Below are 54,547 nucleotides of genomic sequence, written 5' to 3'. Positions count from 1 at the left end.
CGCGTCGTGCCGGTGAGGCTGATGGGCCACGCGGTGCGGCCCAGCGCCGCGACGGCCTCGGCGAGGCGCGTGACGGCGTTGTCGGGATGGTGACGGCTGCCGTGGCCCGCCCGGCCGCGAGCGACGAGCTTGATCCAGGCGAGGGCCTTCTCCCCCACCTGCAGCAGGTAGGCGCGGCGGCCGTCGGCCGTGATCGAGTAGCCGCCGACCTCGCTGACCGCTTCGGTCGCGCCGGCGAACCACTCGGGCCGGTCGCGGACGACGAGGGCCGAGCCCTCGACGCCGCCGTTCTCCTCGTCGGCGAAGAAGGTGAGGATGAGGTCGCGTTCGGGCTGCTCCCCCGCACGGAGGATGTCGGCGACCGACGTGAGGATCATGGCATCCATGTCCTTCATGTCGACCGCGCCCCGGCCCCAGAGCATGCCGTCGCGGATCTCGCCGCCGAACGGGTCGACGCTCCAGTCGTCGGCGATCGCCGGGACCACGTCGAGGTGGCCGTGCAGGATGAGCGCGGGCTTCGTGCGGTCGCGGCCCTCGACGCGCGCCATGACGTTCGTGCGGCGCGGGATCGGCTCGTAGTGCTGCGGCGTGAGGCCCAGCGATTCGAGATAGGCGCCGACGTACTCGGCGGCCTCGCGCTCCCCCGTCGCCCGCCCCCCGCCGTGGTTGGTCGTGTCGAACCGGATGAGATCTCGCGCGATCCGCACGACCTCGGGAAGGTCGGTTTCGGGCGTGGGCATGCGGACTAACCTACCGGGCGCCCGTGACGACTCTGTTTCCAGACGGTTAGCCGAATCTTGGCGCCGGGATGCTGTGCGCAGGGGGATTCGTCCCTACCGCCCCCGGCGCGTTCGCAGCGACACCTCGAACAGAAAATGAAAGACGGCCCCCCGTGACCGGGGAGTCGTCTTTCATTTTGTGCGCGAGGGGGGACTTGAACCCCCACGCCCTATACGGGCACTAGCACCTCAAGCTAGCGCGTCTACCTATTCCGCCACCCGCGCATCTGGGTGATTTTCGGTTTCGCAACCGAAGATCGACACTATCACGTTCCGCGCCGGACGAAGAATCGTGGCTCAGCCCATCGTGACGCCGAAGCCCAGACCGAGCACGTACGTGACGGCGGCGGCGCCGAATCCGATCGCGAGCTGACGCAGCGCGCGGCGCAGCGGCGGGCCGCCGGAGAGCAGTCCGACGGCGGCTCCCGTGGACAGCAGGGCGATGCCGACGAGGATGAGCGCGACGACGACCGCCGTGATGCCGGAGAGGCCGAAGATCCACGGCAGCACGGGGATGATGGCGCCCGAGGCGAAGAACAGGAAGCTCGAGAGGGCGGCCCCCCACGCGCTGCCGATGACCTCGTGGGAGTCGACGACCTCGACGGGCCCCGTGTACGTCGTCTGCGCCTTCTGCGAACGCGCCGCCGCCACGACGCGCCGCGCGCGGGCGAGGGCGTCGGCCTCCGGCATCCCCCTCGTCCGATACACGAGCGCGAGCTCGTTCGCGTCGATGTCGAGGTGCGGCAGCGCGTCATCGGCGTAGCCGTTGGGCTCGGTCGCCTCGAGCAGCTCGCGCTGCGAGCGCACCGACACGAACTCCCCCGCGCCCATCGACAGGGCGCCCGCGAGGAGGCCCGCGACGCCGCTGAAGAGCACGAACTGGGCCGAGACGCCGGTCGCGCCGATGCCCATGACGAGGGCGAGGTTCGAGACGAGGCCGTCGTTGGCGCCGAAGACGGCGGCGCGGAACGTGCCCGACAGCCGGCGCCGGCCGCGTGCCGCGAGGCCGCGCACGACCTCATGGTGGATCTTCTCGTCGGCCGCCATCGTCGGGGTCGCGAACGGCTCGTCGTCGTACGGTGAGCGCCCCTCCGCGTTCTGCGCGAGGGCCAGGACGAAGATCGACCCGAAGCGTCGCGCCATCCAGCCGAGCAGCCGCGTGCTGAAGCCGGGGCGAGGAAGCCGCTGCGGCTCGCCGCCGAGCAGTCCGAGCCAGTGCGCCTCATGCCGCCCCTCGGCGTCGGCGAGCGCCGAGAGGATCTCGCGCTCCTCGCCGTCGCGGCGCGCGGCGAGCTCGCGGTAGACGCGCGCTTCGGCGCGCTCGTTGACGAGGTACTGCGCCCAGCGACGTCGGTCGCGGGAGGTGGGTGCGGCGGGCGCGCTCAAACAAGCCTCCAAAGGCTGCGGTGCGGGGGGATGCTTCCACGCTAGTCAGCGCCGAGACGCGGCATCCGCGAAAAGCCCCGATTGCCAGCATTTCGGGCCCCCGAACCAGCACGCCGCGCACAGGGAACCGCCCCGGCTGCCCGCACGGAAAGCGGAACGGCAGCCGGGGCGGTCGTCGGTCGCGGATCAGCCGGTGAAGTCGGCCGTCCAGCGGGTCGTGGCGCCGGCCGGGAACCGGTACCACGCCGTCGGCACCGCGACGACCTCGGCATGGCCGTCGACGCGGACCTTGCCGTTGGGCGCCGTCACGCGCTCGCCGTTGACGTACCAGGCGACGCCGTCGGTCGCATGCACCTGAACCTCGTCCTTGCCGGTGCCCGGTCGGTCGCGCAGCTCGGGCTCACGCGGCGTCGCGTCGACCGTCAGCAGCGGGACCTTCGCGAAGTCCATATCCGACGCGAGATACCACCCCGTGTACGCCGGCTGGTTGTACGTCGTCTGCTGACGGGCGATCTCGCTCCGGTACTGGATGTCGTGCATGAGCGTCACGAGCTTGTGCGATGTCACGTCGGTCGAGACGTAGATCCGCAGCGCGGAAGAGTCCGTCGTGCGCACCACGAGCTCTTCGCGCCAGTCGCCCAGGATGTCTGCGACGAGCGAGGGGTTGCCCTTCGTTCCGTTGTTGGTGCGCGTATCGGTCGCCGTGAGCAGACGCCCGCGGAGGCGGTCGTCGATGGTCGGCGTCGCGTTGCCGCTGCCGTTGACGATCTGGGTCGTGAGGTCGCCCGACCAGCGGATCGACATGTTCGTGCCGGGCATCGAGGTGCCCAGAGCCGTGCCGTCGGCCGCGCGCAGCCGCGTCGCCCACGTCTCGAGGCCGGGCACCGTCGGATCGATGTCGCCGATCATCCCGCGTCCCGTGTCGCGCCCGGAGTACTCGCCGTAGATGACTTCGCCGGTCGCGGCATCCCGCAGCGCGTACCCGTACGGAGCCGACGTCGCACCCTCGTGCACCGTGAAGATCTCGAGTCCGGGACGATTCGGGTCGATGTCGGTGACGTGCATCGCGTCGCCGTGCCCGAGGCGGGCGATCTGGCCCGGCTGGGCGCTCTGCGGCGGCAGCGTGTCGAACGAGCTGTACAGCAGCGAGCCGTCGTCGTCGATCGTCGCGGAGCCGTAGACGATCTCGTGCTTTCCGTCCCCGTCGACGTCGGCGGCGCTGAGCGAGTGGTCGCCCTGCGTCGTGATCGTCGCGAACTCGGGGTCGGTGCCGTCACGCCCGTGCGGGGTGTCGTTGAACGGGTTCGTCATCGGCACGTGCCCGCTGTCGACGAACCAGCGCTTGACCAGCTGTGTGCCGTCCCAGTCGTACGCCGCCATCGTCGTGCGTGTGTAGTAGCCACGGGCGAAGATCGCCGAGGGGTGCGTGCCGTCGAGGTAGGCGACCCCCGAGAGGAACCGGTCGACGCGGTTGGCCGGCTCGATGCGCGGCAGCGCGTAGTCGCCCCAGACGAGACCGTCGTCGCCGCGCGGCGGCTCGTAGTGCACCGTCTGCAGCTCGGCGCCGGACAGACCGTCGAACACCGTCAGGTATTCGGGGCCGTCGACGATGAACCCCTCCCAGTTGCCGAGCCTGTTGTTCGCGCTTCGGCTCGGAGCGTAGACGTCGATGAAGTAGTTCGTCAGTTCGGTCGCGTCGGCCTCGGAAAGCGGGTACTGGTGCGTGACCGGGACGCCCCAGGCCTGCTCGAGCGTCGCCGGCCACTCTCCCGAGGCCACCTCGGGGCGGTCCTGCCAGTCCATGAACGTCTGGACGAGGTGCGCGCGGAAGTCCGCGTTGCTCATCCGGTAGTCGTCCTGGTTCGTGTACCCGGCGGCGAGGTCGTCGGCGGGCATCGTCACGTACGACTCCGTCTTCACCGAGCCGTCGGCGTTGAACGTGGTCGTCTTCGTGCCGGGCGCGGTCTTCATCATGAGTTCGCTGCGCCCGTCGCCGTCGAAGTCGTAGGCGAGGAACTGCGTGTAGTGCGCACCCGCGCGGATGTTGACCCCGAGCGAGATCCGGCTGAGGAGCGTGCCGTCGAGCTCGTAGGTGTCGACGTAGACCTCGCCCGTGTAGCCGACCTGCGACACGTCCTTCGAGTTCGACGGGTCCCACTTGACGACCAGCTCGTAGGCACCGTCGCCGTCGACGTCGGCGACGCTCGCGTCGTTCGCCGAGTACGTGTACGCCTCGCCCTTCGGCGTGATGCCGTCGGCGGGCTTGCGCAGCGGCACCGTGAGGTAGTTCGTGGCGCTCGGCGCCGCGACGTCGCTCGCCTCCCCCGCGATGCCGTCGACGACGGGCGTCACGGTGTAGCGCGAGGAGGTCGTGCCCGCCGCATCCACGTAATTGGTGCTGTCGGTGACGGTCGCGATCGGCTGCCCGTCGCGGGCGACCACGAAGTCCGGCCCTGCGATGCCGGTCGCGGTGGAGCCGGTCGCCTCGGACGCGAGCAGGCGCCAGCTGACGAACACGCCCTGGGTTGTCGAGACCGCGACGAGCCCTCGGTCGAGCGCCTCGAGCTGAGGCAGGCCGTCGGGCGTCGCCTCGCTCGCGAACGGGCCGGCATGGTCGGGCGGAGCGGCGGCTGCGGCGTAGCCGGAGCCTGCCACGAGGCATCCCGCAGCGAACACTGCGGCGAGCGCACGGAACGGACGGAGTCCGTGATTCATCGTCGAATCCTTCTCTTCCTGGGGACACGTCCGAGCGAACCATGAATCGTTCCACTCAGACAGGAATGCGCTTTCCGTGCGGCACTTGGCACGCTACCCGAATCAGTCGCGAGGGGTCAACCCCCTCAGGAGTGGACGCGCTTGCGCAGCACGTCGATGCGCGCCTGAAGCTGCGCGACGGTGGCCTGGGCGACGGCGGGACCGCCGCAGATGCGCCGCAGCTCTCCGTGCACCGAACCGTGCGCCTCGCCCGATTGGCGGGCGTACAGCCCGACGAGGCTGTTGAGCAGCTGCCGCTGCTCCTTCAGCGTGCGGTGGAGAGCCTGCGGCGGCGCCGGGGCGGCGTCGTCCGCAGAGGATGTCTCCGTCGCCTCGCGGGCCTTGCGATGCCTGCTCTGGCGCGCCTGGCGCTGCATGAGCAGCTCGTGCACGTGCTCGGGCTCGAGCAGGCCCGGGAGTCCCAGGAACTCCTCCTCCTCGATCGTGCCGGGCACGGCGAGCTGCCCGAATTCCTTGCCGTCGAACAGGACGCGGTCGAAGTGGGCCTGCGAGCCGAGCGCCTGGTACGTGAACTCCTCGGTGAGCGCATCGGATGCCTTGTCCTCGCGCTCCGCGGCATCCATGAGGTCTTCTTCTGCGTTCCACTCGTCGTCGGAGTCGGAGTCGCGATCGAGGGCATGGTCGCGCTGGCGCTCGAGCTCGTTCGCGAGGGCCAGCAGCTGCGGGACGTTCGGGAGGAAGACGCTCGCGGTCTCGCCGCGCCGGCGCGCGCGCACGAACCGGCCGATGGCCTGCGCGAAGAACAGCGGGGTCGAGGCGCTCGTGGCGTACACGCCGACCGAGAGGCGCGGCACGTCGACGCCCTCCGACACCATGCGCACGGCCACCATCCAGCGGCTCGTGGCCTTCGAGAACTCCTCGATGCGGCTCGAGGCCTCCGCCTCGTCGGACAGCACGACGGTCGGCGCCTCGCCGGTGATCTCGTGGAGGATCGCGGCGTAGGCCCGCGCCGCCGTCTGGTCGGTCGCGATGATGAGCCCGCCGGCATCCGGGACATGCTCGCGCACCTCGGTGAGCCGGCGGTCGGCCGATCGGAGCACGGCGGGGATCCAGTCGCCCTCCGGGTCGAGCGCCGTGCGCCACGCCTGCGACGTGATGTCCTTGGTGTTGTCCTGGCCGAGCTGGGCCTCCATCTCGTCGCCAGTCTTCGTGCGCCAGCGCATCTGCCCCGCGTACACGAGGAACAGCACGGGTCGCACGACGCCGTCTTCGAGCGCGCGCCGGTAGCCGTAGGCGTAGTCGGTGCGCGAGAGGCGGATGCCCTTCTCATCGGGGTGGTACTCGACGAACGGGATGGGCGCCGTGTCGCTGCGGAACGGCGTGCCGGACAGCAGCAGCCGCCGTGTCGCCCGCTGGTACGCCTCGCGCAGGGCTTCGCCCCAGCTGAGCGCATCGCCGCCGTGATGCACCTCGTCGAGGATCACGAGGGTGCGCTTGTCCATGATGAGCCGCTGATGGACGGATGCCTTCACCGCGACCTGCGCGTAGGTCACGGCGACGCCGTGGTAGTGCCGCGCGGGCGCGAAGTGGCGGTTGCTGAAGGCCGGGTCGAGGCGGATGCCGACGCGGGCCGCAGCATCCGCCCACTGCGTCTTGAGGTGCTCGGTGGGCGCGACCACCACGATGCGCTCGACGATGCGGCGACGGAGCAGCTCGCTCGCGAGCCGGAGGGCGAACGTCGTCTTGCCGGCGCCGGGCGTCGCGGCGGCGAGGAAGTCGCGCGGGCCCGAGCCGACGCCGTCGGGCCCGTCGAGCTCGAAGTAGCGGTCGAGGGCCTCGACCTGCCACGCGCGCAGGCGCTGCGCGGTGCCCCACGGCGCCCGCTGCGGATACGACGGCGAGAGGTGCTCGGCGGCGAAGCTGCCCAGATGCGGGCGAGCGTCGTCGCCCTGCCCGAACGAAGTCGCGTCGAGCTCGGAGGCTTCGGCGAACGACACGTCGTCGATCATCGGCCTCCCCTCCGCGCATGCGCCCCGCGACGCAACGACTGACCACCCTAGACGAGCCCACCGACGCCCGGGTCGCGCGTCCGGCGGCCTGCCCGGGCGATAGCCTGGTGAGAGGTCATAAACCGAGGAAAGCCGATGCCGAGACGCGACGATCACCGCACTCCGTACGTCCCCAATGCCGGACCGCACCCGTGGCGGCGCTATGTCGCGATCGGCGACTCCTTCACAGAGGGGGTGGGCGACCCCGAGCCGGATGCGCCGAACGGGTTCCGCGGGTGGGCCGACCGGGTCGCCGAGGTGCTGTCGCAGCAGGTCGACGACTTCGCGTACGCGAACCTCGCCATCCGCGGTCGCCTCATCGGCCAGATCGTCACGGAGCAGGTCGAGCCGGCCCTCGCGCTCAAGCCCGACCTCATCACGTTCTCGGCCGGCGGCAACGACGTCATCCGCCCGAACGGCGATCCCGACGCCATCGCGCAGCTGTTCGAGGACGCCGTCGTGCGGCTGACCGGCGGCGGCGCGACGCTCGTCGTGTTCACCGGCATCGACACGAACTTCACGCCGGTGTTCCGCGGCATCCGCGGCAAGGTCGCGATCTACAACGAGAACATCCGCGCGATCGCCGACAAGTACGACTGCATCGTCGCCGACCAGTGGGCGCTCAAGGAGGTGCAGGACATGCGCTTCTTCGACGACGACCGCCTGCACTACAACGCGCTCGGCCACCACGAGGTGGCGCGCATGGTGCTGCGCGCCCTCAATGTGTCGAACGACCTCCAGCCCATGCAGCCCGATCCGCTTCCGAACCGCACGTGGCGCGAGGCCCGCGCGGTCGACCTCGTGTGGGCGCGCGAGTACCTCGTGCCCTGGGTGCTCCGGCGCCTGCGGCACCAGTCCTCGGGCGACAACGTCACGGCGAAGCGCCCCGACCCGCTTCCCGTCGTCACCCTCGCTCCGGGGCGGGATGCCGCGGCCCCGCGCGGTGAGCAGGTCTGAGCCCCGCGGTCACCGCCGCGCTGACGCAAGTCAGCGCCCACGCCGAGCGCGAGTCGAGCCACGCCGAGCGCGAGTCGAGCCTGCGGGGTCGCGTCGAGCTCCGGGCGTCGGGTCGATCCTCCCGGTGGCATGACTCACCCCCGAGAGCTCGACCGGGGCGCAAAAGCTCGACTCGCACGGACGGGATGCCGCGGCCCCGCGCGGTGAGCAGCTCTGAGCCCGCGGCATCCCTCCCGCCCAGAGCCCGTGCTGCCATCGAGCGCCCACGTTCTGCCCTGTTCATAGCGCGGGCGCTCGGCGAGAGCACGGGCTATGGACGAGGAGGACCTACCCGACCCGCAGCTCCCACATCGCGACGGCCGCGGCGGCGGCGACGTTGAGCGAGTCGACACCACCGGCCATCGGGATCGTCACGACCGTGTCGGCAGCCGCCAGCGCGCCGCGGGACAGGCCGTCGCCCTCGGCGCCGAGCATCAGCGCGACCCGCTCCGGCGCGGCCGCGGCGAAGGCGTCCAGCGGCACGGCGTCGTCGGCGAGCGCCAGGGCCGCGAGCTGGAAGCCGAGGTCGTGCAGGATGCCGCGCGCCTCGCTCCACTCCGGAAGGCGCGTCCACGGCACCTGGAACACCGTGCCCATCGAGACGCGCACCGATCGGCGGTAGAGCGGATCGGCGCACCGCGGCGAGACGAGCACGGCGTCGGCGCCGAGACCCGCCGCCCCGCGGAAGATCGCCCCGACGTTCGTGTGGTCGACGATGTCCTCCAGCACGACGACGCGCCGGGCCTGCGCCACCACCTCGGCGACGGAGGGCAGCACGGGGCGGTGCATCGCGGCGAGCGCACCGCGATGCACGACGTACCCGGTCAGGCCCTCGGCGACCTCCGACGAGACGACGTAGACGGGCACCCCCGGCTCGTCGCCCAGCACGTCGCGCACGTCGTCGAGCCATTTCTCCTGCACGAGCACCGACCGCGGCCGGTGTCCCGCGCGCACGGCACGGGCGATCACCTTGGCCGACTCCGCGATGTACAGGCCGCCCTCGGGCTCGAGCACGCGGCGCAGCGCGACGTCGGTGAGATCCCGGTAGTCGGCGAGCCGCTCGTCGTCGGGCGAGTCGATCGGGATGGCCTGCATCCGTCCACCATCCCACGAGGCGTCCGTAACATGCCGGAAAACCGGCGGGCGTACTCTCGGACCCGAGGGGGTGCCATGACTCTCGTGACCGAGTTCGACGCACAGACGACAGAGGTCGTCGAGCGCGCCATCCAGACCCTCGCCGGCCGCCGCATCGCGGTGCTCACCGGCGCGGGGGTCTCGACCGATTCCGGCATCCCCGACTACCGCGGCAAGGGCGCACCCGTGCGCACGCCGATGACGGCGCAGGCGTTCCTCGCGAGCGAGGAGTCGCGTCGCCGCTACTGGGTCGGCAGCCACCTCGGGTGGAAGGCGTTCGCGTCGGCCGAGCCGAACCCCGGGCACCGCGCGCTCGCCCGCCTCGAAGCCGACGGCGTCGCGTCGGGCGTCGTGACGCAGAACGTCGACGGCCTGCACGTGCGCGCGGGGAGCCGTCGCGTCGTCGAGCTCCACGGCACGATGCGCCGGGTCTTCTGCACGCACTGCGGCCAGGTCTTCGACCGCCGCGACCTCGCTGCGCGCGTCGAGAGCGACAATCCCTGGATCGCGGTCCCCGAGAACGTGCCGCTGGGCCCCGACGGCGATGTGCTCCCCGAGAGCACCGACGGCTTCGTCGTCCCGGAGTGCACCGTGTGCAGCGGGATGCTCAAGCCCGACGTCGTGTTCTTCGGCGAGTTCATCCCGGCCGAGAAGTTCCGCGAGGCCGAGCAGCTCGTGCACACGAGCGAGGCGCTCGTGGTCGCCGGCTCGTCGCTCGTCGTCAACTCGGGCATCCGGCTCGTCGAGCGCGCGCGCCGTCGCCGGCTGCCGGTCGTCATCGTCAATCGCGGCCAGACGCGCGCCGACGCCCGCGCCACGATCAAGATCGACGCGGGCACGAGCGACGTGCTGCGCGCCTTCGCCGAGGCGCTGCCCGCGGCGCGCTGAGGTTCGGGGCGCGGTTAGGCTCGAACGGTGACGACCCTCATCCTCGTGCGCCACGGCGAGACCGACTGGAACCGTGACCGACGCATCCAGGGCTCGACGGACGTCCCCCTGAACGACACCGGCCGTCAGCAGGCGAGGGATGCCGCGGCCACGCTGCGCGAGCGGCTCAACCCCGACGTCCCCACGCTCGTCGCGGCGAGCGACCTCTCACGCGCCCGCGAGACGTCGGAGATCATCGCGAACGAGCTGGGCCTGGACGCACCGCAGCTGTACCCCGAGCTCCGCGAGCGCGGCTACGGCGTCGCGGAGGGACTCAACGTCGACGAGTACTTCGAACGCTGGGGCGACTGGCACGGCACCGACGTGCCGGAGGCCGAGACCCGCGAGGCGCTGCGCGAGCGCGCGCTGCACGGCCTGACCCTTGTGACGCGGGATGTGCGCCGCGCGACGGCGCCGGCCCCGGCGACCGTCATCGTCGTCACGCACGGCGCGCTCATCCGCGAGGTCATCCGTCACGCGAGCGGCGGCACGCTGCCGCTCGAGGGCGAGCGCCTCGCCAACGCGTCGGCGCACACCGTGCTCTTCGAGCGCGAGCGGCTGCGTCTGCTCTCCTACACGCCCGTCGCGGTCTGACCGCGCGGGTCGATCGGGGGCCGTCAGGCTCGCCTGAGGATGTTGCGTCTGCTCTCGTACACGCCCGTCGCGGTCTGACGCCCGGGTCGACCCGTCCGTCGATCGGGGGTCGTCAGGCCCGCTTGAGGATGCCGCGCGCATGGCGCAGCACGGGCTCGTCGACCATGCGGCCCTCGTACGTGAAGACGCCCCGCTCCCCCGCAGCCGCCTCGAGCACGCCGTTCGCCCACTCGATCGAGCCGGCGTCGGGACGGTAGGCGGCGCGGATGACCTCGACCTGGCTCGGATGGATGCACGCGGTCGCGGCGAACCCCGACGCCGCGGCATCCGTCGCCTCGATCCGGAGGCGCTTGATGTCGGCGATGTCGAGGTGCACGGCGTCGATCGCGGCCTTGCCGCGCGCGCCTGCGGCCAGCAGCGTGCGACCCCGTGCGTAGCGGGCGATGTCGCGATAGCGGCCGTTCGGCTTGCGGGTGGACGTGCCGCCGAGGCTCGCGACGAGGTCTTCCGCGCCCCACATGAGGGCGACGACATTGGGGAGGTCGGCGATGCGCTCCGCAGCCGCAACGCCCTTCGCCGTCTCGAGGAGGGCGACGACGTCGAACCGCCGGTCGACCCTGGCGATGCGCTTGGGAGACTCGGCCTTGGCGACCATGATCGTGCGGTAGTCCGTCTGCGACAGGGTCGCGAGGTCGGCCGCGTAGGCGTCGGAGCCGGTCGGGTTGACGCGCACCACGACCCGCGCCGGGTCGAGGTCGGACTCAATGAGGGCGCCGCGCGCCGCCGCCTTGTCGGCGGGCGCGACGGCGTCCTCCAGATCGAGGATGACGGCGTCGGCCCGCTCGAGGGCCTTCGCATAGCGCTCCGGCCGGTCGGCGGGGCAGAACAGGATGGCGGGACCGAGGTCGAACGTCACGGAGTTCCTTCCGTCGGGGCGGGTGGGGCATCCCGGCACCACATGAGCGCGACGCGTGTCGCGGTCGCGACGATCACGCCCTCCTGATTGCGGCCCGTGTGCCGCATCGTCACGATGCCTTGCCCCGGTCGCGACCCCGAGCGGCGCTTGGAGACGATCTCGGTCTCGGTGTACAGCGTGTCGCCGTGGAACAGCGGCGCCGGGAAGGCGATGTCGGTGAGGCCGAGCTGCGCGACGAGGGTCCCCTGCGTGATCTGCGAGACGGATGCCCCGACCATGGTCGCCAGCGTCCACATCGAGTTCATGAGGCGCTGGCCGAACGGCTGCGTCGCGGAATAGGCGGCATCGAGGTGCAGCGCCTGGCTGTTCATCGTGAGCGACGAGAACAGCACGTTGTCCGCCTCGGTCGCCGTGCGGCCCGGACGGTGCACGTAGCGCACCCCGACCTCGAGCTCTTCGTAGTACAGCCCGCGCTGCAGCACCTCGGGGGCACGCTGCTCGTGGGTCTCGTCGAAGCCCGTGCCGTCGCCCACGGTCGCCACGCTACCCGTCGAGCCCGAGGGCGCGCGAGATGACGAGGAGCTGCACTTCGCTCGTGCCCTCGCCGATCTCGAGGATCTTCGAGTCGCGGTAGTGTCGCGCGACCGGGTACTCGTTCATGAACCCGTTCCCGCCGAAGACCTGCGTCGCGTCGCGGGCGTTGTCCATCGCGGCGTCGCTCGCCGTGAGCTTCGCGATCGCCGCCTCGGTCTTGAACGGCTTGCCCGCGTCGCGAAGACGCGCGGCATGCCGCCACGCGAGCCGCGCCGTGTGCACGCGCGACTGCATCCGCGCGATCGTGAACTGGATGCTCTGCCGGCGCGAGAGCGGCTCGCCGAACACCGTGCGCTTCGTCGCGTAGTCGATGGATGCCTCGAGGCATCCCTCCGCCGCACCGGTCGAAAGCGCCGCGATCGCGATGCGCCCTTCGTCGAGCGTGTGCAGGAAGTTCGCGAAGCCGCGGCCGCGCTCGCCGAGGAGGTTGCCCTCCGGCACGCGGGCGTCGACGAACGTGAGCGGATGCGTGTCGGACGCGTGCCAGCCGACCTTGTCGTAGGGCGCCTCGACGGTGAAGCCCGGCGTGCCGTTGGGCACGATGATCGTCGAGATCTCCTTGCGCCCGTTCGACTCGCCGGTCACGGCGGTCACCGTCACGAAGCGCGTGATCTCGGTTCCCGAGTTCGTGATGAACTGCTTCGCCCCGTTGATCACCCACTCGCCGCCGTCGAGGCGCGCGGTCGTGCGTGTCGCGCCGGCGTCGGAGCCCGCCTCCGGCTCGGTCAGGCCGAATCCGGCGAGCGCGCGGCCTGCCAGCAGGTCGGGCAGCAGCTCCTGCTTCTGGGTGTCGGTGCCGAAGCGGAAGACGGGCATCGCACCGAGGCTCACCCCCGCCTCCAGCGTGATCGCGATGGACTGGTCGACGCGGCCGAGGCCCTCGATCGCGAGGCAGAGCGCGAAGTAGTCGCCGCCCTGTCCGCCGAGCTCCTCGGGGAACGGCAGGCCGAACAGCCCCAGCTCCCCCATCTGCGCGACGACGTCGAGCGGGAGGGTCTTGGTGCGGTCGGCCTCGTACGAGCGGGGCGCCACCACCTCGTCGGCGAACTCGCGGACGAGCTTCGTGAGCTCGAGCTCGTCGTCGGTCAGGTCGTGCTGAATCATGCGTGTCATCTCCGTCGACGTCACGATCCCATTACGTCCGTTGTGGGGACATGGGGCTACTGGTTAGTGTGCACTAACTGGTTATCCAGGTTAGCGAGGATTAACTGAAATGACAAGCGGCCTGACCGAGCGCGATCGCGCGAAGGCCGACCGGCAAGCGGCGCTCCTCCACGAGGCGGCGCGCCTTTTCGCCGAGCGCGGCTTCAGCGGCGTGAGCCTCGAGGACCTCGGTGCATCCGTGGGCGTGAGCGGCCCCGCCGTGTACCGGCACTTCGCCAACAAGCAGGCGCTGCTGAGCGCGATCCTCGTGGGCGTGAGCGAACGGCTGCTGGCCGGCGGCCAGGAGGTCGTGAGCCGTCACGACGATCCGTCCGCGCAGCTGCAGGCGCTCATCGCATTCCACGTGGACTTCGCGCTGCGCGACGCCGACGTCATCCGCGTGCAGGACCGCGACCTCGCGAGCCTGAGCGACGACGACCGAAGTCGCGTGCGACGCCTCCAGCGCGAGTACGTGGAACTGTGGATCCGGGTGCTCGCGAGCGTCCACCCGCAGCGCGGCGACGCCGACCTGCGTGTGCGCGCACACGCCTGCTTCGGCCTCATCAACTCGACACCGCACAGCATGCGCGGCACGCGTCAGCCGGCGGGCGACCGCACGGTGCGACCCATCCTCGAGTCGATGGCGCGGGCTGCGCTCACGGTCTGAGGCGGCGCGATGGCGAGCGACCAGACGAACGCGATCGGAGACGGCGACGCGGATGCCGCGACCCCGCCGCCCTCTGGCTCGCCCGCGTCGGACAGCTCGCGCCGCGACTTCCTGAAGTACGGGGGCATCGCCGCCGCAGGACTCATCGTGGGCGGCGGCGTCGGCGCCGCGGCGGGGGCGGGGATCGGCTACCAGGCCGGCGCCGAGGACTACGGCGCGCTCGCGCCCCGGAAGGAGCCCGGCTTCGACCACGTCGTCGTGCTCATGGGCGAGAACCGCTCGTTCGACAACTTCCTCGGCTGGCTCTACACGCGGGACAACCTCCCCGCGGACGCGTCGTTCGACGGGCTCGGCTTCGGCGACCACTCGAACGTCGGCCCCGACGGCACGCGCATCGCCGCCCACATCTACTCCGGCCCGACCGACGTCGTGATGGGGTCGCCGAACCCCGACCCCGGCGAGGAGTATCCGCACGTCAACACGCAGCTGTTCGGCACGGTCCAGCCGCCGTCGAACGCGACGAGCCAGGTCGCCGGCATGGCGGCGCCCTTCAACGCCCCGCCCGCAGGCACCCGGGCGACGATGGAGGGCTTCCTCCAGGACTACTGGAACAACGTGACGCGCCTGCGTCAGGGCAAGGAGCCGTCGGCGGAGGAGGCATCCCAGATCATGGGCGGATTCTCCCCGGAGCAGCTCCCCGTCCTCTCGACCCTGGCACGCGAGTTCGCGGTCTTCGATGCCTGGCACGCGGGCGTGCCGTCGCAGACCTACTGCAACCGGTCGTTCTTCCACGCCTCGACCTCGCACGGCTTCGTCACCAACGAAGGCGGGCCCGGCTACTCCAAGTGGCTCGACGCGTCTCCCGCATCGACGATCTTCAACCGGCTCGAGGATGCGGGGCTTTCCTGGCGCGTGTACTTCGACGAGTTGCAGCTCGTCTCGCTCACGGGCGTGCTGCATGCGCCCGTGCTCGAGAAGTACTGGCGGACCAACCGCTTCGTGTACATGTCGCACTTCTTCGAGGATGCGAAGAACGGGACGCTGCCGGCCTACGCCTTCATCGAGCCGCGGATGGTCTACAACCACAACGACTTCCACCCTCCCGTCGGCGTCTACCGTGAGGGCGACATCGGCGACGAGGAGATCGTCGACTCGGCGGTGAGCGACGTGCGCGCGGGAGAGAAGCTCGTCGCGAGCGTCTACGACGCGATCAAGGCGAGCGCGAGCACCACCGGATCGAACGCCATGAACACGATGCTGCTCATCGCGTTCGACGAGCACGGCGGCACGTACGACCACGTGCCTCCTCCGGCCGCGACCGCTCCCGAGCTCGAAGCGCCCGCGGGCGAGATGGGCTTCCGGTTCGACCGCCTCGGGGTGCGGGTGCCCGCGATCGCCGTCTCGGCGTACACGCGGGCCGGCACGATCGTGCACGACGAGATGCATCACGCCGCCGTGATCGCGACCCTGTCGCGGCTGCACGGGCTGCGACCGCTCACGCGGCGCGACGACGGCGCGAACGACCTCTTCTCGATCGTGAACCTCGACGCCCCGCGCGACCCCCGCACGTGGCCCGTCGTGCAGCCGATGTACGTGCCGCCGAATCCCGACGACGACGAGCCCGGCACCGGAGCGCAGAAGGACAAGCCGCTGAGTCCGCCCGGACGTGGGCTCGTCGGTCTTCTGCTCGCGCGGTTCGGCGAGCCCGGGGCGCCCGAGCCGAAGACCTACGAAGACGCGTATCGCATCCTGCAGGCCCACGGACTCGGGCTGTTCTACCCCAAGGAGTGAATCGGACGCTCCCCGCCCCGTGGTCCCGAACAGGACGATTCCACCGGATTCGGACCGGGGAGCGAACCTGATCCGAATCCGGTGAAACGGTCCGAAATGGGTGAGCCGAAAGCGGCCGAGCCGCCTCAGCGCATGAGCATCGCTCGGCCGGGCTCGCGGAGGATCGCGCCGACGTCGGCGAGGAACCGGGAACCCTGCTCGCCGTCGACGAGCCGGTGGTCGAACGACACCGCAAGCGTCATGACGTCGCGCAGCGCGATCTCGCCGTGGTGCTCCCACGGCTGCCGCCGCACGGCGCCGATCGCGAGGATGCCGGCCTCGCCAGGATTGAGGATCGGCGTTCCCGCGTCGACGCCGAAGACGCCCACGTTCGTGATCGAGAAGGTGCCGCCCATCATCTCGGCCGGGGCCGTCTTGCCCGCCCGCGCCGTCTCGGCGAGCTGTCCGATCGCGTCGGCCAGCTCGACGAGGGTGAGCGAATCGGCGTCGCGGATGTTCGGCACGACGAGTCCTCGCTGCGTCGCGGCGGCGATGCCGAGGTTCACGTAGTCGAACTCGACGATCTCGCCGTGCTCCTCGTCCCAGGTCGAGTTGAGCTCGGGCGTGCGGGCCAGCGCGAGGCACACGGCCTTCGCGGCGATCGCGAGGATGCCGATGCGGTGGCCCGCGAGTGAGCGATCGGCCTTGAGCGACGCGATGAGCTCGGTCGTGGCCGTCACGTCGACGGTGAGGAACGTCGTGACGTGCGGAGCCGTGAAGGCGCTGCGCACCATCGCCTCCGCCGTGTGCTTGCGCACCCCGCGGATCGGGATGCGGCGCTCCCCTGCGCGGTGCTCCCCCGCGAGCTCCGCGGGCGAGGCAGGCACCGTCTCGACCAGCGGCTCGGCGCGCGCCGCGGCCGCCGCACCGATCCGATCGGCGTACGCCTCGACGTCGCCGCGCGTGATGACGCCGGCCGCGCCGGTCGGCTCGACGAGGCCGAGGTCGACGCCGAGGTCCTTCGCGAGCTTGCGCACGGGCGGCGTCGACTTGGGGCGCTCGATGGGCGCCTCGATCGTCTCGGGCGCGTGCAGCACGTCGTGCGGCGCCGCCTCGAGCACGGCCGTATCGGAGGCGTGCGATGAGGTGGACGCGGCCGCGACGCGCGCGCGGCGCTGCGGCCTTCCCGCCGACTGCGGTGCGGCGCCGTAGCCGACGAGGTTCGGCTGCGCCTTCTCCTCGGGCGCAGGCGCGGCGGGTGCCTGAGCCTCTGCGGGGGCGGTCGGGGCCGCCGTCGCGGTCGCGGTCGCCGCTGGGGCCGGGGCCGCAGCATCCGTTCCCGCGATGTCGAACGCGATGAGCACGGAGCCGACCGCGACGATGTCGCCCGCCTGCGCGTGCAGCTTCGAGATCACCCCCGCGAACGGCGACGGCAGCTCGACGACGGCCTTCGCCGTCTCGACTTCGGCGATCGTCTGGTTCAGGGTGACCGTGTCGCCCTCCGCGACGAGCCATTGCACGAGCTCGGCCTCGGGAAGTCCCTCGCCGAGGTCGGGGAGTCGGAACTCCTGGATCACAGCTCGCTCACCCCCGAGAGGCTGTTCGGTCGGTCGAGCACGCGGTCGACGCCGTCGAGGATGCGGTCGAGGTCGGGCAGGTGGTGCTTCTCGAGCTTGGCGGGCGGATAGGGGATGTCGTGCCCCGTGACGCGCACGGGCGCCGCCTCGAGGTAGTTGAAGCACTTCTCCGTGATGCTCGCGATGAGCTCGGCGCCGACGCCCGCCTCGCGGGCCGCCTCGTGCGTCACGACGACCCGGCCCGTCTTGCGGACCGACGCCGCGACGGTGCGGTAGTCGACGGGCGAGATCGAGCGCAGGTCGATGACCTCGATCGAGATGCCGTCGTCCTCCGCCGCGGTCGCGGCATCGATCGCCACCGGAACCTGTGCGCCGTAGGCGAGCAGCGTCACATCCGAGCCCTCCCGCGCGATGCGCGCGAGGCCCATCGGCGGGGCGTCGGCGAGGTCCACGCCCAGATCGACCTCGCCCTTGGAGTGGTACAGCCGCTTGGGCTCGAAGAAGACGACCGGATCGTCCGAGGCGATGGCCTGGCGCAGCATGACATAGGCGTCCTGCGGGTTCGAGACAGCGACGACGCGCAGGCCCGACGTGTGCACGAAGTACGCCTCCGGCGACTCCGAGTGGTGCTCGGCGGCGCCGACGCCCCCCGCCCACGGGATGCGGATCGTGATCGGCATCTTGACGTTGCCGCGCGTGCGGTAGTGGAGCTTGGCCACCTGGCAGACGATCTGGTCGAAGGCGGGATAGACGAAGCCGTCGAACTGGATCTCGACGACGGGCCGGTAGCCGCGGAACGCGAGCCCCACGGCGGTGCCCATGATGCCCGCCTCGGCGAGCGGCGTGTCGATGATGCGCTGCGCGCCGAACTCGTCGAGAAGGCCGTCGGTGATGCGGAAGACGCCGCCGAGCTTGCCGATGTCCTCGCCCATGACGAGCACCTTCGGGTCGTCGGTCATGGCCCGGCGCAGGCCTTCGTTGATGGCCTTGGCCATCGTGAGCTGCGTCATCGCCCGGCCTCCGGCTCGAATCCGGCCAGGTACGCGGCGAAGTGCTCGCGCTGCTCGGCGAGGCCCGTGTGCGGCTCCTCGTAGACGTGGTCGAACACGCCGATGGGCTGGCGCGAGACGGCGCCCAGCGCCGCGGCGCGCACGGCGCCGCCCAGGCGGTCGGCGTCGGCCGCGACATCGGCCTGGAAGTCGTCGCCGAACTCGTTCTGCGAACGCAGGAGGGCCTCGACACGGCTGATCGGGTCGCGGCGCTTCCAGCGCTCGACCTCTTCCTTGTGGCGGTAGCGCGTCGGGTCGTCCGATGTCGTGTGCGGACCCATGCGGTACGTGACGGCTTCGATGAAGGCGGGGCCCTTGCCGCTGCGGGCGTGGTCGAGCGCCCAGCGCATCGCCGCGAGGCTCGCGAGGACGTCGTTGCCGTCGATGCGCATGCTCGGGATGCCGAATCCCGGCGCGCGCCCGGCGATGGGGAACTTCGCCTGCACCGTGACAGGCTCGGAGATCGCCCACTGGTTGTTCGTGCACACGAATACGACGGGCGCGCGGAAGGACGAGGCGAAGATCATCGCCTCGTTGACGTCACCCTGGCTCGACGCCCCGTCGCCGAAGTACGCCGCCGCGACCTGGTCGGTGCCGTCGCGCTGGATGCCCATCGCGTACCCGACGGCGTGCAGGCTCTGCGCGCCGATGATGATCTGCGGAGTCGCGGTGTTGATGTCGTACGGGTTGTAGGTGGAGTGCTCCTCGCCGCGCCAGGCGATGACGAAGTCGGCGGGCTTGGCGCCGCGCACGTACTGCACGCCGATCTCGCGGTAGCTCGGGAAGGCGAAGTCGTCGCGCCGGAATGCGTGCGCGGTGCCGACCTGCACGCCCTCCTGGCCCTGGCACGGCGCCCACAGGCCGAGCTGGCCCTGACGCTGCAGCGCGACGCCCTCCGTGTCGATCCGGCGGACGAGCGTCATGTCGCGGTAGAGGCGCTGCAGGGCGGCGGCGTCGACGTCGGCGACCCACCGGTCGAGCTCCGGATCGGCGACGCGCTCGCCGTCTTCGTTCAGCAGGCGGGCGACATCGTCGACATCTGTCGCGAGATCCGTCTGTGGTGTGAGGGTGTGCATCGTCGGTCATCCCTTCGCGAGGCGATCCGCCCTCGTGAGGCGGTCGACATCGGAGTGCCGGCACCGTCGCCGACTACCTCGAAGGTACGTCGATTTTGCACCTAGCTCAAGCATCACGACGCCTGCTGAGCATGTTGCCAAAGTCAGGGTCGGATTGACGTGCTAATCTTTCGCACTATGACCAACCTCGATCGCGTCGATCTGCAGCTGCTCACAGCTCTGTCGGCGGACCCGCGCGCCACCGTGGTCGCCCTCGCCGACAAGCTCGGACTCTCGCGCAACACCGTGCAGGCCCGCATGGGCCGCCTCGAGCGCGCGGGCGTCTTCCTCTCCTACGAACGGGCCATCTCGTCGTCCGCGCTCGGCTTCCCCATCGAGGCGTTCGTGAGCGTCGTCGTGCGCCAGGCCGATCTCCCCCGCATCGGCGACGAGCTCACCCGCATCCCCGAGATCGTGCAGGTGCACGGCCTCAGCGGCCAGATCGATCTGCTCGTCCGGGTCGCGTGCCGCGACACGCAGCACCTCTTCGAGACCGATGCCCGCATCCTCGCGATCGAGGGCGTCGAGCGCACCGAGACCTCTCTCGTCATGGGCGAGGTGATCGGCTACCGCGTCGCGCCGCTCATGGCGTTGGCAGGGCGGGAGGACTGACGACCTCGTCGGCGCCGCCGTGCTCGGCATCCATCCGCACCAGCACGACGCCGACGAGGATGAGCACGCCGCCCGCGAACTGGATCGGCGCGGGCACCTCCCCCAGCAGCAGCCACGCGAACCCGAGGGCGAACAGCACCTCGGACAACCCGACGAACGACGCGACGCGCGATCCGATGCGCGGCACCGCCATGACGCCGAGCGCGTAGCCGAGCGTCGTGCCCACCGCGGCCACCCAGACGAGCGGCACGAACCAGGGCAGCGTCGCCCCGGAGAGCACGACCTCGACAGCGGGCGCCTGGAACGGGAGGATGCCCGAGACGCACAGCACGGCCATGAGGGCCGCGCCGACCAGCAGCCCGCCCGACGCGAGGGCGAGCGGCGGGAGGTCGTCGCCGGCGCGCTCGGAGATGAGGAAGTACGCCCCGACGCAGACGGCCGCGCCGAGCGCGAGCAGAGTGCCGAGAAGGTCGAACTGCGCGCCGGAGATGTCGACGACGAGCACGAGGCCGACGATCGCGACGACCGATCCGATCATGACGAGACGCGACGGCGCGCGCCTCGTGCGCACCCACGCGAGTCCGACGAGCAGGACGGGGGCGAGGTACTGGATGAGCAGCGCCACCGCGACGGGCATCCGCTGCATCGCGGCGAAGAAGAGGATCTGGCATCCGGCCACCGCCGTGAGGCCGAAGCCCACGATCAGGCGCCAGTGCCGGCGCACGAACGAGCGCTCGCGACGCATCGCGAGGAAGAGCGCGGGCGACAGGATCAGGCCCGATACGCCCATGCGGACCAGGAGCGCGGCACCGAGCGACCAGCCCGCTTCGAGGAGCGGCTTGATGAGCGGTCCGCTCGACGAGAAGGCGAGCGCGGATGCCACGGCCATGACCAGACCCGCCGTGGAGACGCGTCGGTGCGAACCGGTGTGCGGCAGAGTGGTGGTCGCGGTCATCGCAGCCCGCCTGTCAGGAGCGTCGGAGGTTACACTAGTGACATTAGCGGTGAGGAACGTCAGGAGTCAACATGGTTTTCACCCCTGACACACGCCTGTCCCTCGCGGCGGTCGTGAACCTCGTCAACACGCTCCCCGGCCACGACGATCCGGACCGGCTCGAGTCCGTCGACGACCTCGACGCCTTCCTGGCCGCCAACCCCTATACAGGCAGCATCAGCCGCACTCCCGCGACGGTCTCTGCGCTCCGAGATGTGCGTGGCCGCCTTCGTGCGCTCTGGGATGTCGACCGCGTCGACGCCGTCCCGCTCGTCAACGAGATGCTCCGCGACAGCGGCGCACTCCCCCAGCTCGTCATCCACGACACGTTCGACTGGCACATCCACGCGACCTCCGACGAGTCGCCCCTCGAGACCCGGATCCTCGCCGAGGGCGCGATGGCTTTCGTCGACGTCATCCGCGCCGACGAGTACGACCGCATCCGGGTGTGCTCGGCCGACGACTGCGACGCGGTCTACATCGACTACTCGCGCAACGGATCGAAGCGCTACTGCGACACGGGCAACTGCGGCAACCGCATGAACGTCAACGCGTACCGGGCTCGGAAGGCGCAAGAAACCGTCTGATCGCGACGGCGGCGGGCGCCGGCGTCTCGTAGTGGATGAGGTGCCCGACGTCGGGGATCTCGACGAGCTCGGCGCGCGGGAAGAGAGTCGCCAGGCGGCGCTCCGCCTCGATCGGGGTGATGTCGTCCTTCTGCGCCGCCACGAGCAGGGTCGGCTGTGCGATGCGCGGCGCGAACTCGCGGACGTCGTGCGAGACGGAGGCGACGAACGCGTCGTGCAGCACGTTGCGGTCGGAGAACCGCGAGAAGTACGTGTCGTGCTGGTCGTGGATGAACCGCCGCAGCTCGGGCTCGCGCGTCTTGGCCATCGACACGCTCATGACGCGGACGATGAGGCCGTTGCGCAGCAGCGCCTCGCCCAGCCCCTGGGGCAGCTTCGCGCCAGCCCAGTAGTAGAAGACGGCCAGGCGCGTGAGCACTCCCCGAGGACCCTCCAGCGCGGGCGCGCCGATGGGGTTCACGAGGATGACTCGCGGCGTCCCGAGCCCATCGGCGACGGCCGCCGACACGACGATGGAGCCGAAGGAGTGGCCGAGGATGACCGCCCCCGGCGCCACCTCCGCGACGAATGCCGTGAGCCACTCGGCGTACGCGCCGAGATCGTGCCGCCGGCCCGGCAGCGGCGCCGTCTCGCCGAAGCCCGGGAGGTCGGGTGAGATCACCCGCACCTCGGGGAGGTGCGCCACGACGGGCTCGAGCCCGTGGTGTTCGCCGCGGAAGCCGTGCACGGCAACGACCGTCGTCTCGGCATCGGCGGGTCCGTAGGTCCAGTACGCCGTCGTGCCGCCCAGCACCTCCGCCTCGCGGCGGTCGACGGGGATCTCCTTGAGGAGCGACGAGTACGGGCTGACGACGGGCACCGTCCGAGTCTAGGGATCGGGGCTGAGTGGCGACCGCGTGCCGCGGCGACGATGTCGGAGGCGGCGCATACCGTGATCGGCATGGACCCCCTCGCCCTGTTCGAGTCGCCCGAGTGGACCCGCGTCGTCGGCGTGTTCGACCTCGAGACGACCGGCGTCGACGTCACGTGCGACCGCATCGTGACGGCTCACGTCGGGGTGCTGGACGCCGCGGGCACGGTGCTCACCGCACGTGATTGGCTCGCCGATCCGGGCGTCGACATCCCCGAGGGTGCGACGGCCGTGCACGGCATCACCACCGCCCACGCGCGGGAGCACGGCCGCCCCGCGCCCGTCGTCGTCGCCGAGATCGTCGACGCGGTGCGCGGCATCCTCGATGCCGGCATCCCGGTCGTCGCCTACAACGCGCCCTACGACTTCTCCCTGCTCAAGCACGAGGCCCAGCGCCACGGCGTCGAGGCGATCCTCTCCCCCTCACCCGTCATCGACCCGCTCGTCGTCGACAAGGCGTACGACCGGTGGCGCCGCGGCAAGCGCACCCTGACGGTCGTGGCCGAGCACTACGCCGTGCGACTCGACGGCGCGCACGAGGCGTCGGCCGACGCCGTCGCGGCCGGGCGCGTCGCGCAGGCGCTCGCCGAGCGCTACGCCCCGTGGCTGCCCGCGACGGCGGAAGAGCTGCACACGCGGCAGATCGGCTGGGCCCGCGCGCAGGCGGCGAGCCTCACGGACTACTTCATCCAGATCGGCCGGCTCGACCCCGACGACCGTCTCGACGGCAGCTGGCCCATCCGCTGAGCCCGGGTCAGGCGGTCGTCGCGGCGTGCGCGCGGCGCTGCTCGAGTCCGCCGATGAGCAGATCCACCCCGAACGTGAACTCGGCGAGAGCCTCGTCCGCGCTCTGCGGCGAGAGGCTCGCGTCGGGCTCGACGACGCCGAGGCTGTCGTACTGCATGCGCTGCTGCTCGTGCCAGACGTGGCCCATGACGAAATGGAGCAGGGCCGCCGCCGCGTGCGAGGCGTCGTCGGCGTCGAAGCCGTCGGCGCTCATCGCGGCTGCCAGCCCGTCGCGTGCCGCCGTGGAGCCGAGGCCGAGCGCGAGCGTGCTCGAGACCACTTCGGCGCCGTCGCGGTAGGCGAGCAGCGCGTCCCTCAGAGCGGCCGCCGCCGACCGCGTGCGGGAGCCGTCGAACGGCCGAGGTGCATCGGCCTGCGCGACGATGCGGTCGGCCAGCTCGGCGAGCAGGCTCTGCTTGTTGGGAAAGTGGTGGTACAGCGCGCTCGGCTGCACGTCGAGGGCAGCCGCGAGCCGCCGCATCGTCAGGTCGGGCAGCCCGTCGTCGTCGAGGATCCGCAGCGCCGCGCGCGCCACGTCGTCGCGAGTGTGACGTCGCGCGCTTTCCGTTCCGGCCATGGCCCCACTATAGTGAACGCCGTTCAGGTGAACAGTGTTCGGGTGTTGTCGCTAAAGGAGAACGCACATGACCGATTCGATCCGATCGCGACGCATCGACGCGACCGACATCGCCCGCGCGGCGGTCTTCGCGGCGATCGTCGCCGTTCTGGGACTGCCCGGGAGCTTCACGGTGTTCGGCGCCGTGCCGATCACGGCGCAGACGCTCGGCGTCATGCTCGCGGGCGCCATCCTCGGTGCGGGACTCGGTGCATTGTCGATGACGGTGCTGCTCGTGCTCGTCGCCGTCGGCCTGCCGCTCCTGGCGGGTGGCCGCGGAGGGATCGGCGTCTTCCTCGGCCCTTCGGCGGGGTACCTCATCGGGTGGATCGTCGGCGCCTTCGTGGTCGGCCTGATCGTCCACCATCGCAACCGCAAGCCGCAGACGCTCCGCACCTTCGTCGGCGTGGTGACCGGCGGCATCCTCGTCGTCTACGCGATCGGCATCCCGGTGCAGAGCCTCGTGACGCGACTCCCGATCGTGGAGACGGCGCTCACGAGCGTCGTGTTCCTCCCGGGCGACCTCGTGAAGGCGGTCATCGCGACGGCGATCACCATGACCCTCGTGCGCGCGTATCCGCGCGCCTTCCGCCGCACCTGGACGCCCGAGACGGCCTCCGCGACGCCGACCGAGACGACCCGGGTGCCGTGATCGTCCCCGTCGCCGACGACCAGGAGGATCTCCTCGACCGCCTGCGCGCGCTCCGCGCGGCCGGGGAGGTCCCGCTCGTCGGCGACGCCCGATGGCCCGCCGCGCAATGGGAGGCCGTCCTCACGACGGCGTCCTCGACGCAGCCTGTCCCTGAGGCCGCGTGGGCGACGCTCACGTCGGGGAGCAGCGGTTCGCCGCGGATCGTGCTGCGCACGGCGGAGTCGTGGGAGACGTCGTTCCCCGCGGTGGCGCGCCTCCTGGACGCCGACCCCGACGATGCCGTGCTGCTGCCCGCCCCGCCCTCGGCATCCCTCACGCTCTTCTCTCTCGCCCACGCGCTCGCAGGCGGACCGCGGCCCCTGCTCGGCTCGGCCGATCGCGAGTTCGCGACGTGTCTGCACGGCACGCCGCAGGCCCTGCGCGCCGTGCTCGACGCGGGCCCGCCGCCGCGGCTGCGCGCCGCCCTGATCGGGGGGTCGCATCTCGACGCCCGCCTCCGGGCGCGAGCCGAGGCATCCGGCATCCGTGTCGCCGCATACTACGGGGCGGCGGAGCTCTCCTTCGTCGCCGTCGACGAGGGAGACGGCCTGCGGCCTTTCCCGGGCGTCGGCGTCGACATCCGCGACGGCGAACTCTGGGTGCGCTCGGCCTCCGTCGCCCTCGGCTACGTCGGCAGCCCGGGGCCCCTGCGCATCGACGGCGAGTGGGCGACGGTCGGCGACCGCGCCGAGCTCGTCGACGGCCGGCTGCGACTGCGGGGCAGAGCCGACGACGCGATCCTCAGCGCGTCGGCCACGATCGTGCCCGAGGAGGTCGAGGCCGTGCTGAGGTCGGTGCCCGGCATCCGGGATGCCGTCGTGTTCGGGATGCCGCGGCCCGGCGTAGGCGCCCTCGTCGCGGCGTACGTGGAGCTCGACGGGACACCCGCCCAGCTCCGGACGGCGTGCGCCACGCAGCTGGCCCCTGCGCATCGCCCCCGCCGATGGTTCGCGGGCGAGCTGCCGCGCACGGCGTCGGGCAAGCCCGCTCGCACGGAGGCCGCGCGCCGTGCGCTGGCCGGGGAGGTCGAGCGGCTTGTCGTCTGATCGCGATCCCGTCATCGTCGCCGCGCGCCGCACGCCGATCGGCACGCGCGGGCGTGCCCTCGCGCGCCTGCGCGTCGAGGAGCTCGCAGCACCGGTCATTCGGGCGACTCTCGCGGATGCCGCGGACTCGGCCGGCTCTCCGGTCGCGGTCGCCGATGTGCTCCTCGGCAATTGCATGGGCCCCGGGGGCAACCCGGCGCGCGTGGCCGCCCTCGCGGCCGGACTCGGAGCGGAGATCCCCGGCGGGACGGTCGACCGTCAGTGCGGCAGCGGCCTCGCCGCCATCCTCGACGCCGTCACCGCGATCCGTGCCGGAGACGAGCGGGCGCGCCTGGCCGGCGGCGTGGAGAGCGCGTCGACGGCGCCCGAACGCTCGATCGACGGTGCGGCGTACGACCGGGCTCCCTTCGCCCCCGCAGGGTTCCCCGATCCCGATATGCCCCGCGCGGCCGAGGACCTCGCTGCACACGACGGCATCTCCCGCAGCCGGCAGGACGCTCATGCGGCGCGCAGTCACGCCCGTGCTCGCGCGGCTCTGGCGACCGGACGCTTCGACGCCGAGCTCGTGCCGCTCGAAGGCCTCGACCACGACGACGCGATCGGCGGCGCAGAGCGGCTGCTCCCCCGGCTTCCCCCGCTGTTCGCGGACGGCTCGATGACGGCGGGCACGGCGACGCGCATCGGAGACGGCGCAGCGATCGTGCTCGTCGCCCCCGCCGGCGCCGCTGCCGGCCTCGCCGTCCGCGCGACCGCCGTCGTGGGCTGCGACCCCGCTCTGCCCGGCATCGGCGCGGCGCCCGCCGTCTCCACCGCCCTGGCCTCCGCGGGGGTCGGCGTCGCCGACGTCGCGGCCTTCGAGATCGTGGAGGCCTTCGCGGCGCAGAGCCTCGCCGTCCTCGACCGGCTCCGGATCGCCGAAGACGACCCGCGCGTGTGCGCCGACGGCGGAGCGCTCGCGCTCGGCCACCCGTGGGGCGCGAGCGGCGCCGTCTCCGTCGTGCGCCTCTTCAGCAGGCTCGTGCGATCCGGCGCGCCCGCGGGAACGCTCGGCGTGGCGGCGGCCTCCGTCGGCGGCGGCCTGGGCGTCGCCGCGGTGCTGGAGGTCGTGCGATGACGCTTCAGCTCGAACGCGTGTCGGTGCGGCTCGGCGATGCCGACGTCCTCAGCGAGGTCTCCCTCGCGCTCGACACCCGCACCGTCGCCGTCATCGGCGAGAACGGCTCGGGCAAGTCCACCTTCGCCCGGCTCGTCGGAGGCCTCGTCGCACGCACGGCCGGGACGATGCGCATCCTCGGACTCGATCCGGCCACCGACGCCAAGGAGCTGCGACGCCGGACCGCGTTCGTCTTCAGCAATCCCGATGCGCAGATCCTCATGCCCACGGTCGCGGAGGACGTCGCGTTCTCGCTGCGCGCAGACCGGCTGACGGCGGCGGAGCGGCAGTCCCGCGTCGCCTCGGCCCTCGAGCGCTTCGGTCTCACCGACCTGGCGAACCGGACGTCCCACGACCTGTCCGGCGGGCAGAAGCAGCTGCTCGCGCTGTGCGGAGCATTCGTGCGCCGCCCCGATCTCGTCGTGGCAGACGAACCCACCGCGTACCTCGACGCCCGCAATGCCCGCCGCGTCGCGGACCATCTGTTCGCCGACGAAGGGCACCGGCTCGTGCTCGTCACGCACGATCTCGCACTCGCGCGGCGCTGCGACGCCGCGCTGCTCTTCGAGAAGGGGAGGATCGCGGCGGTCGGCGACCCCGTCTCGATCGTCGAGGACTACGAGACGAGCCTGCGATGCTGAGCCTCTACCGGCCCGGCGACGGGCGCCTGCACCGCATGCCCGCCGGCCCGAAGACGATCCTCGTGCTCGCGCTCGTCCTGGGCGTGTCGCTGCTGCCGAGTTCGTGGTGGGGCGCCGGGGTCGCGGCATCCCTCACCGTCGTCGCCTACGCCCTCGCAGGTCTCGGCGACGGGATGCTCGGCATGCGCGAGCTCGGGCGTCAGGCCCTGCTGCTGCGCTGGGTCCTGGCGATCACGCTCGTCAGCCAGCTCGTCTTCCTCGGGCCCGAGCCGGCCGTCGCGAACACGGCCCGCGTCGCCGCGGCCGTCGTGCTGAGCGCGCTGCTCGTGCTCACGACGCAGGTCACGGCGCTGCTCGATGCGCTCGAGCGCGGGATGCGGCCTCTCGAGCGGGTGCGGCTCGATCCGCAGCTCGCGGCGCTCATGCTCACCGTCACCCTCACGACGATCCCGGTGCTGGCGCGCCTCGCCCGGGACGTGCGCGACGCGCAGCGGGCCCGCGGCGCGCGCGGAAGCCTCCGTGCCTTCACGGTGCCCTTCATCGTCCTGGCGTCGAAGCACGCGTTCGAGCTCGGCGACGCCCTGACGGCGCGGGGCGTGCGATGAGGCCTCGCGTGCTCGGGCCGGTCGTCGACGACGAGACCCGGTGCGTCCACTACCGCACGCCCCTCGACGTCATCGCGATCGAGTTCGCCTGCTGCCGGGACTTCTACCCGTGCCACCTCTGCCACGCCGAGACGGCCGATCACCCCGCCGAGCAGTGGCCGGTGTCCGACGAGAACGAGAGAGCCGTGCTGTGCGGCGTCTGCGGCCACCTGCTGACGATCGCCGCGTACCGCGCGGCCGACGAGTGCCCCGAGTGCGCGGCCCCGTTCAATCCGGGCTGCAAGCTGCACGCCCACCTCTACTTCGAGGTCGACTGAGGAGACGACGAAGGCCCCGCCGGAGCGGGGCCTTCGCGTGCGGCTTACTTGGAGCCGAAGTTCTTGAAGCGCTGGTTGAACTTCTCGACGCGGCCGGCCGAGTCCATGATGCGCTGCTTGCCCGTGTAGAACGGGTGCGACGCCGACGAGATCTCGACGTCGATGACGGGGTACTCGACGCCGTCGAGCTCGATCGTCTTGTCGCTCGAAACGGTCGAGCGGGTGAGGAACGTCTCGCCCGAACCGAGGTCGCGGAAAACGACGGCCTTGTACTCGGGGTGGATGTCAGTCTTCATGGGAAGTCCTTCAAGGTGTGGTGCCCTGGATTTTGCCAGGGCGGACGAAGTCTGTGGTGCGAGCGCACCAAAGAGCGATTCTATCAGCCCGGAGGCCGAACCGAGGAATCGCTCAGGATGCCGCGCGCGCGGCGTACCGGCCGTCGCCCTGCGTGAGCGTGATCGGCAGCCCGAATGTCGCGGTGAGGTTCTCGGCGGTGAGCGTGTCGCCGAGGGGGCCGGCCGCCACGATCCTGCCCTCGCGGAGCAGCAGGACGTGCGTGAAGCCGACCGGGATCTCTTCGACGTGGTGCGTCACCATGATCATCGCGGGCGTCGTCGGCGCCTGTGCATAGCCGCCGAGCAGCGTCAGCAGCTCCTCGCGGGCGCCGAGGTCGAGGCTCGCGGTGGGCTCGTCGAGGAGCAGGAGCTCGGGATCGGTCATGACGGCGCGCGCGATCTGGACGCGCTTCTGCTCGCCGTCCGACAGCGTGCCGAACGTGCGGTCGGCGAACTCGTCGAGGTGCCACTCCGCGAGCACGCGCAGCGCGCGGCGCTCGTCGATGTCCTCGTACGCCTCGTTCCATCGGCCGAGCACCGAGTACGCCGCCGTCAGCACGACGTTGATCACGGTCTCCTCCGGCGGCACGCGCTTGGCCATGGCCGACGACGCGAAGCCGATGCGCGGACGCAGGTCGAACACGTCCGTGCGACCGAGCCGCTCGCCGAGGACCGAGACGGTGCCCGACGTCGGATGCAGCAGCGTGTCGGCGAGCTGAAGCAGCGTGGTCTTGCCGGCGCCGTTCGGCCCCAGGATGACCCAGCGCTGATCGTCGTCGACCGACCAATCGAGGTGGTCCACGATGTCTCGGGCGTTTCGGCGGACGACGACGTCGGAGAACTCGAGGACCTGCGGCATGCCGTCAGCCTATCGGCCCGCGCCGCTCACCTCCGCGTACAGCGCCTCGGTCTGCTGCGCGATCCTGGCCCAGCTGAAATCGTTCGCGGCACGCTCGCGACCGGCTGCTCCGTAGGCGTCGGCACGCTCGCGATCCGACACGACCTCGGTCAGCACGCGCGCCAGATCGGCGACGAACTTCTCCGGATCGGTCGGCGTCCCGGTGCCGTCCTGCACCTGCTCGATCGGCACCAGCCTGCCCGTCACGCCGTCGACGACGACCTCCGGGATGCCTCCCGTCGCGGTGCCGACGACCGCCGCGCCGCACGCCATGGCCTCGAGGTTCACGATTCCGAGCGGCTCGTACACCGAGGGGCAGACGAACGTCGTCGCGGCGGCGAGGATCGTGCACAGCTCGCGCCGGGAGAGGTGGCGGTCGAGCCACACGACGCCCTCGCGCGTCTGCTGCAGGCCCTTCACGAGCTCCTCCACCTCGGCCATGATCTGCGGCGTGTCGGGCGCACCCGCGCAGAGCACGAGCTGCACGTCGGGGGGCAGCTGCTCGGCCGCGCGCAGGAGGTACGGCAGGCCCTTCTGGCGCGTGATGCGCCCGACGAATACGACCGACGGCTTGGACGCGTCGACGCCGAGCTGGCCGAGCAGCTCCGGATCGTCGACGGGATGCCACGCCTCGACGTCGATGCCGTTGTAGATGACCCGCACCTTCGCGGGGTCGAGGTTCGGGTAGCTGCGCAGGATGTCGTTGCGCATGCCGTCGCTCACCGCGACGATGGCCGCGGCGCCCTCGTAGGCCGTCTTCTCGATGTAGCTCGACACGGCATATCCGCCGCCGAGCTGCTCGGCCTTCCACGGCCGCAGCGGCTCGAGACTGTGCGCCGTCACGATGTGCGGGATGCCGTGCAGCAGCGATGCGAGGTGACCGGCGAAGTTCGCGTACCAGGTGTGGCTGTGCACGACGTCGGCGCCGGCGACATCCGTCACGATCTCGAGATCGGTGCCGAGGGTCTGGATGGCGCCGTTGGCCGTCGACAGCTCCTCGGGAACCCCGTAGGCGGTCGTGTCGGTCTCGTCGCGCGGGGCGCCGAACGCGCGCACCTGCACCTCGATCGACTCGCGGAGCGCCTTCACGAGCTCTGTCGCGTGAACCCCTGCGCCGCCGTAGATCTCGGGCGGATATTCCTTGGTGATGATGTCGACGCGCATGGCACGAAACCTAGTACACGTGACGCGCCGGGCATAGCGGCTACCCCGGCCACCGAAGGGGCCCTAGGGTGGGTCCCATGCCAGCAGCGCCGAAGGTGTTCGGAATCATCCTCGCCGGTGGCGAGGGAAAGCGATTGATGCCCCTGACGGCGGACCGGGCGAAGCCTGCCGTGCCGTTCGGCGGCCAGTACCGACTGATCGACTTCGCGATCTCGAATCTCATAAATTCGGGCCTGCGACAGATCGTCGTGCTGACCCAGTACAAGTCGCACAGCCTCGACCGCCACATCTCGCAGACGTGGCGCATGTCGGCGCTGCTCGACTCGTATGTGGCGTCGGTGCCGGCGCAGCAGCGTCTCGGGAAGCGATGGTTCTCGGGATCGGCGGATGCGATCCTGCAGAGCCTCAACCTCATCAACGACGAGAAGCCCGACATCGTCGTGGTCATCGGCGCGGATCACGTCTACCGCATGGACTTCCGCCAGATGCTCGCCGCCCACATCGATTCGGGCGCGCGCGCGACGGTCGCCGGCATCCGTCAGCCGATCTCGCTCGCCAACCAGTTCGGCGTCATCGACGTATCGGCGAACGATCCGGCGATCATCAACGAATTCCTGGAGAAGCCGCAGAACCCGACGGGCCTGGCCGACTCCCCCACCGAGGTGCTCGCCTCGATGGGCAACTACATCTTCGACGCCGACGCGCTCATCGAGGCCGTCGAATCCGACGGCGAGCTGCCGACGTCGAACCACGACATGGGCGGGGACATCGTGCCCTACTTCGTGGGGCGCGGCGAGGCCGGCGTCTACGACATGAAGCGCAACGACGTGCCGGGATCCACCGATCGCGACCGCGACTACTGGCGTGACGTGGGCACGATCGACTCGTTCTTCGAGGCGCACCAGGACCTCATCTCGACGCTGCCGGTCTTCAACCTCTACAACATGGAGTGGCCGATCCACTCGCAGACGGTGAACTCGCCGCCCGCGAAGTTCGTGCGCGACTCGGTGGGCCGCATGGGCAACGCGATCGACTCGATCGTGTCGCTCGGATCGGTGCTCTCCGGCACGCACCTCGAGCGGAGCGTCGTGGGTCCGTGGACGCTCTCGGGCGGCGGGGCGACGATCACCGACTCGGTGCTGTTCGATCACGTGCAGGTCGGCGCCGGGGCGCGCGTGCACCGCGCGATCCTCGACAAGAACGTCGTGCTGGCGGACGGCGCGACGGTCGGCGTGGATCGCGAGCGCGACCTCGCGCGGGGCTTCACCGTGACCGACAGCGGCATCACCGTCGTGGGCAAGGGCATCTCGATCGACCGCTGACGGACAGGATGCCGCGGCCCGCGCCATTACGGTGGAAGGCGTGCCCGCGACATCCGACCGCTTCCTCGTCGTGCTCGACGCCGACTCCACGCTGATCCGCAACGAGGTGATCGAGCTGATCGCCGACGAGGCGGGGCGCGGCGCCGAGGTGACGGCCGCGACGGAGGCCGCGATGCGCGGCGAGGTCGACTTCGCGACGAGCCTGCGCTCGCGCGTGGAGGCGCTCAAGGGCGTGCCGGTGTCGGCGTTCGGGCACGTGCTGTCGCGCATCGAGCCCACGCCCGGCGTGCGCGAGCTGACCTCGGCCGTGCACGAGCGCGGCGGACGGGTCGCGGTCGTCTCGGGCGGCTTCCACGAGATCCTCGACACGATCGCGCCCGAGCTCGGTGCCGACATCTGGCGCGCGAATCGCCTCGCCGTCGTCGACGGTGTGCTCTCGGGTCACGTCGAGGGACGGATCGTGGATGCCGAGGGCAAGGCCGAGGCGCTGAGCGAGTGGGCGCAGGAGATCGGCGTGCCGCTGTCGCGCACCATCGCGATCGGCGACGGTGCGAACGACCTGCGGATGATGGCGGTCGCGGGGCTCGGCATCGCGTTCAACGCGAAGCCCGCCGTGCGCGAGCGCGCCGACCTCGTCGTGGGCACCGTCGACCTGCGCGAGGTCATCCCGCTTCTGCCCTGACGGGTGTCCGAGGCCCCGGCTAGCGTCGGATCCATGGACATCATCCTGGTTCCCGGACTCTGGCTCGACGCATCCTCGTGGGACGCCGTGACTCCGGCTCTCGAGGCCGCCGGCCACGCCGTGCATCCCCTCACACTTCCCGGGCTCGGCGTGCCTGCGCCGGCATCGGAGTCGATCGGAATGGCGGACTGGGTCGACGCCGTGGTCGCCGAGATCGACGCCGTCGACGGCCCCGCGGTGCTCGTGGGCCACTCCGGCGGCGGGAACGTCGTGTGGGGTGCGGCCGACGCGCGACCCGACCGCGTGGCGCGGGTCGTGTTCGTCGACACCGTGCCGCCTCCGGCCGGGCAGGGCATCTCCGAGTTCGAGCTCGTCGACGGCGTCGTGCCCTTCCCCGGGTGGGACTTCTTCGACGACCGCGAGGTCTACGACCTCGACGCACCGACGCGCGAGGAGTGGGCGTCACGCGCCCGCTCGGTGCCCGGCCGCGTGCCGACCGACCCGATCAGCCTCACCGACGAGCGGCGGCGGTCGGTTCCGGTGACGCTGCTGTCCGGCGGCATGACGGAGGACGAGCTGCGTGCCGAACTCGCCAAGTGGGGCCCATGGGCCGAGGAGTTCGAGGCGATCGACGATGCCGAGGTCGTGAAGCTCGGCACCGGTCACTGGCCGCAATTCTCCCAGCCCGACGAGCTGGCTCAGGCGATCGTCGCCGCCGTCGACCGCTGAACACGCGGCCGGTGGTGCGCGGGCTCGGCGCGGGTCAGTGACCCATGCCGAGGCCGCCGTCGACGGGGATGACCGCGCCCGAGATGTACGCGGCGTCGTCCGAGGCGAGCCACGTCACGACACCGGCGACCTCGTCGGGGCTCGCGAACCGGCCCGCCGGGATCGTGCTCTTGTACTGCGCCTGGGTCTCGTCGGGGAGGGCGGCGGTCATGTCGGTCTCGATGAAGCCGGGCGCCACGACGTTGGCGGTGATGCCGCGACCGCCGAGCTCGCGCGTGAGCGAGCGGGCGAATCCGACGAGGCCGGCCTTCGACGAGGAGTAGTTGATCTGCCCGGGCGAGCCGTACAGGCCCACGACGCTGGAGATGAGGATGACGCGTCCCCACTTGGCGCGCAGCATCCCTTTGGAAGCCCGCTTGACGACGCGGAACGCCCCGCCCAGGTTGGTCGCGACGACGCTGTCGAAGTCGTCCTCGGTCATGCGCAGCAGGAGGGTGTCCTTGGTGACGCCGGCGTTCGCGACGACGATCTCGATCGGCCCCAGCGCGGACTCCACCTCGGAGAAGGCGGCGTCGACGGCCGCGGAGTCGGTCACGTCCGCACGCACCGTGAGGGTGCCCTCGGGACCCTCGCCCGAGCGCGCGGTGACGGCGACCTTGTAGCCCTCCGCGACGAAGCGCTCGGCGATGGCGCGGCCGATGCCGCGGTTGCCGCCGGTGACGAGGACGACGCGATCAGTGGACATGTGTTCTCCCGGAGGGACGACGGCGGTGATCCGCACCAGCCTAGCGGCGAGGCCGTTTGACACCCGGTGCGGCCGCTGGAACGCTGGGAGCGCAACCCGACGGAAGGGATCCGGCTCATGAGCGATGCGACCAGCGGCGGCTCGCGCCCCGACGACGAATCGGCCGCGCAGCCCGCACCCGAGGCCCCGGTTCACGAGGAGCCGGCCGCCCCCGTCGACGAGCAGCCCGACGCCCACGCGGAGCCGGCTGCACCGACCTCGGAACCCGCGGCTCCGGCGTACGAGCCGCCCGCCGCCCCTGCGTACGAGCCGCCCGCCGCCCCTGCGTACGAGCCGCCCGCTGCCCCTGCGTACGAGCCGCCGGCGGCTCCGTCCTACGGACAGCCTCCTGCACCCGCCTACGGCGAGCCCGCCGCGCCCCAGTACCCTGCCGCGCCCCAGTACCCCGCCGCGCCCACGTACGGGCAGCCCGCAGCGCCCTCGTACCCCGCCGCGCCCGCCTACGGCGAGCCCGCTGCGCCCCAGTACCCTGCCGCGCCCACCTACGACCAGACCCCGCCCGTCTACCCGGGCGCGCCGGCGTACCAGAACCCGCCCGCCTACGGCGCACCGGCGCCGGGCCACGGCTCCGCCCCCGCGTACGGCACGGCGCCCGCGTACGGATCGGACCCGGCGTATGCGGCCGCGCCCGCGTACGGGGCGTATTCCGCCCCGCGCCCGACGAACCCGCTCGCGATCGTGGCGCTCGTGTCGTCGCTCGTGGGCCTGTTCGTCATCCCGTTCATCGGATCGATCGTCGGGATCATCACGGGACACATGTCGCTCAGCCAGATCAAGCGCACGGGAGACCAGGGCCACGGCATGGGACTCGCCGGGACGATCATCGGCTGGGTGGGCCTGGCGCTCGCGATCATCGGCACGATCATCGCCATCGCGTGGATCAGCTGGTTCACGGCGAACATCAACTCGTTCCGCACCATCTGACGGGGCAAGACCGGGCCCGGACGCCGCTCGCGCTCCGCGAGCGGCGTACCCTGGAATCATCGTGAAGAACTCGACCGGAGCGCAGTCCGCGACGTCGCTTCCGCGGGCGCCGCGTGATGAGGTGAGCGCGCGCGAGACGCGCTATCTCATCACGATGGGCATCCGCGTCGCGTGCTTCATCCTGATGGTGGTCGTGACGCCCTACGGCTGGTACACGTGGGTGTTCGGCGCCGCCGCCGTCTTCCTCCCGTACATCGCGGTCGTGACCGCCAACGTGGGGCAGGACTCGAAGAGCCGCCGCAGCGAGAGCCCCGAGAAGGCCCTGCCGCCTGCTCCCCCGCCGTCTGTCACCTCGGGGCCGGAGGGCTCACGGGTCATCCGCATCGAGGAGCAGCATCCCTCCGACGCCCCCCGCTCGACGCCCCCGGACGCCACGGCATGATCGACGATCCCGAGACCGCGGTGTGCTCGCGGGCCGGTTGCCGCGCGGCCGCGACGTGGCGCATCGACTGGCAAAACCCGCGCATCCATGCGCCGGAACAACGCAAGACCTGGGTCGCGTGCGACGAGCACTGCGCCTACCTCCGCGACTTCTTGGCGTCGCGCGACTTCCCCGTCGAGGTCTCTCCGCTCGCGAAGGCCGGTGAGCACGCATGAGCCGCCGACAGGATGCCCCTGCCGCCCTGCGCTGGACCGTCTACGTCGCGGTCGCGATCGTCTTCGCGATCGCGTGCGCGTTCCTGTCCAACTGGCAGTTCACCCGCAACGCGCAGCGCTCCGAGCAGCTCGCCCTCATCGCCGCGAACTACGATGCCGAGCCGGTGCCGCTCGCGGACGTGATCCCGGCGGGCGGCGAGCTCGATCCCGCCGACGAGTGGCTGCCTGTCGTCCTGACCGGGACCTATCTCGTCGACGATCAGCTCCTCGCGCGCAACCGGGCGCACGGCGGAACAGCAGCCTACGAGGTGCTCGTCCCGTTCCGGCTCGACGACGGCAGGGTGCTCCTCGTCGACCGCGGCTGGGTGCCGCCCGGCGATTCGCAGAACTCCCCCGATGCGGTGCCTGCCCCTCCGGACGGGCACGTGACCGTCGTCGTGCGGCTGCGCGATGGCGAGGCGCTCCCCGCCTCGGGCCGCTCGGCGCCCGAGGGCCAGGTGCCGTCCATCCACCTGCCCACGGTCGCCGATGCCATCGATCCCGCTGCGGGAGACGCGCTCGAGCTGAGCGCCTACGGGATCATGGCGTCCGAAGACCCCGCGCCCGCGACGCAGCCCGAGCAGCTCGAGTCGCCATCAGACGACCCCGGGCCCTATCTCTCCTACGCCGTGCAGTGGATCCTGTTCGCGATCATGGGCTTCGCGTTCATCTGGTACGTCATCCGCACCGAGCGCGCGCGCAAGCGCGAAGACGACGAGGATGCCGCGGCCATCGCCGCCGGCGAGACGCCCCCCGTGCGAGACCGCACCAAGCGCCGCCGTGACGCCGACGCGGACGCCGAGGACGCGCTCGTCGACACCTCGGAGCGCTGAAGCCGGATCAGGCCAGTGTGACGAGGTCCGCATAGTCGCGGCCCCAGATGTCCTCCACGCCGTCGGGCAGGATGAGGACGCGCTCCGGATTGAGCGCCTCGACGGCTCCTTCGTCGTGCGACACGAGCACGACGGCGCCCTCGTAGTGCGCGAGCGCGCCGAGGATCTCCTCGCGCGACGCGGGGTCGAGGTTGTTGGTCGGCTCGTCGAGCAGCAGCATGTTGGCGCTCGAGACGACGAGCGTCGCGAGCGACAGGCGCGTCTTCTCGCCCCCCGACAGCACACCGGCGGGCTTGAGCACGTCGTCGCCCGTGAACAGGAACGAGCCGAGCACCTTGCGGGCATCGGTCGCCGTGATGTCGGGCGCGGCCGACATCATGTTGTCGAGCACCGACCGGTTGACGTCGAGGTTCTCGTGCTCCTGGGCGTAGTAGCCGATCTTCAGCCCGTGGCCGGGCTCGATCTGCCCCGTGTCGGGTTTGTCGACGCCCGCGAGGATCCGCAGGAGCGTCGTCTTCCCCGCACCGTTGAGCCCCAGGATGACGACCTTCGAGCCGCGGTCGATCGCGAGGTCGACGTCGGTGAAGATCTCGAGCGAACCGTACGACTTCGACAGTCCCGATGCCATGAGCGGCGTCTTGCCGCACGGCGCGGGCTTGGGGAAGCGCAGCTTGGCGACGCGCTCCTCCTGGCGCACCTCGTCGAGGCCCGCGAGCATCTTCTCGGCGCGCGCGACCATCTGGTGCGCCGCCGCGGCCTTCGAGGCCTTGGCTCCGAATCGGGCCGCCTGCTGCTGCAGGACGCTCGCCTTCTTCTCGACGTTGGCGCGCTCCTTCTTGCGGCGCTCCTCGTCGGCCACCCGCTGGCGCAGGTAGTTCTTCCAGTTCATGTTGTAGACGTCGATGACCTGGCGGTTCGCGTCGAGGTAGAAGACGCGGTTGACCGTCTCGCCGACGAGCTCGACATCGTGCGAGATCACGATGAGGCCGCCCTTGTAGCCCTTGAGGAACTCGCGCAGCCACACGACGCTGTCGGCGTCGAGGTGGTTGGTCGGCTCGTCGAGGATCATCGTCTGCGCATCGGAGAACAGGATGCGCGCGAGCTCGATGCGCCGGCGCTGTCCGCCCGAGAGCGTGCGCAGCGGCTGGTCGAGGATCCGGTCGGGAAGCGAGAGATTGTGCGCGATGGATGCCGCCTCCGCCTCGGCCGCGTAGCCGCCGAGCGCTTCGAACCGCTCCATGAGGTTGGCGTACTTGCGCATCGCCTTCGCGGCGGTCGCGGCATCCTCGGATGCCATCGCAAGGGAGGCGTCGCTCATCCCGACGGCGATCGTGCCGAGGCCGCGGGCGTCGAGGATGCGCGTGCGCGCGAGCATGTCGGGGTCGCCGGAGCGCGGATCCTGCGGGAGGTAGCCGAGCTCGCCGGAGCGGTCGACGCGACCGTCGCTGGGCAGGAGGTCTCCCGCGAGCACCTTCGTGAGGGTCGTCTTGCCGGCGCCGTTGCGGCCCACGAGGCCGATCTTGTCGCCGTCCGAGACGCGGAACGAGACATCCGACATGAGCACGCGAGCGCCCACGCGGATCTCGAGATCGTGCACGGCGAGCACAGCGGACGTCCGTTCGGTCGGGGTGAAGTGGTGCGGCCGAGTGGCCAGCCACCCAGTATATTCGCCGCGCCGCCGAGGTCGGTGTCGGCCCGAAGGTGCAGGCATCCGTGCCGAACGGGCACCGGGTCTGCACGCGATGCTGGCCGGAGGCACGGGAGGTCCGCAGCGATGCGTCCGTAGCGTCGCTGATATGGCCGTCGCCGTATCGATCGAGCCCGCCGCACTCGCGGCGGCACCGGGCGAGGCCGCCCAGGCCACGGTCTCGGTGCGCAACGACACGGGAATCGTCGAGGAGTATCGACTCCACGCGCTCGGCCCGGGCGGCGAGTATGTGACGCTCGCACCCGATCTCGTCAGCGTGTATCCCGGCCGCACCGAGACGGTCGTCGTCACTGTCCTCGTCCCGAGGTCGTCCGCCGTCCCCGCCGGTGAGCTCGATGTGGCGATCCAGGTGACCCCGGTCATCGCCCCGGCAGGCACCGAAGACGCCGATGTCCCCCGCACGACCGAGCCCGAGGTGGTCGAGTTCGTCATCCGCGTCGAGGAGTTCGCGGCGGTAGGCGCAGAGATCGTCCCGAAGGTGTCGCGCTCCCGCGGGCGCAAGCGCGTGCGACTCGCTGTGGACAACAACGGCAACACGCCGACGGCTGCCGCTCTCGTCGGGGCCGGCACGGAGCGACTGAGGGTGATCCCTCGCGATCCCGAGGTGCTGATCGACGCGGGCCACGCGCAGTTCGTGCGCGTCACGCTCTCGCCGCGGCGCCGCGTCTGGCGGGGACAGGCCGTGAGCCATCCCTATTCGGTGACCGTGACGCCCGCCTCCGGCGACCCGCTCGTGGTCGACGGCATCCACATGCAGGATCCGGTCTTCCCGTCGTGGTTCTGGAAGGCTCTCCTCGCACTCGCGGCGCTGATCGCGCTGCTGATCCTCCTGTGGAACCTCCTTCTGAAGCCCACGGTCGAGCAGACCGCCCGCGATGCCGTCAAGGAGCCGCTCGCCGAGGTGCAGGGGCAGGCGCAGGACGCGCAGAAGACCGCGGACGGCGCGCAGCAGACCGCGGACGAGGCGAAGGCCGCGGCGGGCAGCGGCGGCGGCACATCCACGCCTCCCCCCGCACCGCCGCAGCCGACGAGCGAAGACCAGACGTACACGCTCACCGTCACGGCCGGCAAGGGAAAGAACGCCACCTCGTCCGTGCCGGCGATCCCCGACGGCTCAGCACTCCAGATCACCGACCTCGTGTTCAACAACCCGCAGGGCGATGTCGCCACGCTCCAGCTCGCCTACGGCCAGAAGGTGCTCCTCTCACTGAGCACGGAGAACTACCGCGACCTCGATCTGCACTTCGTGACGCCCATCCAGGTCCCGTCCGGCCAGACGCTGCAGGCGCGCCTGAACTGCATCGCCCCCGGTCAGCCGACCGGCCGCACCCCCGACAACTGCGTGTCCTCCGTGCTCATCACGGGCACCCTCGTGACGCCGCCCCCAGCAGGCTGACGATGCCCACGGGTCCCGCGCTGCGCGCCGGCGACATGGCGATGTGTCCGCTGTTCGACGGCCCGAAGCCGCATGGCGGGGGCGCCGTCACGCCTGCGGCGGCCGTGGTCACCGTGCTCATCGGAGGGCAGCCGGCGGCGGTCGCGAACGCGACGCCCGGCGGAATCGTCTGCGTCTCGCCGGCACCCAATGGCATCGCCCAGGGCAGCGTCACGGTGCTCATCGGCGGATTCCCCGCGGCTCGGGTGGGCGACATGTCGATGCACGGCACGCCGATCGCACCCGGCCCCGGATGCCCGACCGTCATCATCGGCGGCTGACGGACGGGCCCCGCGATCAGGGGGACTGCGTCGAGAACACGAAGCCGATGATCGACCTCACGAAGCCGATCACACCGTCGCGGTTGAGCCACCCGACCACGATGAGCACGATCATCATCGCGAGCACGACGACGGCGGTGAACGGGAACCGCACGCTCCTGCCCTTCGGACGCGCACCGGCGACCGGCTGTACCGACTGCACCACCGCTTTCGGCGCCGTGAGCGGCGCGGCGCAGTGACGGCAGAAGTGGCGGTCCGGCCGGTTCCCCCAGCCGCATGCGGGGCACACGAGGTCGCCGGGAGCCGGCGCAGGGCGGTCGGGGACGGCGACGGGCGGCCTGGGACGCGGCGGAGCCGCGGCCGTCGGCTTGCGGAGCACCGGTGCGGCGGAGGTCGGCTGCCGGGTCGCGGTGGGCGCGTCCTCCGAGTTCCGTGGAGAGTCGGGTGCCACGTCGGCGGGCGGTGGGGCGACGGTCGGCGCTGCGGTGGCCGATCCTTCGGCGGGTACCGCAGACGAGGCCGGGGCTGAGGCATCCGGTTCCGTCTCCGCGGGCGGCGCGGCCACGGCGGTATTCTCGGCGGACTCGGGCTCCCACGCGAGATAGGCGCCGCAGTTGCCGCAGAACTGCTCCCCTGGAAGGTTGTGGCCGCCGCACTCGAGGCAGACGACATCCTTGTGCACGTCGGTCATGACGCCTCCTCGGACAGGGCGGGCAGAAGGGTCCACGGAACGTGTGCCGGGACGACGGAGCGCAGCACGCGTTCGATCCGCCGGCGCGCATCGGGATGCTCGGCGCCGGTCGCCGTGACCGTGACGTGCGTGCCGTCGCTGCCGGGAAGGGCCCCGCCAGGCTGCTGCGACCATGCGACGCCGCCGTTGTCATCGACCGACACCTCGGACTCGGGGCCGGCCGCGAGCCGGACTGCTTCGCGGATCCCCGCGAGAGTGCCCGCCCCGCGGTGGAGCATGGCGGCGCGCGCGACGATCGCACGTCGCTGCTCGAGCGTCCAGGCGCCGTCGGGCGCGACATCCACCCATCCGCCGAGCCAGTCGACGAAGTCCTCCGGCGCCAGCCGCGGGTCGACGTAGGCGACGAGGTTGTCGAGCGTCGAGATGGTGGGTGCGATCGAGTCGTCGAACGCCCGGAGGAATCGCGGCAGGAAGTCCTCGTCGGCGACGTCCTGGTAGACGCCGGGCAGCCGCTCGAGGAACGGCACGGGGCTTCCGAGCCCCGGCACGAGTCCGCGCATGTCAGCCTCCCGCCACCGCTCGCACGCTGTGCCGATACGAGTACACGAGCGCGTTGGGATCCAGCTCGATCCGCAGCGTCGACTCGCCGGCACGCTTGCCGGTCACGGGGTCGGCCTCCCAGAGCTTGAGCTCGTCGACGAGTTCGACGCCGGGCACCGATTGGAGCACGGCGTAGACCTCACCGGCCAGCACCGGCCGCCCGAAGGGCCAGCCCGCACCGTCGATTCCGCCGAGGATCGGGTCGAAGTGCCGGTAGAGGGCCGCGAGCGACCGCTTCTCGAGGCTCTCCGGCACCGTCCCGGGTCGCGCGAGGACGCGGGCGACGATCGTCACGCCCCGGTAGAAGGGCGGCTCGACGATGACCCGGGCGCCCACGGCACGCCGGACGTCGATCTCCTCTGCGATGCCCGCGAGGAGGTCGGCGTGCGGCTCGAGATCTGCGAACTCGACGTGACCGTCGGCTCCCGGCGCGGCCGTGGGCACGACGAGCAGTCGCACGGCCCCGTCGGCGGCGGATGCCGGCACGCAGCGCACTCGCGCGATCCCGGGCCGGGCCGCCTTGGCCAGCTGCTCGTAGTCCTGCGCCGTCACGGCGCGGTCGCGCGTGCGCACCGCGAGCGGTCCGCGGCGCTTCGCCTCCTCCAGCGACTCGCCGTCGATGCCGCCGAGCGCGGCCGTGAGGTTCTCGACCGACCGCACGTACGGGACTGTCGTGCGCAGCACGGTGATCGCGCCTGCCCCGACGTTGCCGCGCCGCCCTCCGCCGACCCGGTACCGCGGGATGCGCAGCGGAGCGCCGGCGGGCGGCACGGCGCCGTAGCCGGTGAGAGCGCCGTCGTGCTCGCGAACGGCCGGAGGGAAGGCGAGCTCGCCCCGGGCGCGGTCGACCGTGAAGATCCGGTCGTCCGACGAGTGACCCGCGAAGGAGTCGACCTCGTGCCACTCCTCCCATCCGCCCCCGCCGGCGACCTCGACGACGAGCGGATCGCCGTCGGCGACGACGGGCGTCTGCGCGAGCGCGAAGAACTGGCCCGGAACGCCCTCGCTGAGGCCGAGGACCTCACCGAGCACGGCTTCGGCGTGGGTCGCGTCGACGGCTCCGCCGATGGTGGATGCCGCGGCGCTGTGAACGAGCGGCGACGCCGTGTAGGCGGGCTGGCGTTCGTGCAGGGGTTCGGTGACGATGCAGCGGATCCAGCCGGCGCGCACACCGCCGATGACCGAGACGACATGCTCGGCGGGCAGGAGCACCTCGACGTCGCCGTCCTGATTGAATCCGCCGGTGCCGTCCGCGACGACCCGGCAGTTCTTCCACGCGCGGCCTGTCCACGCCTGCCACTGCCACGGCGGGTCGGTGGGGTCGACGCCGACACCGCGCACGCTGCATTCGAGCGTCACCGCGACGAGACAGCGGGGCGCGGCGTCGTCGAGTCCGAAGAGCACGGCGTCACCCGGGCGGGGGTCCGACTGGAACGCCTCGAACGTGCCCTCGCCGGGGAGCGCGTCATCGGCGTGGACGACGTGCACCTCGACCGGCTCGCCGCGGCCCGTGTGGGTGAGCCGGCGCGGCGGGATGGTGAGCTCGTCGTCGGTCGCGAACACGATGGGCTCCTCGGCATCCATCCGGCGCGTGCCCACCTCCGCCGCCGCGGGGACCACGACCGGCTCGGGGCGCGCCGCGGACAGCCGGAACAGCACTTCCGCCGATGCGGGTGCCGGCGGGTGCAGCTTGACGCCGAGCAGATCGAGGAAGGTGATGTAGAGGCGATCCGGGACGCGGTTGAGGCGGTAGTGCAGCTCGTCGACCATGAACGCGAAGGCCTCGATGAGCGTGACGCCCGGGTCGGAGACGTTGTGGTCGCTCCACTCGGGGCAGCGGGCCGCGACGAGCCGCTTGGCGTCGTCGACGAGCTGCTGGAACCGGCGGTCGTCGAGGTCGGGAGCGGGGAGCATCACTCCTGTCCTTCCTGTCTCGGGATGACGTAGAACGGGAAGACGAGGTTGCGGGGGTCGTTGTCGCCGCGGATGCGGAATCGGATGTCGATCAGCAGGCGCCCGTCGTCGGCGCCGTCGAAGTCGACGACGACCTCGTCCAGGTCGATGCGCGGCTCCCAGAACCGCAGCGAGGTGCGCACGGCCTCACCGATCGCACCGGCCGTCGTGGCGTCGGCCGGGGCGAACACGTAGTCGTGCACGGCGCAGCCGAACTCCGGACGCATCGGTCGTTCCCCGGGCGAGGTCGCCAGGATGAGGCGGATGCTGTCCTCGATCTCGCGATCGTCGCGGGTGAGCAGGATGCGGCCGCTTCGGTCGGCCTCGACGGGGAACGCCCATCCCCGGCCCACGAACTCCTTCGACATGTCGTGCCGCTCCTCAGTTGATCTTGACGATGGCGCCCTTGACCGTGACCGCGGCACCCGCCGACAGCTCGGCCTGCGCATCGCCCTTCACGGTGACCTGCGGTGCCCCGAGTTCGGCCTTGGCCGAGCCCTTGAGCTTCAGCTGGGCGGCGTTGAGCTCGAGCGTGTCCTTCGCGGTGAGCGCGATCTTGGCAGCGGAGATCTCGACCTTGCCGGAGTCGGTCGTGATCTTCACGTCGGTCTTGGCCGTCACCGACACGGGCCCCTCGGACACGATCTCGATGCCCTTCTCGCCGTCCTGGCGGACCGTGACCCGCTGCGCGCCCTTGTTCGTCGTGAGCTGCACGGATTCGGCGGACCCGTCCTCGACGAGCTCGACCCGCATCCCGGTGCGGGAGACGAGCGCCCGGCGCAGCACGCCTTTGGAGTCGACGTACTCGTTCCAGCCGCCCGCCGGCAGGTCCTTGCCGTTGAAGAGGCCGCCGAGCACGATCGGGCGGTCGAAGAAGCCATGCTCGAACGACACGAGCACTTCGTCGCCGACCTCCGGGAGTACCACGAAGCCGCGCTTGTCGCCGGCGCCCGTGTGGGCCGCGCGCGCCCAGCCGCTCACGTAGTCGTCGGAGGCGAAGGGGAACTTCAGCTTCACCCGGCCGCGCTTGTCGGGATCGAGATTGTCCGTCACGATGGCGGGCACGACTCCCGAGATGCGGGGCTCGTGCAGCGCCACGCCCGCGCCCGCGACGCCGAACAGGGAGCGGTCGGACACGTTCGCGACGACGGCCGTCGTCGTGTATCCGGCGCTCGACGAGAAGTCGTGCACCGTCTCGCTCACGGTGTAGCGGCCGTCGAACGGCGCACCGAAGCCGGCGAGGTTGACAGCCACTCCGCACCTGATCTCGGGATTGCCGGTGACCTGGGCCTCGACCTCGGCGAAGCCGCCGGCGAGGCGATCGGCGAGCGATGCCGCGAGCTTGTCCTGTGAAGCCGCCCGCCCCTCGCCCCACACGTCGGCGAACTCGCGTCCGCCGACCTTCTTCGCGATCGCCGCGGGTGTCAGATCGGCGAGCTCCGCACTGCGCGTCTTCGCCTCGGCCTGCGAGACGACGGCATCCTTGGTCGCGGCATCCCATCCCCGCACCGAGACCTTCGACACCTGCTCCGCCGCCGTCACGACGGCTTTGACGTACTGAGCGTTCGCGCCGTGCTCGATGACGACGGGGTTCTCGCGCGCGTTCGTGCCGCCGGGCGCGTCACGCGCGGGCGTCGGCGGCCCGAAGTCGAGGCGCTTGCCGGTCACCGTGAACGTCGCGCCCGCGAGCCGGGCGAGGCGGGCGAGGAAGGTCCAGTCGCTCACGTTGTCCTGCGCGACGTGCGGGAGCGCGCCCGCGGGCGCCTCCACCGAGCCGAGCGAGAGTCCTGCGTTCTGCGCGACCTTGCGCACGACGTCGGCGATCGTGCAGTCGACGAAGGCCGCGACCCGGGTGCCGCGCATGAGGCGCGCGGCGCCGTCGAGGCCGCGAATGCGGGTGTGCAGCGCGCCGCCGACATCCTCGCGCTCGAGGGCCGTCACTTCTCCTTCGAACAGCACGGGCGGCGCGGCCGGCCCGTTCTGCGACACCTTCAGCTTGACGGTCGCCGCGATCGGGAACCGCTGCGCGACCTTCGCCTGCTCGTCCGTGAAGTCGAGCTCGAAGGCGTCGGGAAGCCCCACACCGTCGGTGATGCGCCCGCGCACCAGGAGGCTCGAGATCTCGGGGGGCACTTCGCTCCCGTTCACCTCGACGAGGAGGAGGCTCGTGTAGGTGTCAAGTGCGGGCATTCGCCACCTCCCGGCGCGCGATGTCACGAGCGTGCGCATCGGCGAGCTCGTCGGCGATGGGCAGGAAGATCGTGCGCCCCGGCCGCACGCGCATGGGGTCGTCGATGCCGTTCACGTCCGCGAGCGGGCGCCACAGCGCGGCATTGCCGTACTCGCGGTAGGCGAGCACGGCGAGGCTGTCGCCCTCACGCATCGTGTGCACGGCGCGCGGCTGAAGCCCGCCCGAGGTGGGGTTCTGCTTGCCCTTCTCCTTCGGCAGCTCCTCGAGGGAGACCGTGCAGACGGCACGCAGCGGGCTCCCGTCCGATCCGAACAGCGTGTACTTCGCCGCGACCGAACGGACGTAGCCGAGGAAGCTGCTGAGCGGTCCCCACGTGAACTTGACCCAGGGCGGCGATGGGCGCTTCTGGCCGATCGACGTAGGAGTCGGCACGACGGTCTCGAACAGCTTCTCGACGTCGGGGACGACGCTCTTCTTCGAGTCCGATCGCGTCGCATCGAAGAACATCTCGAGAGTCAGCTTCTGGGGCTCGGGGGTCGTGAAGTTGGCGGGCGGCGCCGACCCCGCCTTCTTCTGGTTCTCCGACTCCCACTTGGCCGCCTTCGTGACGGTCAGCTCCTTGGGGTTGAAGTGGAACTCGATGGTGCCGCGCGGCCCGCCCGGCTTGCCAGGCTCGGGGCCCGGCTCGAACAACTCGAGCTGAGCGTGGATGAGCTTCGCCGAGCTGCTGGACGTACCGGTCATCTCCATGGCGGTCACTTCCTCACCTGGAAGCCGTGGTGCGCGAGCTCGAGCGTCTCGACCGCGACCTTGGACGAGTCGGAGTTCAGCGACGGTCCCGTCCACCGCACCGGCACGACGTCGGTGAGGTCCCAGTGCAGCACCGCTTTGCCCCGGCTGTTCTTGGCCGTGATGACGCCGTTGACGCGCTTCGCCGAGTCGAGGAAGCCCGTGATCCAGCGCACCGTGCGCTCCGCATCGCCGCTCAGGGGGCGCGTGAGCTTCACGTTCGGATACTTGAGCCGGGTCGCGAACTGCCAGGGGAAGGCATTGTTGCCGCCCTCTTCGCGCGTCTCGAGCACGACCTCGATGCCGAGGCCTTCGCACGTCGCGAAAGCGCCGAGCACCGTCTCGTCGAGCATCACCTCGTAGGAGACGGTGAGCGCCCAATCCTTGGTCTCGGTCAACGGCATCGGTCGCTCCTGTCAGATCCGGTCGATCCGCACGCCGCGCCGCTCGCGATCGAGCAGCATCTCGGACTTCAGACGACGCACGAGCTGCGGATAGAGGCGATCGAGCAGGTGCTCGAGCTGCTCCGGCTGACCAACCGCGGCGGCGACCGCGCTCTGTGCCACGGGCGCGGGCGGAGTGGATGCGGGGGCAGCAGGCTCGATCGCGCGCTGCACGTCGAGCGCGTCCTCTGCGATGCGCGCGGCATTCGCGGCGAGCACGTGGTCGATGCGACCACGGTCCGCCGCGGTCGGACGGAAGGGCGCGATGGATGCGTCGGACCGCTGCAGGGCGAGCTTTGGGGCGGATGAGACGGGTGGGGTCCACAGGGCGGCGTCGAGTGCGGGCGGCCACCCCTGTTCGGTGGCGATGGCGGTGGGAGGGATTCCGGCGGACGGTGCCGCGATGGATGCTGCGCCGCCGAGCCTGGGCGCCGCCGCGTATGAGGGCGTCGGGGTCTGGGGTGTGCGCTGTGCGGTGGGCGGGTTGGGGGGCTCTGAGGCGCCGGCCGCGGAGAGATGCGGTGCCGCGAGGGTGCTCTGCGCGATGGAAGTGTGCGGTGCCGCGAGGGTGCTCTGCGCGATGGAAGTGTGCGGTGCCGCGAGGGTGCTCTGCGTGGTCGAGGTGGGCGCTGCCGCGAGGGTGTTCTGCGTGGTCGAGGCGGAGCCGTGGTCGGCGCTTCCGTTTCGACCCAGGAGTGCGCGCTGGAGTGCGGTACCGCTCTGAGGAGGCGGTTCCGGCGGGAGCACGGTGGCCCGAACCGGCGGAGCGCCGGGTGCCCCCGCGGCCGCAGGCCGGGAGATCGTCCGGTGCGGCGTCGGCTCGATCGCGGGCTCCACGCGGCGCTGGAGGAGAAGCGGGCGGACGGGCAGGGCAGGTGCGGGGGTCGCCGGGGCCTGGCCGGCGGCATCCCGCGCAGTGTGATCGGGAGCGTCGGACGTGCTCGGTGTCTCCTCCGGGTCCTGAGGGCGCGGCGTCGTGGTGGCGAGCGGCAGGACAGTGGGCGGCGCGGGGATGATCGCCGCTGCGGGGTCTGTCCGTTGCGGGAGCTGCTCGTCGGTCGAGGGCACTTCGGTGCGGCGCTGGATGAGCGGGAGCGCACCGGGCGCGTCGCCGGACCGCAGGAGAGGCTGTGCCGCCGCGGCCGGGGCGGGGGGCGAGCCCAGGAGAGGTGCTGCCGTCGCCCCACCGCTTCGCGACGGGGGCGTCCCGCCGGGCTGGGACACGGTCGTCCCGTCGGGTCGCAACGGCGACGTCCCGTCGGTTCCCGGTGGCAGCGGCGCGTCGGTTCGCGACGTCGTCGTTCCGCCGCTTCGCGACGGCTGGAGGCTGGTCGTGCGAGCGACGACGGGCGCGGGTTGCGCGACGGACCCGCTGGGGGCGGTCTGTGCGACCGATCCGGCGGGCTCGATGGAGGTCATCAGAGGAGCCGCGACTGTGTCGGCCCCGAGGAGGGGCGCGACCACCTCGATCGGCGCTGCGGCCCCGGTCGGCTCGATCGACGAGCCGGCCGAGGACGGCTCGATCGCCGCGCCGGCCACGGACGGCTCGCCCGGGTCTCGGACCTCGGACGATGCCGACGGGGCCTGGGGCGGGGCGGGCGGCTCGGACGCCCCGACTGGCGGTTCGGCGGCGGACGTGGCGTCGCCGGCGCCCGAGACCACGGGCAGCGGCGCCCGGCCGTCGGCCGGCGCGATGGTGCTCGCGGCGCCTGGCGCCGGCGGCGGGGCCGCGGACGATGTGGTTGTGCGCTGAAGCGGACGGACGTCGGGAGCGGTGTCGATCGATCGGCGCAGCGGAGCGCCCAGTCCGAGCGGCGGTCGATGGGCCGGCCGGTCGGGCGCTGTCTCAGGCGCAGCCGGCACCGTCGTCTCGATCTGTGGTGGGGCGGGGGACGACTCGGTGGGGCCGGCGACGCGTGCGACCGCCGCGCCGCCGGACGAATCCGGCCCGAGTTCGACAGGGTCAGCATCGCGCTGAACCGCCGACGAGGCGTCCGGAACCGGCGACGACGCGCGCTGGACGTGCCGCTCCCCGGGGACCGGTGCCGGCACCGCTGGAGGCGTCGGGCGACGGATCGGCGCCACCGGACCGGCGGGTCTGGGCGGTGACTCCGCATTCGGCGATGCGGAGTTCGGCCGCGAGATTTCCGAAGCGCCCTCCGGCACCCGCTGCACCGGCATGCGGAACGGGGATGGGGAGGATCGATCCGCGCCCGGCGCGAGGGCTGGTGTGCTCGCCCCGAGCGTCGGCGCCTCGCCAGAGGCCGTGGCATTCCTCGACGGGCTCTCCGCAGGCGCCTGCGACAGGTCGGGCAGCGCGGCATCCATCGATCGGCTCTCCGCGAGGGTCGGCGCGACGTCGAGGGACGCGGCATCCACCGACGGACTCTCCGCAAGTGTCGTCGCGACATCGAGGGACGTGGCATCGGTCCCCCGACGCTCCGCGAGTGTCGGCGTGACGTCGGGAGTCGCATCCCCCTCGGCCGTCGCGTCGGGCGCGTACTCGACGGCGGGCGCCCGCTGCACCGCGGGGGCGGAGGCTCGACGGGATCCGGTCGCCGTCCCCAGGACGAGCTCGGTCGACTCCGGCGGGGTCCGTTCGACGTCGGGGGGATGGCGGTCACCGAGGGTCGCAGCGGGGGCATCGGCACTCACCACGTGGCCGAGCGACGTGAGCTGGATCGGCACGACACGTGTCGGGATGCGCTGGAGGAAGTCGCCCCGCAGCTGCGTGGGCGGGGGCGGCGGCGGTCCGACGAGGGGCGGAAGGAACGCCCAGCCCGCCGGTGACGGGCGTGCCGCGGCATCCATCGGCTCCCGCGCGGGAGCGGACGGAGCGCTTCGCTGCCACGGCCACCGCATCGTCAGCCCTCTCGCAGTCGTTCGTTGATGCGCGCGATCTCACCGACGTAACGGAGGCGGTCGGGGTGCTCGAGCGCGAGGATGTCGTCGAGCGGCCAGTGGAAATGGAACGCGATGTACGAGATCTCTTCCACGATGCGGTCGGCCCCGTACGTCACGATTCCCCCAGGCGGCTCCCGGCGAGGTCGGCGGTGAATCGGTGCGAGCAGGACGGGCAGGTGACCGCGATGCGCGTATGCCCTTCGGCGTTGATGCGGCGGTAGAAGTCCTGCAGGAACGCGACGTCGGTCGCGAACATGTTCTCGACGATCGTGGCGTCGACGTTGGTCAGCGTTCCGAGGCGCGTGATGACGCGGGCCAAGAGCACGACCGTCGTGTAGGCCGCGTTCTCCTGCACCCGCACGTCGTACAGCGGCAGCAGCTCGTCCCGGGCCGTCGCGAGGCGCATGATGCCGTCGCGATGGATCGTGCCGTCCGGGGCGAGGTATCCACGAGGAAGCTCGAACGGGAACTCCGTCCGCATGCGTTCCTCGTCGAACACGTCGCCCTGCGACGGACGGGTCGCGATCACCCGCTCCATGGCGTCACGCGACGCTGGATTCGTCGAAGCAGATGACGGCCTTCTCGGTGGCCTGCTCCGTCGATCCCGCCTTGAGGGAGTTGACCTCGACCGAGCGCACCCAGCAGTTCGTGAAGTTGAACGTCTTGATGGTCTCGCCCTTGTGGTCGAGGATGTTCACCGCCGCCGTCTTGCGTGCACCGACGAGGTCGCCGTCCATCACGGTCTTGAGCCAGTCGACGACCGTGCGCGAGTCGGTCAGACCCCGCGTGATCGTGATCTCGCCCGTCTTGCCGCGGCCGGGGATCTGCCGGGCGACGTACTTGCCGTCGGCGGCGACCTGTTGCTTCGCCTCGATCTTGTCGACCTCCATCTTGACGCCGCTGACCTCCATCACGAGCGGCATCTGCACGCCGTCGATGGTGACGCTGAAGTTGTAGGCGGGGGCGTTGTCGAACTGGTCCAGAGCCATGGTTTCCTCCTGATCGGCTCGTCGTCACGTCACACGACGTCGACGGTCATTCCTCGACGGCGCCCGTGCCGCCGGAGTACTGCGAGAGCTGGAAGATCACGAACTCGGCGGGCTTCACGGGCGCGACGCCGATCGCGCAGACGACGCGGCCGGAGTCGATGACGTCGGTGGGATTGGTCTCGTCGTCGCACTTGACGAAGAACGCCTCCTCCGGCGTGCGGCCGAACAGGGCTCCGCCGCGCCACTCCCCCATGAGGAACGCCGTGATCGAACGACGCAGCTTGCCCCACAGGGCGGGATCGTTCGGCTCGAACACGGCGAACTGCGTCGCCAGCAGGATCGACTTCTCGAGGTAGTTGAACAGCCGGCGCACGTTGATGTAGCGCCATGCCGGATCGCTCGAGAGCGTGCGCGCGCCCCAGACCCGGATGCCTCGGCCCGGGAATCCACGGATCGCGTTGACGCCGATCGGGTTGAGGCTCTCCTGCTCGGTGCGCGTGATCTTCGTCTGCACGTCGATCGCGCCGCGGACGATCTCGTTCGCGGGGGCCTTGTGCACTCCGCGCTCATTGTCGTTGCGGGCCCAGATGCCGGCGAGGTGCCCTGAGGGCGGGATGAACCTCGACGACCCGGTCACGGGGTCGAGCACCTTGATCCACGGGTAGTACAGCGCGGCGAACTTCGAGTCGAGACCGGAGTCGTTCGTGCGCCACTTCGCGATCTCCTGCACGCTCAGTCCCGGAGGTGGGTCGAGCACGGCCATGCGGTCGCCCATGAGCTCGCAGTGCGCGACGATCGCGAGCTGCACGCCCTTGACCGTCTCGAGGTCGATGGCACCCTGCTCGTACGCGGCCATGAGGTCGGGAACCGACACCATCGTGACGTCTTCGATCTCCTCCAGACCGCTGAAGCCCGTGCGGTCGGCGGCCTCGCCGATGTAGTTCTTGGCCGAGACCTGCTGCTTCTCGAGCACGATCGGCTCGTTCTTGGGCTCCGGGACAGCCAGAGCCGTGGAGCCGAGCTTGGGCTTCGTCTGCACCTCGGGCGCCACCGCCTCGACCGTCACGAGCTTCGACTCGCCGCCGACGCGATTGACGACGTAGTTGCCCGAGTCGGGCTTCGATGAGACGTTGCCCCACACCTCGGGCGGCTTGCCCTCGGCCGTCACCGTGACCTTGAACTCGTCGTCGGGCGCCCCGTCGCCGTCGGCGTGGCCCACTTCGACCGTGATGGCCTTCGTCGCGGCGCTCTTGGCTGTGAAGACGAAGTTGCCGACCGTCGCCGTCTGCGCCGCCGCGACCTGCTTCTGCTTGCCCTGACCGTTGGAGGCCGGCTGGTCGGCACCGATGCGGACGATGTAGCAGCGCCCTCCCCCGTTCAGGAAGTACCCGTACACCGAGTAGGCGAGGTAGGAGCCCGGCTCGATGTCGCCGAACTGGTCGACGTACTGCGTCCAGTTCGTGACGAGGGTCGGGGTGTTCAGCGGCCCTCTGGGCGCGAACCCCACGAACGCGGCGACGGCCGTGCCGACGCCCTCGATAGGCCGCGTCGCGGCGTCGAGCTCCTGGATGTAGACACCGGGTGAGAGGTACGTGGGCATCGGCCGCTCCTTCGCTCGCACGCGGCGCCTGCACCGCGAGTGCTCTCAGGATCGGTCGGTGGATGCCTCGGCACGGAGTCCGCCCGGACCTACCAGGGGGTAGCGGATCGTGCGCGTTCGGGATGCGCGAAAGGGCAGGTACGTATCGAAGAGGTGAGGGGGCGGTGGATGGCACATGGAGAATGAGGCTCACCGATGATGAATCGAACATAGTTACTATGCTAGATAGCCCCTCCGACATTCACTCTGAAGCCGCCATTCGAGGCCTCCGTGCCTCATTTTGTTGACTATCGAAGATTAATACTAGACATCGACGTCGAACGTATGTACGATAGTTTCATGACAGATCCTTTCGCCGGTGTGGACGCCGCGCTCGCGGCCGCACGGACGGCGTGGGATGCCGCGCATGTCGGCGGAGTCGCCTCCGCGGATGGGGTGGAGGGGGCGCCGCTGGCGGTGCTGAACACGGCGATGGGAATGCTGCGCCGGCATGTGGACGCGGTCCACGCCACCGTGGCGGCGGAGGTCGCGCGGGCGTCTCGGATGGAGCTGGGCAGTGCGGGGCTGGCCAAGCAGCAGGGGTACCGCACCCCGGCGTCGATGATCGCCGCCGCGACCGGCGCGAACGTGGGGGACGCGGCCCGCCTGGTCGCGGTCGGGGAGGCCACCGCGCCCCGGATGACCCTCACCGGCGCCCAGGCGCCACCCAAGCATCCCGAGGTCGCGGCCGGCTTGTCTGGTGGGCGGCTCAGCGTGGCCGCCGCGGCGGCGATCGTCGCACTGCTGGACCGTGTCGCGTTCCGCGCCGACGGGGAGGCGCTGCGGGAGGCCGAGACCGTGTTGGTCGCCCAGGCGCACGGGCTCGGAATGGATCAGGTCCGGAAGATCCTCACCCGCGCCGAAGCCTGGCTCAACCCCGACGGCGTGCAGCCACATGAGGACGACCTGCGCGCGGCCGCGTACGTGCACATCCGGGAAGAGCAGGACGGGTCGATCGTCATCGACGCGCGCCTCGACCCGGAACGCGGCGCACCCGTCAAAACCGTCATCGACGCGCTCGTGGGCGAGCAGCTGCGGCGTCGATCGGACGGCGACGGGAGCACCCCGATGGGTGAGGGTGACCGGCGCACGATCCCGCAGCTGCAGGCCGACGCCCTCGCCACCCTGGGCCGACACGCCCTGGACTGCGACAGCACCGACATCCCCACCGGCGGTGCCACCGTCATCGTCCGGATCGGACTGGAACAGCTCGAAACCAGCACCGGGTACGGCACCATCGACGGGATCGCGCAGCCCGTGTCGGTCGGCACGGTGCGGCGGATGGCCGCCGACGCGCGGATCATCCCGCTCGTGCTCGGTGGGGACAGTGAGATCCTCGACTACGGACGAGCGAAACGCCTGTTCACCCGGGCCCAGAAACTCGCCCTCACCGAACGCGACGGCGGCTGCGCCGGCTGCGGCCTGCCCCCCGGGATGACCCAAGTCCACCACCTGAAATGGTGGGACCGCGACACCGGACCCACCAACCTTGACAACGGCATCCTGCTCTGCACCCGCTGCCACCACCGCATCCACGACGACGACTGGGACATCCACATCGAAGGCGCCGGCGTGACCGCGAAAGTCTGGTTCATCCCACCCGTCCACGTCGACCCCACCCGAACACCCCGCCTCGGCGGCCGCGCCCGCTACGACTTCACCCTCACCGCCTGAACGCCCCAGCGTTCCGAGCATGGCGGAGCCAATCGCGCCCCCTTCGCGTTTTGACGATTCGCGTTTCCGATCTGCGGGGGGTCGTCTCAACCGAGCGCTGCGATGTTGGTGAGCATTTCATTCTTGGCTCGAGCTTGGACATTCGAGAGATCGCCCATTGTCACATCCCCACGGGGGACCGTGTCATCGATGTAGATCGCGAGTCCGGCATCCGCCGCCCGTAGACGCGGGCTTACCCCGGAAGGGAGCTTGCCATCCCAAACTCGTGCGCGCACGAAGCTGCTCAATTCAGCGAGGTAGCCCCGAATCGACTTGCTGTCCCGGTATATCCGCCGAAGCTCCTGGTGGAATCCGAGCGTGCCGCGAGTACTCGTCATGATTCGTGGCGTCGATACGCCCAAAGGGTGAGTCCCATAGCGTGGTGTCAATTCCTGCGGGGCTCTCGTCGTCGCTGACGATGAAGGGCCACCGTGGGATGACCAGTTGTTTCCGGC

Annotated in this window: 56 protein-coding genes and 1 tRNA gene (1 of these 57 cut by a window edge); 24 read left to right on the top strand and 33 right to left on the bottom strand. The window is 71.1% G+C overall.

Annotated features, from left to right (window positions below):
• The 5 genes from ACH3VR_RS05230 to ACH3VR_RS05210 all read right to left on the bottom strand — a co-directional run.
• On the bottom strand, positions 1 to 740 hold the 5' portion of the coding sequence (locus ACH3VR_RS05230; RefSeq protein ID WP_396639713.1) for a M20/M25/M40 family metallo-hydrolase. Its footprint begins 562 nt before the window's first position; the window shows 740 of its 1,302 coding nt (coding positions 1–740); the start codon lies at positions 738 to 740; the stop codon falls past the left edge of the window.
• A 179-nt stretch (positions 741 to 919) separates the two neighbouring features.
• Positions 920 to 1,004 (bottom strand) — tRNA-Leu (locus ACH3VR_RS05225).
• 72 nt (positions 1,005 to 1,076) lie between these two features.
• A complete protein-coding gene (locus ACH3VR_RS05220) occupies positions 1,077 to 2,165 on the bottom strand; it encodes a VIT1/CCC1 transporter family protein (RefSeq protein ID WP_396639712.1) in 1,089 nt (362 codons plus the stop codon).
• A 186-nt stretch (positions 2,166 to 2,351) separates the two neighbouring features.
• Entirely contained in the window at positions 2,352 to 4,880 is a 2,529-nt protein-coding gene (locus tag ACH3VR_RS05215) for a rhamnogalacturonan lyase (protein WP_396639711.1), read from the bottom strand.
• A gap of 125 nt (positions 4,881 to 5,005) precedes the next feature.
• Complete coding sequence (locus ACH3VR_RS05210; protein WP_396639710.1) at positions 5,006 to 6,889, bottom strand: DEAD/DEAH box helicase; 1,884 nt, start codon at positions 6,887 to 6,889, stop codon at positions 5,006 to 5,008.
• A 135-nt stretch (positions 6,890 to 7,024) separates the two neighbouring features.
• Here ACH3VR_RS05210 and ACH3VR_RS05205 point away from each other — a divergent pair, with 135 nt between their 5' ends.
• Positions 7,025 to 7,885, top strand: a complete 861-nt coding sequence (locus ACH3VR_RS05205) for an SGNH/GDSL hydrolase family protein (RefSeq protein ID WP_396639709.1) — start codon at positions 7,025 to 7,027, stop codon at positions 7,883 to 7,885.
• A 327-nt stretch (positions 7,886 to 8,212) separates the two neighbouring features.
• Here ACH3VR_RS05205 and ACH3VR_RS05200 read toward each other — a convergent pair whose 3' ends face one another.
• Positions 8,213 to 9,019, bottom strand: a complete 807-nt coding sequence (locus ACH3VR_RS05200; RefSeq protein ID WP_396639708.1) for a TrmH family RNA methyltransferase — start codon at positions 9,017 to 9,019, stop codon at positions 8,213 to 8,215.
• Positions 9,020 to 9,094: 75 nt separating this feature from the next.
• Between ACH3VR_RS05200 and ACH3VR_RS05195 the strand changes: the two genes are divergently transcribed.
• Together ACH3VR_RS05195 and ACH3VR_RS05190 are read left to right on the top strand one after the other, a co-directional pair.
• Complete coding sequence (locus ACH3VR_RS05195) at positions 9,095 to 9,946, top strand: Sir2 family NAD-dependent protein deacetylase (RefSeq protein WP_396639707.1); 852 nt, start codon at positions 9,095 to 9,097, stop codon at positions 9,944 to 9,946.
• Between the two features lie 27 nt (positions 9,947 to 9,973).
• Positions 9,974 to 10,579: a histidine phosphatase family protein gene (locus ACH3VR_RS05190; protein ID WP_396639706.1), complete on the top strand. Its 606-nt coding sequence runs from the start codon at positions 9,974 to 9,976 to the stop codon at positions 10,577 to 10,579.
• 112 nt (positions 10,580 to 10,691) lie between these two features.
• On the opposite strand, the gene ACH3VR_RS05185 is transcribed toward ACH3VR_RS05190, so the two are convergent.
• The 3 genes from ACH3VR_RS05185 to ACH3VR_RS05175 are packed head-to-tail and all read right to left on the bottom strand — an operon-like array spanning position 10,692 to position 13,193.
• Complete coding sequence (locus tag ACH3VR_RS05185; RefSeq protein ID WP_396639705.1) at positions 10,692 to 11,495, bottom strand: HpcH/HpaI aldolase/citrate lyase family protein; 804 nt, start codon at positions 11,493 to 11,495, stop codon at positions 10,692 to 10,694.
• A complete protein-coding gene (locus tag ACH3VR_RS05180; RefSeq protein WP_396639704.1) occupies positions 11,492 to 12,028 on the bottom strand; it encodes a MaoC family dehydratase in 537 nt (178 codons plus the stop codon). Before ACH3VR_RS05180 ends, ACH3VR_RS05185 begins: the two co-directional genes overlap by 4 nt.
• 10 nt (positions 12,029 to 12,038) lie before the next feature.
• Positions 12,039 to 13,193 carry an acyl-CoA dehydrogenase family protein gene (locus ACH3VR_RS05175; protein ID WP_396639703.1) on the bottom strand — a complete coding sequence of 385 codons (1,155 nt, stop codon included), beginning with the start codon at positions 13,191 to 13,193 and terminating at the stop codon, positions 12,039 to 12,041.
• 109 nt (positions 13,194 to 13,302) lie between these two features.
• On the opposite strand from ACH3VR_RS05175, the gene ACH3VR_RS05170 reads away from it, so the two are divergent.
• Both ACH3VR_RS05170 and ACH3VR_RS05165 read left to right on the top strand, forming a co-directional pair.
• Positions 13,303 to 13,899, top strand: coding sequence for an SACE_7040 family transcriptional regulator (locus ACH3VR_RS05170; protein ID WP_396639702.1), 597 nt, complete (start codon positions 13,303 to 13,305; stop codon positions 13,897 to 13,899).
• 9 nt (positions 13,900 to 13,908) lie between these two features.
• Positions 13,909 to 15,690 carry an alkaline phosphatase family protein gene (locus ACH3VR_RS05165; RefSeq protein WP_396639701.1) on the top strand — a complete coding sequence of 594 codons (1,782 nt, stop codon included), beginning with the start codon at positions 13,909 to 13,911 and terminating at the stop codon, positions 15,688 to 15,690.
• Between the two features lie 125 nt (positions 15,691 to 15,815).
• Here the strand turns inward: ACH3VR_RS05165 and ACH3VR_RS05160 are convergent, their stop codons facing one another.
• Genes ACH3VR_RS05160 through pdhA form a run of 3 tightly spaced genes read right to left on the bottom strand, consistent with a single transcriptional unit; the run spans position 15,816 to position 19,371 of the window.
• On the bottom strand, positions 15,816 to 17,246 hold the full coding sequence (locus ACH3VR_RS05160; protein WP_396639700.1) for a dihydrolipoamide acetyltransferase family protein: 1,431 nt from the start codon (positions 17,244 to 17,246) through the stop codon (positions 15,816 to 15,818).
• Positions 17,243 to 18,256, bottom strand: a complete 1,014-nt coding sequence (locus ACH3VR_RS05155) for an alpha-ketoacid dehydrogenase subunit beta (protein WP_396639699.1) — start codon at positions 18,254 to 18,256, stop codon at positions 17,243 to 17,245. The genes ACH3VR_RS05160 and ACH3VR_RS05155 overlap by 4 nt, the downstream gene beginning before the upstream one ends.
• Complete coding sequence (gene pdhA, locus ACH3VR_RS05150; protein WP_396639698.1) at positions 18,253 to 19,371, bottom strand: pyruvate dehydrogenase (acetyl-transferring) E1 component subunit alpha; 1,119 nt, start codon at positions 19,369 to 19,371, stop codon at positions 18,253 to 18,255. The genes ACH3VR_RS05155 and pdhA overlap by 4 nt, the downstream gene beginning before the upstream one ends.
• 177 nt (positions 19,372 to 19,548) lie before the next feature.
• Between pdhA and ACH3VR_RS05145 the strand changes: the two genes are divergently transcribed.
• Entirely contained in the window at positions 19,549 to 20,022 is a 474-nt protein-coding gene (locus ACH3VR_RS05145; protein ID WP_396639697.1) for an Lrp/AsnC family transcriptional regulator, read from the top strand.
• Here the strand turns inward: ACH3VR_RS05145 and ACH3VR_RS05140 are convergent.
• The gene (locus ACH3VR_RS05140; RefSeq protein WP_396639696.1) at positions 19,994 to 20,977 is read right to left on the bottom strand and encodes a DMT family transporter; all 984 of its coding nucleotides are present in this window, start codon (positions 20,975 to 20,977) and stop codon (positions 19,994 to 19,996) included. The two genes, ACH3VR_RS05145 and ACH3VR_RS05140, sit on opposite strands and share 29 nt — an antisense overlap.
• Before the next feature lie 71 nt (positions 20,978 to 21,048).
• Between ACH3VR_RS05140 and ACH3VR_RS05135 the strand changes: the two genes are divergently transcribed.
• Complete coding sequence (locus tag ACH3VR_RS05135) at positions 21,049 to 21,603, top strand: CGNR zinc finger domain-containing protein (protein ID WP_396639695.1); 555 nt, start codon at positions 21,049 to 21,051, stop codon at positions 21,601 to 21,603.
• Here ACH3VR_RS05135 and ACH3VR_RS05130 read toward each other — a convergent pair.
• The gene (locus ACH3VR_RS05130) at positions 21,563 to 22,462 is read right to left on the bottom strand and encodes an alpha/beta fold hydrolase (protein ID WP_396639694.1); all 900 of its coding nucleotides are present in this window, start codon (positions 22,460 to 22,462) and stop codon (positions 21,563 to 21,565) included. The genes ACH3VR_RS05135 and ACH3VR_RS05130 overlap by 41 nt on opposite strands.
• Positions 22,463 to 22,543: 81 nt before the next feature.
• On the opposite strand from ACH3VR_RS05130, the gene ACH3VR_RS05125 reads away from it, so the two are divergent.
• On the top strand, positions 22,544 to 23,260 hold the full coding sequence (locus ACH3VR_RS05125) for a 3'-5' exonuclease (RefSeq protein WP_396639693.1): 717 nt from the start codon (positions 22,544 to 22,546) through the stop codon (positions 23,258 to 23,260).
• Positions 23,261 to 23,267: 7 nt separating this feature from the next.
• Here the strand turns inward: ACH3VR_RS05125 and ACH3VR_RS05120 are convergent, their stop codons facing one another.
• Entirely contained in the window at positions 23,268 to 23,876 is a 609-nt protein-coding gene (locus tag ACH3VR_RS05120) for a TetR family transcriptional regulator (RefSeq protein ID WP_396639692.1), read from the bottom strand.
• A 67-nt stretch (positions 23,877 to 23,943) separates the two neighbouring features.
• Between ACH3VR_RS05120 and ACH3VR_RS05115 the strand changes: the two genes are divergently transcribed.
• The 6 genes from ACH3VR_RS05115 to ACH3VR_RS05090 are packed head-to-tail and all read left to right on the top strand — an operon-like array spanning position 23,944 to position 28,368.
• Entirely contained in the window at positions 23,944 to 24,567 is a 624-nt protein-coding gene (locus ACH3VR_RS05115) for a biotin transporter BioY (RefSeq protein WP_396639691.1), read from the top strand.
• Positions 24,564 to 25,652: a class I adenylate-forming enzyme family protein gene (locus tag ACH3VR_RS05110; RefSeq protein WP_396639690.1), complete on the top strand. Its 1,089-nt coding sequence runs from the start codon at positions 24,564 to 24,566 to the stop codon at positions 25,650 to 25,652. Before ACH3VR_RS05115 ends, ACH3VR_RS05110 begins: the two co-directional genes overlap by 4 nt.
• The gene (locus ACH3VR_RS05105; RefSeq protein ID WP_396639689.1) at positions 25,642 to 26,766 is read left to right on the top strand and encodes a thiolase family protein; all 1,125 of its coding nucleotides are present in this window, start codon (positions 25,642 to 25,644) and stop codon (positions 26,764 to 26,766) included. Before ACH3VR_RS05110 ends, ACH3VR_RS05105 begins: the two co-directional genes overlap by 11 nt.
• On the top strand, positions 26,763 to 27,446 hold the full coding sequence (locus ACH3VR_RS05100) for an energy-coupling factor ABC transporter ATP-binding protein (RefSeq protein WP_396639688.1): 684 nt from the start codon (positions 26,763 to 26,765) through the stop codon (positions 27,444 to 27,446). Before ACH3VR_RS05105 ends, ACH3VR_RS05100 begins: the two co-directional genes overlap by 4 nt.
• Complete coding sequence (locus tag ACH3VR_RS05095; RefSeq protein ID WP_396639687.1) at positions 27,440 to 28,051, top strand: energy-coupling factor transporter transmembrane component T family protein; 612 nt, start codon at positions 27,440 to 27,442, stop codon at positions 28,049 to 28,051. The genes ACH3VR_RS05100 and ACH3VR_RS05095 overlap by 7 nt, the downstream gene beginning before the upstream one ends.
• A gap of 8 nt (positions 28,052 to 28,059) precedes the next feature.
• Positions 28,060 to 28,368 (top strand): CHY zinc finger protein, encoded by a 309-nt coding sequence (locus tag ACH3VR_RS05090; protein WP_396639686.1) that lies wholly within the window; start codon positions 28,060 to 28,062, stop codon positions 28,366 to 28,368.
• A 44-nt stretch (positions 28,369 to 28,412) separates the two neighbouring features.
• On the opposite strand, the gene ACH3VR_RS05085 is transcribed toward ACH3VR_RS05090, so the two are convergent.
• From ACH3VR_RS05085 to glgA, 3 genes are all read right to left on the bottom strand, one after another.
• Positions 28,413 to 28,664 carry a type B 50S ribosomal protein L31 gene (locus tag ACH3VR_RS05085; RefSeq protein ID WP_360136335.1) on the bottom strand — a complete coding sequence of 84 codons (252 nt, stop codon included), beginning with the start codon at positions 28,662 to 28,664 and terminating at the stop codon, positions 28,413 to 28,415.
• A gap of 112 nt (positions 28,665 to 28,776) precedes the next feature.
• Positions 28,777 to 29,562 carry an ABC transporter ATP-binding protein gene (locus tag ACH3VR_RS05080; protein ID WP_396639685.1) on the bottom strand — a complete coding sequence of 262 codons (786 nt, stop codon included), beginning with the start codon at positions 29,560 to 29,562 and terminating at the stop codon, positions 28,777 to 28,779.
• A 9-nt stretch (positions 29,563 to 29,571) separates the two neighbouring features.
• Positions 29,572 to 30,765, bottom strand: coding sequence for a glycogen synthase (gene glgA, locus ACH3VR_RS05075; protein ID WP_396639684.1), 1,194 nt, complete (start codon positions 30,763 to 30,765; stop codon positions 29,572 to 29,574).
• A gap of 77 nt (positions 30,766 to 30,842) precedes the next feature.
• Here glgA and ACH3VR_RS05070 point away from each other — a divergent pair, with 77 nt between their 5' ends.
• From ACH3VR_RS05070 to ACH3VR_RS05060, 3 genes are read left to right on the top strand one after another with little or no spacing between them, the layout of a single operon-like run.
• Complete coding sequence (locus ACH3VR_RS05070) at positions 30,843 to 32,087, top strand: glucose-1-phosphate adenylyltransferase (RefSeq protein WP_396639683.1); 1,245 nt, start codon at positions 30,843 to 30,845, stop codon at positions 32,085 to 32,087.
• A gap of 40 nt (positions 32,088 to 32,127) precedes the next feature.
• Positions 32,128 to 32,769, top strand: a complete 642-nt coding sequence (gene serB, locus ACH3VR_RS05065; RefSeq protein ID WP_396639682.1) for a phosphoserine phosphatase SerB — start codon at positions 32,128 to 32,130, stop codon at positions 32,767 to 32,769.
• 33 nt (positions 32,770 to 32,802) lie between these two features.
• Positions 32,803 to 33,498, top strand: coding sequence for an alpha/beta fold hydrolase (locus tag ACH3VR_RS05060; RefSeq protein ID WP_396639681.1), 696 nt, complete (start codon positions 32,803 to 32,805; stop codon positions 33,496 to 33,498).
• A gap of 34 nt (positions 33,499 to 33,532) precedes the next feature.
• Here the strand turns inward: ACH3VR_RS05060 and ACH3VR_RS05055 are convergent, their stop codons facing one another.
• Positions 33,533 to 34,243, bottom strand: coding sequence for a beta-ketoacyl-ACP reductase (locus ACH3VR_RS05055; protein WP_396639680.1), 711 nt, complete (start codon positions 34,241 to 34,243; stop codon positions 33,533 to 33,535).
• 117 nt (positions 34,244 to 34,360) lie between these two features.
• Here ACH3VR_RS05055 and ACH3VR_RS05050 point away from each other — a divergent pair, with 117 nt between their 5' ends.
• The 4 genes from ACH3VR_RS05050 (at position 34,361) to ACH3VR_RS05035 (ending at position 36,756) form a co-directional block, all read left to right on the top strand.
• The gene (locus ACH3VR_RS05050) at positions 34,361 to 35,227 is read left to right on the top strand and encodes a DUF4190 domain-containing protein (RefSeq protein WP_396639679.1); all 867 of its coding nucleotides are present in this window, start codon (positions 34,361 to 34,363) and stop codon (positions 35,225 to 35,227) included.
• Between the two features lie 61 nt (positions 35,228 to 35,288).
• Complete coding sequence (locus tag ACH3VR_RS05045; protein WP_396639678.1) at positions 35,289 to 35,669, top strand: DUF3099 domain-containing protein; 381 nt, start codon at positions 35,289 to 35,291, stop codon at positions 35,667 to 35,669.
• Positions 35,666 to 35,884: a hypothetical protein gene (locus ACH3VR_RS05040; protein ID WP_396639677.1), complete on the top strand. Its 219-nt coding sequence runs from the start codon at positions 35,666 to 35,668 to the stop codon at positions 35,882 to 35,884. Before ACH3VR_RS05045 ends, ACH3VR_RS05040 begins: the two co-directional genes overlap by 4 nt.
• Positions 35,881 to 36,756 (top strand): SURF1 family cytochrome oxidase biogenesis protein, encoded by an 876-nt coding sequence (locus ACH3VR_RS05035; protein ID WP_396639676.1) that lies wholly within the window; start codon positions 35,881 to 35,883, stop codon positions 36,754 to 36,756. Before ACH3VR_RS05040 ends, ACH3VR_RS05035 begins: the two co-directional genes overlap by 4 nt.
• Positions 36,757 to 36,763: 7 nt before the next feature.
• Here the strand turns inward: ACH3VR_RS05035 and ACH3VR_RS05030 are convergent, their stop codons facing one another.
• A complete protein-coding gene (locus ACH3VR_RS05030; RefSeq protein WP_396639675.1) occupies positions 36,764 to 38,362 on the bottom strand; it encodes an ABC-F family ATP-binding cassette domain-containing protein in 1,599 nt (532 codons plus the stop codon).
• Positions 38,363 to 38,552: 190 nt separating this feature from the next.
• On the opposite strand from ACH3VR_RS05030, the gene ACH3VR_RS05025 reads away from it, so the two are divergent.
• Positions 38,553 to 39,860 carry a hypothetical protein gene (locus ACH3VR_RS05025; RefSeq protein WP_396639674.1) on the top strand — a complete coding sequence of 436 codons (1,308 nt, stop codon included), beginning with the start codon at positions 38,553 to 38,555 and terminating at the stop codon, positions 39,858 to 39,860.
• 2 nt (positions 39,861 to 39,862) lie between these two features.
• Positions 39,863 to 40,180 carry a PAAR domain-containing protein gene (locus ACH3VR_RS05020; protein ID WP_396639673.1) on the top strand — a complete coding sequence of 106 codons (318 nt, stop codon included), beginning with the start codon at positions 39,863 to 39,865 and terminating at the stop codon, positions 40,178 to 40,180.
• A gap of 16 nt (positions 40,181 to 40,196) precedes the next feature.
• On the opposite strand, the gene ACH3VR_RS05015 is transcribed toward ACH3VR_RS05020, so the two are convergent.
• Genes ACH3VR_RS05015 through ACH3VR_RS04960 form a run of 12 tightly spaced genes read right to left on the bottom strand, consistent with a single transcriptional unit; the run spans position 40,197 to position 52,340 of the window.
• Positions 40,197 to 40,871, bottom strand: a complete 675-nt coding sequence (locus tag ACH3VR_RS05015) for a hypothetical protein (protein WP_396639672.1) — start codon at positions 40,869 to 40,871, stop codon at positions 40,197 to 40,199.
• Positions 40,868 to 41,431: a phage tail protein gene (locus ACH3VR_RS05010; protein ID WP_396639671.1), complete on the bottom strand. Its 564-nt coding sequence runs from the start codon at positions 41,429 to 41,431 to the stop codon at positions 40,868 to 40,870. Before ACH3VR_RS05010 ends, ACH3VR_RS05015 begins: the two co-directional genes overlap by 4 nt.
• Position 41,432: 1 nt before the next feature.
• A complete protein-coding gene (locus ACH3VR_RS05005) occupies positions 41,433 to 43,385 on the bottom strand; it encodes a putative baseplate assembly protein (protein ID WP_396639670.1) in 1,953 nt (650 codons plus the stop codon).
• Positions 43,385 to 43,792, bottom strand: a complete 408-nt coding sequence (locus ACH3VR_RS05000; protein ID WP_396639669.1) for a GPW/gp25 family protein — start codon at positions 43,790 to 43,792, stop codon at positions 43,385 to 43,387. Before ACH3VR_RS05000 ends, ACH3VR_RS05005 begins: the two co-directional genes overlap by 1 nt.
• A gap of 13 nt (positions 43,793 to 43,805) precedes the next feature.
• Positions 43,806 to 45,614 (bottom strand): VgrG-related protein, encoded by a 1,809-nt coding sequence (locus ACH3VR_RS04995; RefSeq protein WP_396639668.1) that lies wholly within the window; start codon positions 45,612 to 45,614, stop codon positions 43,806 to 43,808.
• Positions 45,601 to 46,365 (bottom strand): CIS tube protein, encoded by a 765-nt coding sequence (locus ACH3VR_RS04990; protein WP_396639667.1) that lies wholly within the window; start codon positions 46,363 to 46,365, stop codon positions 45,601 to 45,603. The genes ACH3VR_RS04995 and ACH3VR_RS04990 overlap by 14 nt, the downstream gene beginning before the upstream one ends.
• Positions 46,366 to 46,370: 5 nt before the next feature.
• Positions 46,371 to 46,808 (bottom strand): phage tail protein, encoded by a 438-nt coding sequence (locus ACH3VR_RS04985; RefSeq protein WP_396639666.1) that lies wholly within the window; start codon positions 46,806 to 46,808, stop codon positions 46,371 to 46,373.
• A gap of 12 nt (positions 46,809 to 46,820) precedes the next feature.
• Positions 46,821 to 49,709 (bottom strand): hypothetical protein, encoded by a 2,889-nt coding sequence (locus ACH3VR_RS04980; protein ID WP_396639665.1) that lies wholly within the window; start codon positions 49,707 to 49,709, stop codon positions 46,821 to 46,823.
• Between the two features lie 2 nt (positions 49,710 to 49,711).
• Positions 49,712 to 49,867: a DUF6760 family protein gene (locus ACH3VR_RS04975; protein ID WP_243075116.1), complete on the bottom strand. Its 156-nt coding sequence runs from the start codon at positions 49,865 to 49,867 to the stop codon at positions 49,712 to 49,714.
• A complete protein-coding gene (locus ACH3VR_RS04970; RefSeq protein ID WP_396639664.1) occupies positions 49,864 to 50,289 on the bottom strand; it encodes a hypothetical protein in 426 nt (141 codons plus the stop codon). Before ACH3VR_RS04970 ends, ACH3VR_RS04975 begins: the two co-directional genes overlap by 4 nt.
• A gap of 4 nt (positions 50,290 to 50,293) precedes the next feature.
• Positions 50,294 to 50,740 carry a phage tail protein gene (locus tag ACH3VR_RS04965; protein ID WP_396639663.1) on the bottom strand — a complete coding sequence of 149 codons (447 nt, stop codon included), beginning with the start codon at positions 50,738 to 50,740 and terminating at the stop codon, positions 50,294 to 50,296.
• A gap of 46 nt (positions 50,741 to 50,786) precedes the next feature.
• Positions 50,787 to 52,340 carry a phage tail sheath family protein gene (locus ACH3VR_RS04960; protein WP_396639662.1) on the bottom strand — a complete coding sequence of 518 codons (1,554 nt, stop codon included), beginning with the start codon at positions 52,338 to 52,340 and terminating at the stop codon, positions 50,787 to 50,789.
• A gap of 339 nt (positions 52,341 to 52,679) precedes the next feature.
• Here ACH3VR_RS04960 and ACH3VR_RS04955 point away from each other — a divergent pair, with 339 nt between their 5' ends.
• Positions 52,680 to 54,053, top strand: a complete 1,374-nt coding sequence (locus tag ACH3VR_RS04955; RefSeq protein WP_396639661.1) for an HNH endonuclease signature motif containing protein — start codon at positions 52,680 to 52,682, stop codon at positions 54,051 to 54,053.
• An 86-nt stretch (positions 54,054 to 54,139) separates the two neighbouring features.
• On the opposite strand, the gene ACH3VR_RS04950 is transcribed toward ACH3VR_RS04955, so the two are convergent.
• Positions 54,140 to 54,547, bottom strand: a 408-nt coding sequence (locus ACH3VR_RS04950; RefSeq protein ID WP_396639660.1) for a hypothetical protein, incomplete at its 5' end; no start/stop codon positions are given.

The organism is Microbacterium alkaliflavum, assembly GCF_044325405.1.
In the GTDB taxonomy this organism is placed as follows: Bacteria; Actinomycetota; Actinomycetes; order Actinomycetales; family Microbacteriaceae; genus Microbacterium; species Microbacterium alkaliflavum.
The sequence above is the reverse complement of the archived record's forward strand: the minus strand, read 5'-3'. Positions and strand labels throughout refer to the sequence as shown.

Excerpts from the sequence above, each read along its gene's own strand:
- ACH3VR_RS05100 (WP_396639688.1), top strand. The coding sequence starts at position 26,763 with ATGACGCTTCAGCTCGAACGCGTGTCGGTGCGGCTCGGCGATGCCGAC.
- ACH3VR_RS05125 (WP_396639693.1), top strand. The coding sequence starts at position 22,544 with ATGGACCCCCTCGCCCTGTTCGAGTCGCCCGAGTGGACCCGCGTCGTC.
- ACH3VR_RS04965 (WP_396639663.1), bottom strand. The coding sequence starts at position 50,740 with ATGGCTCTGGACCAGTTCGACAACGCCCCCGCCTACAACTTCAGCGTC.
- ACH3VR_RS04995 (WP_396639668.1), bottom strand. The coding sequence starts at position 45,614 with ATGCCCGCACTTGACACCTACACGAGCCTCCTCCTCGTCGAGGTGAAC.
- ACH3VR_RS05140 (WP_396639696.1), bottom strand. The coding sequence starts at position 20,977 with ATGACCGCGACCACCACTCTGCCGCACACCGGTTCGCACCGACGCGTC.
- ACH3VR_RS05020 (WP_396639673.1), top strand. The coding sequence starts at position 39,863 with ATGCCCACGGGTCCCGCGCTGCGCGCCGGCGACATGGCGATGTGTCCG.
- ACH3VR_RS05155 (WP_396639699.1), bottom strand. The coding sequence starts at position 18,256 with ATGACGCAGCTCACGATGGCCAAGGCCATCAACGAAGGCCTGCGCCGG.
- glgA (WP_396639684.1), bottom strand. The coding sequence starts at position 30,765 with ATGCGCGTCGACATCATCACCAAGGAATATCCGCCCGAGATCTACGGC.
- ACH3VR_RS05085 (WP_360136335.1), bottom strand. The coding sequence starts at position 28,664 with ATGAAGACTGACATCCACCCCGAGTACAAGGCCGTCGTTTTCCGCGAC.
- ACH3VR_RS05035 (WP_396639676.1), top strand. The coding sequence starts at position 35,881 with ATGAGCCGCCGACAGGATGCCCCTGCCGCCCTGCGCTGGACCGTCTAC.
- ACH3VR_RS04980 (WP_396639665.1), bottom strand. The coding sequence starts at position 49,709 with ATGCGGTGGCCGTGGCAGCGAAGCGCTCCGTCCGCTCCCGCGCGGGAG.
- ACH3VR_RS05215 (WP_396639711.1), bottom strand. The coding sequence starts at position 4,880 with ATGAATCACGGACTCCGTCCGTTCCGTGCGCTCGCCGCAGTGTTCGCT.
- ACH3VR_RS04990 (WP_396639667.1), bottom strand. The coding sequence starts at position 46,365 with ATGGAGATGACCGGTACGTCCAGCAGCTCGGCGAAGCTCATCCACGCT.
- ACH3VR_RS05010 (WP_396639671.1), bottom strand. The coding sequence starts at position 41,431 with ATGCGCGGACTCGTGCCGGGGCTCGGAAGCCCCGTGCCGTTCCTCGAG.
- ACH3VR_RS05145 (WP_396639697.1), top strand. The coding sequence starts at position 19,549 with ATGACCAACCTCGATCGCGTCGATCTGCAGCTGCTCACAGCTCTGTCG.
- ACH3VR_RS04960 (WP_396639662.1), bottom strand. The coding sequence starts at position 52,340 with ATGCCCACGTACCTCTCACCCGGTGTCTACATCCAGGAGCTCGACGCC.
- pdhA (WP_396639698.1), bottom strand. The coding sequence starts at position 19,371 with ATGCACACCCTCACACCACAGACGGATCTCGCGACAGATGTCGACGAT.
- ACH3VR_RS04955 (WP_396639661.1), top strand. The coding sequence starts at position 52,680 with ATGACAGATCCTTTCGCCGGTGTGGACGCCGCGCTCGCGGCCGCACGG.
- ACH3VR_RS04985 (WP_396639666.1), bottom strand. The coding sequence starts at position 46,808 with ATGCCGTTGACCGAGACCAAGGATTGGGCGCTCACCGTCTCCTACGAG.
- ACH3VR_RS05050 (WP_396639679.1), top strand. The coding sequence starts at position 34,361 with ATGAGCGATGCGACCAGCGGCGGCTCGCGCCCCGACGACGAATCGGCC.
- ACH3VR_RS05055 (WP_396639680.1), bottom strand. The coding sequence starts at position 34,243 with ATGTCCACTGATCGCGTCGTCCTCGTCACCGGCGGCAACCGCGGCATC.
- ACH3VR_RS05000 (WP_396639669.1), bottom strand. The coding sequence starts at position 43,792 with ATGTCGAAGGAGTTCGTGGGCCGGGGATGGGCGTTCCCCGTCGAGGCC.
- ACH3VR_RS05040 (WP_396639677.1), top strand. The coding sequence starts at position 35,666 with ATGATCGACGATCCCGAGACCGCGGTGTGCTCGCGGGCCGGTTGCCGC.
- ACH3VR_RS05135 (WP_396639695.1), top strand. The coding sequence starts at position 21,049 with ATGGTTTTCACCCCTGACACACGCCTGTCCCTCGCGGCGGTCGTGAAC.
- ACH3VR_RS05210 (WP_396639710.1), bottom strand. The coding sequence starts at position 6,889 with ATGATCGACGACGTGTCGTTCGCCGAAGCCTCCGAGCTCGACGCGACT.
- ACH3VR_RS05175 (WP_396639703.1), bottom strand. The coding sequence starts at position 13,193 with ATGATTCAGCACGACCTGACCGACGACGAGCTCGAGCTCACGAAGCTC.
- ACH3VR_RS05005 (WP_396639670.1), bottom strand. The coding sequence starts at position 43,385 with ATGCTCCCCGCTCCCGACCTCGACGACCGCCGGTTCCAGCAGCTCGTC.
- ACH3VR_RS05165 (WP_396639701.1), top strand. The coding sequence starts at position 13,909 with ATGGCGAGCGACCAGACGAACGCGATCGGAGACGGCGACGCGGATGCC.
- ACH3VR_RS05015 (WP_396639672.1), bottom strand. The coding sequence starts at position 40,871 with ATGACCGACGTGCACAAGGATGTCGTCTGCCTCGAGTGCGGCGGCCAC.
- ACH3VR_RS05205 (WP_396639709.1), top strand. The coding sequence starts at position 7,025 with ATGCCGAGACGCGACGATCACCGCACTCCGTACGTCCCCAATGCCGGA.
- ACH3VR_RS05060 (WP_396639681.1), top strand. The coding sequence starts at position 32,803 with ATGGACATCATCCTGGTTCCCGGACTCTGGCTCGACGCATCCTCGTGG.
- ACH3VR_RS05070 (WP_396639683.1), top strand. The coding sequence starts at position 30,843 with ATGCCAGCAGCGCCGAAGGTGTTCGGAATCATCCTCGCCGGTGGCGAG.
- ACH3VR_RS04970 (WP_396639664.1), bottom strand. The coding sequence starts at position 50,289 with ATGGAGCGGGTGATCGCGACCCGTCCGTCGCAGGGCGACGTGTTCGAC.
- ACH3VR_RS05025 (WP_396639674.1), top strand. The coding sequence starts at position 38,553 with ATGGCCGTCGCCGTATCGATCGAGCCCGCCGCACTCGCGGCGGCACCG.
- ACH3VR_RS05200 (WP_396639708.1), bottom strand. The coding sequence starts at position 9,019 with ATGCAGGCCATCCCGATCGACTCGCCCGACGACGAGCGGCTCGCCGAC.
- ACH3VR_RS05095 (WP_396639687.1), top strand. The coding sequence starts at position 27,440 with ATGCTGAGCCTCTACCGGCCCGGCGACGGGCGCCTGCACCGCATGCCC.
- ACH3VR_RS05115 (WP_396639691.1), top strand. The coding sequence starts at position 23,944 with ATGACCGATTCGATCCGATCGCGACGCATCGACGCGACCGACATCGCC.
- ACH3VR_RS05195 (WP_396639707.1), top strand. The coding sequence starts at position 9,095 with ATGACTCTCGTGACCGAGTTCGACGCACAGACGACAGAGGTCGTCGAG.
- ACH3VR_RS05170 (WP_396639702.1), top strand. The coding sequence starts at position 13,303 with ATGACAAGCGGCCTGACCGAGCGCGATCGCGCGAAGGCCGACCGGCAA.
- ACH3VR_RS05120 (WP_396639692.1), bottom strand. The coding sequence starts at position 23,876 with ATGGCCGGAACGGAAAGCGCGCGACGTCACACTCGCGACGACGTGGCG.
- ACH3VR_RS05080 (WP_396639685.1), bottom strand. The coding sequence starts at position 29,562 with ATGCCGCAGGTCCTCGAGTTCTCCGACGTCGTCGTCCGCCGAAACGCC.